General features: G+C 35.6%; 42 protein-coding genes, 6 pseudogenes and 1 riboswitch (1 of these 49 running past the window's edge). Of the genes and pseudogenes, 11 read left to right on the top strand and 37 right to left on the bottom strand.

The genetic code is table 11. The features are described 5' to 3' along the window. Positions 1–335 precede the first annotated feature (335 nt). Complete coding sequence (locus tag AC3WR0_RS06665; RefSeq protein WP_492551574.1) at positions 336–4,577, bottom strand: Ig-like domain-containing protein; 4,242 nt, start codon at positions 4,575–4,577, stop codon at positions 336–338. Between the two features lie 598 nt (positions 4,578–5,175). Here AC3WR0_RS06665 and AC3WR0_RS06670 point away from each other — a divergent pair. After that, entirely contained in the window at positions 5,176–5,448 is a 273-nt protein-coding gene (locus AC3WR0_RS06670) for an NUDIX hydrolase (RefSeq protein ID WP_492551703.1), read from the top strand. A gap of 156 nt (positions 5,449–5,604) precedes the next feature. Here the strand turns inward: AC3WR0_RS06670 and AC3WR0_RS06675 are convergent, their stop codons facing one another. The 6 genes and pseudogenes from AC3WR0_RS06675 to AC3WR0_RS06700 all read right to left on the bottom strand — a co-directional run bounded on the left by AC3WR0_RS06675 (position 5,605) and on the right by AC3WR0_RS06700 (position 11,528). Further along, positions 5,605–5,802, bottom strand: coding sequence for a hypothetical protein (locus tag AC3WR0_RS06675; protein ID WP_492551704.1), 198 nt, complete (start codon positions 5,800–5,802; stop codon positions 5,605–5,607). Between the two features lie 389 nt (positions 5,803–6,191). Further along, on the bottom strand, positions 6,192–7,358 hold the full coding sequence (locus tag AC3WR0_RS06680; protein WP_492551575.1) for a nucleotide sugar dehydrogenase: 1,167 nt from the start codon (positions 7,356–7,358) through the stop codon (positions 6,192–6,194). A gap of 530 nt (positions 7,359–7,888) precedes the next feature. Beyond that, a pseudogene (locus AC3WR0_RS06685) lies at positions 7,889–8,653 on the bottom strand (transposase); the annotation flags it as partial. A 356-nt stretch (positions 8,654–9,009) separates the two neighbouring features. Next, positions 9,010–9,435 (bottom strand): hypothetical protein, encoded by a 426-nt coding sequence (locus tag AC3WR0_RS06690; protein WP_492551576.1) that lies wholly within the window; start codon positions 9,433–9,435, stop codon positions 9,010–9,012. A gap of 50 nt (positions 9,436–9,485) precedes the next feature. Beyond that, positions 9,486–10,829 carry a hypothetical protein gene (locus tag AC3WR0_RS06695; RefSeq protein WP_492551577.1) on the bottom strand — a complete coding sequence of 448 codons (1,344 nt, stop codon included), beginning with the start codon at positions 10,827–10,829 and terminating at the stop codon, positions 9,486–9,488. A gap of 420 nt (positions 10,830–11,249) precedes the next feature. After that, positions 11,250–11,528: pseudogene (locus AC3WR0_RS06700) on the bottom strand (transposase). A 410-nt stretch (positions 11,529–11,938) separates the two neighbouring features. Beyond that, positions 11,939–12,023, bottom strand: a riboswitch (cyclic di-GMP riboswitch). Positions 12,024–12,274: 251 nt separating this feature from the next. Between AC3WR0_RS06700 and AC3WR0_RS06705 the strand changes: the two are divergent. Then, positions 12,275–13,189, top strand: coding sequence for an LCP family glycopolymer transferase (locus AC3WR0_RS06705; protein WP_492551578.1), 915 nt, complete (start codon positions 12,275–12,277; stop codon positions 13,187–13,189). A gap of 67 nt (positions 13,190–13,256) precedes the next feature. Here the strand turns inward: AC3WR0_RS06705 and AC3WR0_RS06710 are convergent. From AC3WR0_RS06710 to AC3WR0_RS06720, 3 genes and pseudogenes are all read right to left on the bottom strand, one after another. Beyond that, a pseudogene (locus AC3WR0_RS06710) lies at positions 13,257–13,825 on the bottom strand (group II intron maturase-specific domain-containing protein); the annotation flags it as partial. Positions 13,826–13,904: 79 nt separating this feature from the next. Continuing rightward, on the bottom strand, positions 13,905–14,168 hold the full coding sequence (locus AC3WR0_RS06715; RefSeq protein ID WP_492551705.1) for a group II intron maturase-specific domain-containing protein: 264 nt from the start codon (positions 14,166–14,168) through the stop codon (positions 13,905–13,907). Positions 14,169–14,187: 19 nt separating this feature from the next. Beyond that, the gene (locus AC3WR0_RS06720) at positions 14,188–14,397 is read right to left on the bottom strand and encodes a reverse transcriptase domain-containing protein (protein ID WP_492551579.1); all 210 of its coding nucleotides are present in this window, start codon (positions 14,395–14,397) and stop codon (positions 14,188–14,190) included. A gap of 335 nt (positions 14,398–14,732) precedes the next feature. On the opposite strand from AC3WR0_RS06720, the pseudogene AC3WR0_RS06725 reads away from it, so the two are divergent. Both AC3WR0_RS06725 and istB read left to right on the top strand, forming a co-directional pair. Further along, a pseudogene (locus AC3WR0_RS06725) lies at positions 14,733–15,625 on the top strand (transposase). Then, positions 15,622–16,373: pseudogene (istB, locus tag AC3WR0_RS06730) on the top strand (IS21-like element helper ATPase IstB). The pseudogenes AC3WR0_RS06725 and istB overlap by 4 nt, the downstream one beginning before the upstream one ends. A 165-nt stretch (positions 16,374–16,538) precedes the next feature. Here the strand turns inward: istB and AC3WR0_RS06735 are convergent. Next, positions 16,539–17,158: pseudogene (locus AC3WR0_RS06735) on the bottom strand (reverse transcriptase domain-containing protein); the annotation flags it as partial. Between the two features lie 1,428 nt (positions 17,159–18,586). Here AC3WR0_RS06735 and AC3WR0_RS06740 point away from each other — a divergent pair. Then, the gene (locus AC3WR0_RS06740) at positions 18,587–18,682 is read left to right on the top strand and encodes a hypothetical protein (RefSeq protein ID WP_492551706.1); all 96 of its coding nucleotides are present in this window, start codon (positions 18,587–18,589) and stop codon (positions 18,680–18,682) included. Positions 18,683–19,226: 544 nt separating this feature from the next. On the opposite strand, the gene AC3WR0_RS06745 is transcribed toward AC3WR0_RS06740, so the two are convergent. The 17 genes from AC3WR0_RS06745 to AC3WR0_RS06825 all read right to left on the bottom strand — a co-directional run bounded on the left by AC3WR0_RS06745 (position 19,227) and on the right by AC3WR0_RS06825 (position 37,562). Beyond that, entirely contained in the window at positions 19,227–20,609 is a 1,383-nt protein-coding gene (locus AC3WR0_RS06745; RefSeq protein ID WP_492551580.1) for a sugar phosphate nucleotidyltransferase, read from the bottom strand. 128 nt (positions 20,610–20,737) lie between these two features. Next, a complete protein-coding gene (gene rfbB, locus AC3WR0_RS06750; RefSeq protein ID WP_492551581.1) occupies positions 20,738–21,763 on the bottom strand; it encodes a dTDP-glucose 4,6-dehydratase in 1,026 nt (341 codons plus the stop codon). Between the two features lie 312 nt (positions 21,764–22,075). Next, positions 22,076–22,954 carry a glucose-1-phosphate thymidylyltransferase RfbA gene (gene rfbA / locus AC3WR0_RS06755; RefSeq protein ID WP_492551582.1) on the bottom strand — a complete coding sequence of 293 codons (879 nt, stop codon included), beginning with the start codon at positions 22,952–22,954 and terminating at the stop codon, positions 22,076–22,078. 405 nt (positions 22,955–23,359) lie between these two features. Then, positions 23,360–24,484 (bottom strand): DegT/DnrJ/EryC1/StrS family aminotransferase, encoded by a 1,125-nt coding sequence (locus tag AC3WR0_RS06760; RefSeq protein ID WP_492551583.1) that lies wholly within the window; start codon positions 24,482–24,484, stop codon positions 23,360–23,362. Between the two features lie 15 nt (positions 24,485–24,499). After that, positions 24,500–24,976 (bottom strand): GNAT family N-acetyltransferase, encoded by a 477-nt coding sequence (locus AC3WR0_RS06765; protein ID WP_492551584.1) that lies wholly within the window; start codon positions 24,974–24,976, stop codon positions 24,500–24,502. Between the two features lie 2 nt (positions 24,977–24,978). Beyond that, the gene (locus tag AC3WR0_RS06770) at positions 24,979–25,683 is read right to left on the bottom strand and encodes a WbqC family protein (protein ID WP_492551585.1); all 705 of its coding nucleotides are present in this window, start codon (positions 25,681–25,683) and stop codon (positions 24,979–24,981) included. Beyond that, the gene (locus AC3WR0_RS06775; protein WP_492551586.1) at positions 25,680–27,146 is read right to left on the bottom strand and encodes a lipopolysaccharide biosynthesis protein; all 1,467 of its coding nucleotides are present in this window, start codon (positions 27,144–27,146) and stop codon (positions 25,680–25,682) included. The genes AC3WR0_RS06770 and AC3WR0_RS06775 overlap by 4 nt, the downstream gene beginning before the upstream one ends. A gap of 4 nt (positions 27,147–27,150) precedes the next feature. Continuing rightward, a complete protein-coding gene (locus tag AC3WR0_RS06780; protein WP_492551587.1) occupies positions 27,151–28,125 on the bottom strand; it encodes a glycosyltransferase in 975 nt (324 codons plus the stop codon). A gap of 279 nt (positions 28,126–28,404) precedes the next feature. Then, a complete protein-coding gene (locus tag AC3WR0_RS06785) occupies positions 28,405–29,535 on the bottom strand; it encodes a glycosyltransferase family 4 protein (RefSeq protein ID WP_492551588.1) in 1,131 nt (376 codons plus the stop codon). 16 nt (positions 29,536–29,551) lie between these two features. Continuing rightward, a complete protein-coding gene (locus tag AC3WR0_RS06790) occupies positions 29,552–30,643 on the bottom strand; it encodes a glycosyltransferase family 4 protein (protein ID WP_492551589.1) in 1,092 nt (363 codons plus the stop codon). 5 nt (positions 30,644–30,648) lie between these two features. Beyond that, entirely contained in the window at positions 30,649–31,845 is a 1,197-nt protein-coding gene (locus tag AC3WR0_RS06795) for a glycosyltransferase family 4 protein (RefSeq protein WP_492551590.1), read from the bottom strand. 214 nt (positions 31,846–32,059) lie between these two features. Next, on the bottom strand, positions 32,060–33,115 hold the full coding sequence (locus AC3WR0_RS06800; protein WP_492551591.1) for a glycosyltransferase family 4 protein: 1,056 nt from the start codon (positions 33,113–33,115) through the stop codon (positions 32,060–32,062). Positions 33,116–33,387: 272 nt separating this feature from the next. Further along, entirely contained in the window at positions 33,388–34,023 is a 636-nt protein-coding gene (locus AC3WR0_RS06805) for a sugar transferase (RefSeq protein ID WP_492551592.1), read from the bottom strand. A 51-nt stretch (positions 34,024–34,074) separates the two neighbouring features. Beyond that, positions 34,075–34,968 carry a UTP--glucose-1-phosphate uridylyltransferase GalU gene (gene galU, locus AC3WR0_RS06810; protein ID WP_492551593.1) on the bottom strand — a complete coding sequence of 298 codons (894 nt, stop codon included), beginning with the start codon at positions 34,966–34,968 and terminating at the stop codon, positions 34,075–34,077. 286 nt (positions 34,969–35,254) lie between these two features. Next, the gene (locus AC3WR0_RS06815) at positions 35,255–36,019 is read right to left on the bottom strand and encodes a tyrosine-protein phosphatase (RefSeq protein WP_492551594.1); all 765 of its coding nucleotides are present in this window, start codon (positions 36,017–36,019) and stop codon (positions 35,255–35,257) included. A gap of 99 nt (positions 36,020–36,118) precedes the next feature. Beyond that, positions 36,119–36,823: a CpsD/CapB family tyrosine-protein kinase gene (locus AC3WR0_RS06820; RefSeq protein ID WP_492551595.1), complete on the bottom strand. Its 705-nt coding sequence runs from the start codon at positions 36,821–36,823 to the stop codon at positions 36,119–36,121. After that, positions 36,813–37,562 carry a YveK family protein gene (locus AC3WR0_RS06825; protein ID WP_492551596.1) on the bottom strand — a complete coding sequence of 250 codons (750 nt, stop codon included), beginning with the start codon at positions 37,560–37,562 and terminating at the stop codon, positions 36,813–36,815. Before AC3WR0_RS06825 ends, AC3WR0_RS06820 begins: the two co-directional genes overlap by 11 nt. Before the next feature lie 237 nt (positions 37,563–37,799). On the opposite strand from AC3WR0_RS06825, the gene AC3WR0_RS06830 reads away from it, so the two are divergent. The 3 genes from AC3WR0_RS06830 (at position 37,800) to AC3WR0_RS06840 (ending at position 40,453) form a co-directional block, all read left to right on the top strand. Beyond that, positions 37,800–38,615 carry an SGNH/GDSL hydrolase family protein gene (locus AC3WR0_RS06830; protein ID WP_492551597.1) on the top strand — a complete coding sequence of 272 codons (816 nt, stop codon included), beginning with the start codon at positions 37,800–37,802 and terminating at the stop codon, positions 38,613–38,615. Between the two features lie 118 nt (positions 38,616–38,733). Next, the gene (locus AC3WR0_RS06835) at positions 38,734–39,141 is read left to right on the top strand and encodes a M14 family zinc carboxypeptidase (protein ID WP_492551598.1); all 408 of its coding nucleotides are present in this window, start codon (positions 38,734–38,736) and stop codon (positions 39,139–39,141) included. Next, on the top strand, positions 39,071–40,453 hold the full coding sequence (locus AC3WR0_RS06840) for a M14 family zinc carboxypeptidase (protein ID WP_492551599.1): 1,383 nt from the start codon (positions 39,071–39,073) through the stop codon (positions 40,451–40,453). Before AC3WR0_RS06835 ends, AC3WR0_RS06840 begins: the two co-directional genes overlap by 71 nt. A 48-nt stretch (positions 40,454–40,501) precedes the next feature. On the opposite strand, the gene AC3WR0_RS06845 is transcribed toward AC3WR0_RS06840, so the two are convergent. Then, positions 40,502–40,822, bottom strand: coding sequence for an STAS domain-containing protein (locus AC3WR0_RS06845; protein WP_492551707.1), 321 nt, complete (start codon positions 40,820–40,822; stop codon positions 40,502–40,504). Positions 40,823–40,849: 27 nt separating this feature from the next. On the opposite strand from AC3WR0_RS06845, the gene AC3WR0_RS06850 reads away from it, so the two are divergent. Beyond that, a complete protein-coding gene (locus tag AC3WR0_RS06850) occupies positions 40,850–41,485 on the top strand; it encodes an NPCBM/NEW2 domain-containing protein (RefSeq protein WP_492551600.1) in 636 nt (211 codons plus the stop codon). 161 nt (positions 41,486–41,646) lie between these two features. Here AC3WR0_RS06850 and AC3WR0_RS06855 read toward each other — a convergent pair whose 3' ends face one another. From AC3WR0_RS06855 to gloA2, 4 genes are all read right to left on the bottom strand, one after another. Further along, positions 41,647–41,877, bottom strand: coding sequence for a hypothetical protein (locus tag AC3WR0_RS06855; protein WP_492551601.1), 231 nt, complete (start codon positions 41,875–41,877; stop codon positions 41,647–41,649). 260 nt (positions 41,878–42,137) lie between these two features. After that, positions 42,138–45,161: a S8 family serine peptidase gene (locus AC3WR0_RS06860; protein WP_492551602.1), complete on the bottom strand. Its 3,024-nt coding sequence runs from the start codon at positions 45,159–45,161 to the stop codon at positions 42,138–42,140. Positions 45,162–45,189: 28 nt separating this feature from the next. Then, positions 45,190–46,875, bottom strand: coding sequence for a serine hydrolase (locus tag AC3WR0_RS06865; protein WP_492551603.1), 1,686 nt, complete (start codon positions 46,873–46,875; stop codon positions 45,190–45,192). A gap of 31 nt (positions 46,876–46,906) precedes the next feature. Then, entirely contained in the window at positions 46,907–47,293 is a 387-nt protein-coding gene (gene gloA2, locus AC3WR0_RS06870) for an SMU1112c/YaeR family gloxylase I-like metalloprotein (RefSeq protein WP_492551604.1), read from the bottom strand. Between the two features lie 244 nt (positions 47,294–47,537). Between gloA2 and AC3WR0_RS06875 the strand changes: the two genes are divergently transcribed. After that, entirely contained in the window at positions 47,538–48,734 is a 1,197-nt protein-coding gene (locus AC3WR0_RS06875; protein ID WP_492551605.1) for a C40 family peptidase, read from the top strand. Between the two features lie 91 nt (positions 48,735–48,825). Here AC3WR0_RS06875 and AC3WR0_RS06880 read toward each other — a convergent pair whose 3' ends face one another. Together AC3WR0_RS06880 and AC3WR0_RS06885 are read right to left on the bottom strand one after the other, a co-directional pair. After that, positions 48,826–50,658: a bifunctional diguanylate cyclase/phosphohydrolase gene (locus AC3WR0_RS06880; RefSeq protein WP_492551606.1), complete on the bottom strand. Its 1,833-nt coding sequence runs from the start codon at positions 50,656–50,658 to the stop codon at positions 48,826–48,828. A 162-nt stretch (positions 50,659–50,820) separates the two neighbouring features. Further along, entirely contained in the window at positions 50,821–51,417 is a 597-nt protein-coding gene (locus tag AC3WR0_RS06885) for a DUF5317 domain-containing protein (protein ID WP_492551607.1), read from the bottom strand. A gap of 545 nt (positions 51,418–51,962) precedes the next feature. Here AC3WR0_RS06885 and AC3WR0_RS06890 point away from each other — a divergent pair. Next, positions 51,963–52,493 (top strand): L,D-transpeptidase, encoded by a 531-nt coding sequence (locus AC3WR0_RS06890; RefSeq protein WP_492551608.1) that lies wholly within the window; start codon positions 51,963–51,965, stop codon positions 52,491–52,493. Between the two features lie 85 nt (positions 52,494–52,578). Here the strand turns inward: AC3WR0_RS06890 and AC3WR0_RS06895 are convergent, their stop codons facing one another. Then, positions 52,579–56,676, bottom strand: coding sequence for a bifunctional 2',3'-cyclic-nucleotide 2'-phosphodiesterase/3'-nucleotidase (locus AC3WR0_RS06895; RefSeq protein WP_492551609.1), 4,098 nt, complete (start codon positions 56,674–56,676; stop codon positions 52,579–52,581). 348 nt (positions 56,677–57,024) lie between these two features. Then, positions 57,025–57,671, bottom strand: partial view of an N-acetylmuramoyl-L-alanine amidase family protein gene (locus AC3WR0_RS06900; RefSeq protein ID WP_492551610.1) — the 3' portion only. It continues 1,351 nt past the right edge of the window; only the last 647 of its 1,998 coding nucleotides appear in the window; the start codon falls outside the window, past its right edge; its stop codon occupies positions 57,025–57,027.

Here is a 57,671-nt window from a genome sequence, read left to right on the forward strand (position 1 = left end):
GGGTTTGGATCACATCACACAATTCTTCGTTGAAAACACTTGCATTTAATTTTACACAATTAATAGGACTTGACTTGTGTAGTTGATTGAGAAGCAGCAACAACCTTATTTATATCCCCATTTGTTATAAATTCATTATTCTTTTCCCCTTGTTTTAGTTAGTTTGATAATTTTGTGTTATTATATTTACTCCAGTTAAGCAATTAAACCATTTCACTCTGACCTTCTAATTAGGCATTTATTTTCTACAAGACCCATCTCTCTTAAGAAAATTTTGAAAAACCCCCTGTTTGTCAGCTTCTTAGTTCTTAGCAGTACAGAGGGAATTTTACAAATTAATATACCTTTATTTTCGTTACTCCGCTTACATTCTTCTCTTTATCCGTAGCAGTTACGTATAGGATTGTATATTTCTTTTGCTTTATGATTTTCACTTTAAATTTACCCTTACCATCGGTTACAGCAGTACCGATTACTTTATTACCAACCTTTATAGTTATCACTGAGTAAGCTTCTGCTGTACCGGTAATTTCATTTGTTAAGCTTTTAACCATAGTACTTATTTTTGGCGCAGCAGGTGGTATTTTATCAAGGACAATTACATTCTTAACTGCACTTACATTTCCTGCAGAATCCTTTGCTGTTATAGCTAATTTTATCCCTGCTTTTTGTGTAGGTATTGATACTTTAAAATTACCATTCCTATCGGCTTTTACAGTGTACTTAATAGTTCCAATGGTAAAAGTGATGGTTGCCGAAGCTTCCGTTCTCCCAATTACTTCTTTAGAATTATTCGAAACAGGATTTACCGTGAGTATAGCAGGGGCTGTTTTGTCCAAAACAGGCACTACTATTGCAGTGCTAACATTTTTTCCATCAGAAGCTTTTATACTAATTTTCACACCAGGCTTTTGGCGGGGAATCGGAACTGTGAAATCCCCGTTTTTATTAGCCGTTGTCTTATATTGACTAGTACCGGCTACTACTGTAATATTTGCCCCACCTTCTGTAGTTCCTGTTACCACATTTGATTGATCAGTTACTGGGTTTAACTTTGAAATAATGGGGGCTGTTACATCTTTTACCACTATAATTGCCGCTTCACTTGTATTTCCATTCTTATCTGTTGCCGTCAACACTAACGCTGTTCCTGCTTTTTGTACTGGGATTACAATTGTATATTTGCCATCTGTTCCTGCAGGTGCTGCGCCAATTACCACACCTTTGAATTTTACATCCACTCTTGATCCCACTTCTGCTTGGCCAGTCACTGATGTACTTTTATCCGTTACTTCATTCACCACTGGTTTTCCAGGAGCAGTCGCATCTTTCACTACTACTGTTGTTTTTTCACTTGTATTTCCAGATTTGTCCGTTGCTGTAACATCAAGTGCTGTTCCGGCTTTTTGTACTGGAATGGCTCCTGTAAATTTACCGTCCATTCCTGCAGTTGTTGTGCCAATTAAAACACCATTTAAACTTACTTCCACTTTTGATCCTGCTTCTGCTTGGCCAGACACGGAGGTACTTTTATCCATCACTTCATTGACCACTGGTTTTCCAGGAGAAGTGGTATCTTTCACTACTACTATCGTTTTTTCGCTTATGTTTCCTTCTTTGTCTGTTGCCGTTACATTAAGCTCTGTTCCAGCTTTCTGAACTGGAATATGGGCAGTAAAGCGGCCGTCCGTTCCAGCCGTTAATGTTCCAATTACCACACTATTTAATCTTACATCCGCTCTTGATCCCGCTTCTGCTTGGCCAGACACAGAGGTACTTTTATCCGTTACTTCATTGACCACTGGCTTTGTAGGAGCTGAGGCGTCTTTTATTACTACTGTCTTTTTTTCGCTGGTATTTCCTGATTTATCTGTTCCTGTAACATCAAGTGTGGTTCCTGCTTTTTGTAATGGAATGCGTACTGTAAATTTGCCGTCCGTTCCAGCCGTTACTGTTCCAATTACCACATTATTTAATCTTACATCCACTTTTGATCCCGCTTCTCCTTGGCCAGTCACTGAGGTACTTTTATCTGTTACTTCATTGACCACTGGCTTTGTAGGAGCTGTGGCGTCTTTTACCACTACTGTCGTTTTTTCGCTGGTATTTCCTGATTTGTCTGTTGCTGTAACATCAAGTGTGGATCCTGCTTTTTGTAATGGAATGTTTACTGTAAATTTGCCGTCCGTTCCAGCCGTTGCTGTTCCAATTACCACACTATTTAATCTTACATCCGCTTTTGATCCAGCTTCTGCTTGGCCAGACACAGAGGTACTTTTATCCGTTACTTCATTCACCACTGGTTTTCCAGGAGCAGTCGCATCTTTCACTGTTACTGTCGATTTTTCACTTGTATTTCCAAATTTGTCCGTTGCTGTAACATCAAGTATGGTTCCTGCTTTTTGTACTGGGATTCCTATTGTAAATTTGCCATCTGTTCCTACAAGTCCTGTGCCAATTACGACACCATTTAATCTTACATCTACTCTTGATCCCGCTTCTGCTTGCCCAGTCACTGAGGTACTTTTATCCGTTACTTCATTCACCACTGGCATTGTAGGAGCTGTGGCGTCTTTTACCACTACTGTCGTTTTTTCGCTGGTATTTCCTGATTTGTCTGTTGCTGTAACATCAAGTGTGGATCCTGCTTTTTGTAATGGAATGTTTACTGTAAATTTGCCGTCCGTTCCAGCCGTTGCTGTTCCAATTACCACACTATTTAATCTTACATCCGCTTTTGATCCAGCTTCTGCTTGGCCAGACACAGAGGTACTTTTATCCGTTACTTCATTCACCACTGGTTTTCCAGGAGCAGTCGCATCTTTCACTGTTACTGTCGATTTTTCACTTGTATTTCCAAATTTGTCCGTTGCTGTAACATCAAGTATGGTTCCTGCTTTTTGTACTGGGATTCCTATTGTAAATTTGCCATCTGTTCCTACAAGTCCTGTGCCAATTACGACACCATTTAATCTTACATCTACTCTTGATCCCGCTTCTGCTTGCCCAGTCACAGAAGTACTTTTATCAACTACTTCATTAATCACTGGTTTTACAGGGGCGGTTGCATCTTTTACTACCACTGTCGTCTTCTCGCTTGTATTTCCTACAATATCTGTTGCTGAAATTACTAGCTCTTTTCCTGCGGCTTGCCTTGGAATTGGGATTGTGAATCGACCATCCGTTCCAGCAGTTCCGTTGCCAATCATCACACCATTCAGTCTTACATCCACTCTCGATCCTGCTTCTGCCTGGCCAATCACAACAATATCTTTGTCTGAAACTTCATTTACGACCGGAGCAGAAGGAGCTGATTTCGTTTCCTGGTTTACAAAAAACTGTCTTTGGATTGTATTTCCGGATAAATCAACAAATTTTACTGTAATCCCCTGCTTGTCTTTTACATTTAAATTGTTTAAGGCAAACGTTCCATTTGAATTAATTGAGACAGGCTGGTCTTCTATATACATAGAAACAAATGGTATGGTTTTTCCTGAAACATTTAAGTTGCCATTTATAGCTGTCAATGGCAACTTATCCAGATAAATTGGAACATAATCCAGTTTATTTGTTACGTACCACGTACCATTTATTTGAAGACTTCCACCAAGAACATAAGATCCAAATATATGCAAATCACCATTTATAGTAACGTTTCCGTTAATTGTAAGTACCGCGTTCGCTCCAACATACACATCACCGTTTATTGTTTCATTTGAGAGTGTCACATTGGTTGAATAGATCCTAGTCTTATTAAAATAATCTGAAGTGTCGGCGTGATCTTCTGTTTCTTGAAAATTACCACTACTCAAATCAAGTGTTACTCCTGAGGAATACAGACGTGAATTATATATCGTGACATCGTTTCCTTTTATATCTTTTAAGTAAACGGATGACACCTGCCAGTTTCCTATATTCAGAAAGTCCGAAACAGGAAGATCAGCTTCATACATATTCTCAAACCAATTATATGAAGCACTTTGTGTTCGAGTCTCTCCATTAGGAATTAAATAAGAAACTTTGACTTCTTCAATTCCAGAGGCAACATCTTCCGCTGAAATCTTTACTTTAACTGAATTACCTAATGTTACTTCCTTTTTATCAATGGAAATCCCTTTAAACATGGGACTATCAACATCTGGTTTTACCTGGACTTCAAAATTACCATTGCTTAGCATTGAATTGGAAGAATCAACAGTATTAAATAGCCCGTTATCATAATTAAACCAAATTTCATCAATTTTCCAACTCCCTAGATTGGAGATTGAAGTAATTGGTATTTTGACTTGAGCCTGTTTAGTTTGTTGATTGTAAGGCATATCAAATGTCTTCAGAAATCCTTTTCCATCGTAGTACCAAACTTTCACATCATTAATAATAGATTCATTGTCTATTGCATTAATTGTTAAGGTAACTGTATCTAATGAATATACAGTCTTTTTATCCACTTGGATACTGCTTATGATCGGCGGAGTAGTATCCCAAAATGCTTTTGCTATAATCCCCCCCATATTAGAGAAAACTAATAAAAACGCAATAAACACTTTTAATCCTATAGCATTAATAAGCTTCTTCATTTTATTCCCCCTGAGCCTTTTCGAAAGGTAAAATCTTGGTATTTTTTTATTACTATAGACACAGGATAATCTTATCATAAAAAATGAGATTTTTTTGCTTTTATACTAAAATTTGTATACCATTAAAACTATTTTTATAATGAGACGAAGATCGTCTATTTCTATGATCTGCTTTCTAAATTTTTCTTATATTTATTAATTTAAATAAACTACATGTCTTTTTTAGTAAATCCTTCAGTTACTATCTGCTACTGCCCTTCCCTCTATATTGGTGCTAATTGTGCAATGTGTTGATTGTGAATAGTATACTGAGTAAATTATCTCCTCTGTTTACGGTACTCACCTTTCAAATCAAGTCATATATTAGTTTTAAGTCAAATATCAGCTAAAACACCTAACTTAAACTACCAATATAGGGATATCTCATTTACCGTGTTTTTCTAATTATATAAATAGGAAGCAGTTTAATGACCTGGAAAATTAATTTAGGTAAAAAAGAGAAAATTGACCGTTTTTAAATTGTGATTGACTCTGTTACCCTTCCCAATGGGGAAGAAGTACATTTTCCTATGTTAACTTTACTAAAGGTGTATGTATCCTGCCTGTTACAAGTGACAATCGGGTTGTTTGCTTAAAACAATATCGATATTCGATAAAAAGCTGGCAGTGGGAGCTGCCGGCAGGAATGCTGGAAGAGGCCAGGACACCACTAGAGATGACTAAACAAGAACTTAAAGAGGAGACCTGCTTTAGTGCAGAAGAATGGATAAGCCTCGGCAGTTTTTACCCCTCACCTGGTTATACTAGCGAGGAAAATATTCCTATTTGTGGCAAAAAACCTAACAGAAGGGCAACAAAATCTTGGAAGTAGTGAACAAATTACCCTTAACGAATTACCGTTATAAGCTGTTATAAAGTTAATAGCAGAGGGAGACTTTCAGCACAGGGCCGGTCTGGCAGTTATAGCAAGATATATCGCGATTCAGAAAAACCCGAGGGAACTGAGTAGCCCTTGGGTTTTGCCTTACTAATTATTAGAAACAATAATTTCAAATTCCCCAAAACCTGTAGGGAGAATAAGATGGGTACCTTTAGACAGTGCGTAATTCTCTCCATTATGTTTAAGTGTGCCTTCACCTTTAATAATGCTAGCAATTAGGTGATTCAGAAAAGTTAGTACTGGGTTTTGAAATGCGATTTCCCACGGAAAATCAAAACCAGTCACAAGGTCAAAAGTTGGGTTTGGACTAAAAAAGAAGGTGTAGGCTGTGATAGCTTTGACGTCTGCTCTTCTCAATTAACATTTATGATTGCCTTATCGGAAGAACAGCAGGCAATGGTCACCTAAAAATTCTGCAAAAGACTATCAAGAAAGCTGATGAAAAAAGAACACTTGGAAGACCTCCTGGCCCTTCAAACAAAAGAAATAGCATTTTGACTCTTTTTAGCCAAGAAGAAAACTATACGAGGCGTTCTTCCCTCTTTATTATTGTGAAAGATCCCCTAAAATATATCAGTTTTGATAACTTAGTTACTTTTATAAATTAAATTATAAAAAGGATCGGGCCCTTTGCCCGATCCTTCTACATTTTAATAACAGGATAATAAACCAAATTAATCCCTGCTAAATAAATCTCTAGTGTAGACTTTTTCTTTTACTTCCTGTAAATCCTCAGATAACCGATTAGCCACAATGACATCGGAAATCTTTTTGAATTCCTCAAAGTCATTTATAACTTTGGAGTTAAAGAACTTATCTTCCTTTAGCGCTGGCTCGTATACAACAACCTCAACACCCTTAGCTTTTAGGCGTTTCATAACACCTTGAATGGCGGATTGTCTAAAGTTGTCTGAATCCATTTTCATAGTAAGCCTATATATTCCTACTACCGTTGGATTTCGTCTTAGAATCATATCGGAAATATGATCCTTTCTCGTTCTGTTTGCATCTACTATAGCTTCCATTATATTGTTTGGAACATCTGCATAATTGGCAAGTAATTGCTTGGTATCTTTAGGCAGGCAGTAACCTCCGTAACCAAAGGAAGGATTATTGTAGTGAGTTCCGATTCGTGGATCAAGCCCTACTCCCTCAATTATTTGTTTTGAATCCAACCCTCTAACTTCTGCGTATGAATCAAGTTCATTAAAAAATGCCACCCGCATAGCTAAATAGGTATTAGCAAACAATTTAATTGCTTCTGCCTCAGTAGAATTGGTAAAAAGAACGTCGATATTTTCTTTTAAGGCACCTTCCACTAATAAATCAGCAAAAATTCTAGCCCTTTCTGATTGTTCACCTACAATAATACGAGAAGGATAAAGATTATCATAAAGCGCTTTTCCTTCTCTTAAGAATTCTGGTGAGAAAAGAATGTTCTCTGTTTTAAACTGTTCTCTAACCTTTTTTGTATAGCCAACTGGCACAGTGGATTTTATAACCATAACAGCTTCGGGATTAACAGATATTACATTGGAAATAACTGTTTCAACCGATTTTGTATTAAAGTAATTCTTTTGCGGATCATAATTTGTTGGTGTAGAAATGATTACATAATCTGCACCCTCAAATGCTTTCTGGTTATCAGTTGTTGCAGATAGATTTAGTTCTTTCGTTGCTAAATACTCTTCAATTTCTTTATCAATAATAGGAGATTTTCTATTATTAATCATATCTACTTTTTCCTGAATGATATCAAGCGCTACTACTTCATGATTTTGTGCAAGTAATATTGCATTAGATAAGCCAACATAACCTGTTCCTGCAATTGTAATTTTCATTAATTATACTATCCTCCTGCGTTTGATTAAAATCCTTACCAATTCTGTTTATATATAAACAACCATTAGTCCGTTTATTCTTTAAGATAAAATCCAACCGGCTAAAATGGCCAACCTCTATTACAACTTATATCAATTTTCTACCATCCCAGTTTATTTTAGGCCACGAATTATTGTACCACACCAAATAGACTTTTTCACCCTAAGTGCAGGTTTTTGAGTGAATCACTGGTTTAATTATTCCAAAACTCCCTCTACGCCGTCCTTATTAAGTGTTTCTCCAATGTCTTTTGTTGTGGTAGGTCCAATTTCAGCCCAGCCTTTGAAGGCTTTATTATCTTTGGATGTTTCAAGTAACCGTTTACAAGAACTTCATTTCTTTTTGCTGTCAGATTTATAAATCGTGCTTTCAATCGGACTAACGACTTTTCTTTGTTAGCCAACCCGCTTTTAACAGGATTACTCTGGTTAGCAAACCCATTACTAGTACCTAGAAAACGTCTTTTTACAATTTCCTTAAACAGCCAGTGGTCGGCAGCTACAGCAAAAGGTTTTCCAGAAGTCTCTATGACTTTTTCAAGCAACTGCTAGAACATTGTGCTGCATGAACATTGCCAGGCGTCACCATGGCACCAAAAACAAAGCCATTTTTATCCGAAGCCGTATGGTAAGAATATGCGAACTGCTTCGTTCTTTCATCCTTTACATAATAGCCACTCTCAGGGTCTGTCGTACTCTCTTTAATTTCTTTCTTTTTCTTCTTCCTTTTCAAATTTATCGGGAGGAAATGGTTTTTTACCATGATTCTCCCTGTTCGCATTGATTTCATCGATAAGCCGGGACTGATAGGCTTTCGCTTCTTTTCGTACTACCTTCTTTTCAGATTTACGTTTATTCGCACTGGTTTTAACAAGTGTTGAGTCAATAAATACATGTTCACTGCGAATGAGCTTCTTTTCGGATGCTTCTCTTAAAATAAGATAAAAAATCTGTTCAAAGATATCTGTATCCTTAAATCTTCTCTCGTAGTTTTTACCGAAGGTAGAGAAGTGAGGGACTTTATCATGGAAGCCAAAACCCAGAAACCATCTGTAGGCTAAGTTTGTTTCAATTTTCTCGATGGTTTTGCGCATGGACCGAATTCCAAACATATATTGGATGAAGGTCATTTTGATTAAAATAACTGGATCAATACTTGGCCGGCCGCGTTCATTAGAATACATGTCTTGAACCAAAGAATATATAAAGGAGAAATCAATGGCTTCTTCCACCTTGCGTACCAGATGGTTTTCAGGTCCTGGTTTTTTCGTCAGTATTCTTATCACCTAAAAAATAATAATTACCTATTATACAAAAAAGACTGTTGACAAATCTAGTAAAAAGGGGAGATTTGTCTACAGTCTGAAAGACAGTTTTCCTGTCTTGGATTAAATCTTGCTTTATGAGCCTACATTAAACTTATTTTTGAAAGTCAACTTTTTGCTTTTAGAAACTGCAGGATTCCCAACAATTAAACTTCCTTCCTCACATTGCAGCTTAGATGGAACCACTGATCCTAATCCTATAACTGAATTAGATGGAATAGTAACACCTGGCGATAACAAAACGGACGATCCAATATAAACGTTTGTTCCGATTTGAATAGGTTTAGTTACAGTTTTATTTTCATGGATAGAAACTTCATGTGACATATTTGCGAAGAGGCTCCAGCGAATATAACGCTATCTCCAATATGGATATAGCCTCCTGTATCAAAATGGTGTCTGCTCGTAATACCACAATGGTCACCAGCCACGAATGTGCGTTCCCAGTGCTTATTGTTACTTCCTACTATGCGATTTAAGTTATGACTTTTACTGTTGATCCCCAATTCTAAATATTTTAATTTTGTTAACGTATTTAGATGACCAATTCTTACATTTTCTTTCAACTTAACTTTCTCAGCATCAATGTAAGATATACCTATACTGACATTTTTACCAATATCCCACCCAAAAACATACTTGTAAACAAATACTTTTAATAAATTTGGAAGAAAAACAGTTAACATTAAACTTAATTTCCTTAGTAACTTCATTGAAAAAACCATCCCTATAAATGTAATATAATTACACTATACTACAAAAATTAAAAGGTATCTTCATTTCCATACAATACGTTTGAATCGTTTTGTTTTTTAACTTCTTGTATTGCTTCTAATTTTGATTCAACATAAAAGGTTTGATGAAGCTGCATTCCTAGGAAAACAAATAGAAATAGGTTAAAAGGATAAACCTCTATAATATTGGTGAAAATGCTAGATGCGGATATGGCTAATATCAACCCCATAGCCAGACGTAGATTTCTAATATCCTCGATATTTTTATTTCTTTGACTTACCTTTTTCCTTAAAGTGAACAATCCAAAAAATATTACTGCAAAAAACAGTAAATATAAAATTGCTCCCAGTAACCCTAATTGTTGAAATATCGCTATATATTGATTGTCTACGGCATAGTCTGTAGAATAATAGCCTAAATCAGCTATCCTTTTACTTGCTGAACCTACTACCCCTAAACCAAGCCCAATATAACCTTCTTGACTTGATAAGCTAGGAATGAAACTCATCCAATGGTTAAAGCGGTCAAGAAGAGAATATGTGTTTAATAAAACAAGGTTGGATGAAATAATAAAAGGGATTGAAAGAGTAAAAAGACTTAAAAGGAAAAATGAAAGAGAATAGTATAATAATTTTACTCTCCCTTTCACAATTTTTACTTTTTCAAAGTAGGTAACAAATTGGCAAATCAAAAATAACATAAGCGCTGACCTAAGTGTTGCTAGGAAAAGAAATGTTAATGTTAGAACTTTCACTGCAAAGGCAAGCTTTTTACGATTTTTGCCTAAGTAAGAAAGTTCCAAAAATAAACCAAAAATAGCTAACATGAATGCATAGCCATCAGGCGTTCCGACGATAGAAGGTAGTCTGGGGATACCACCCTTAAAATGTTTAACATTAACACCGTACTCAAATCCCATTTGTATTAGTCTATCTATTCCCATATTCCATTGTATAACCCAACCAGTTATAAGGCTAATAAAAACAATAAGAAAGACTTTGTGCATATTGTACTTTTTATTTTTCAGATACACACCAAAAACAATAGCTCCCATAGGCAATAAAGTAATTTTAATCCCATAACCAAATGTAATAATAGTATTTCCGTTTGATAAACTAAACATGCCCACTGCTAACATCGTTGATAATAAACCAACTATAGTCAATAACATGTAATTTAAAGGATACTTTTTGTTGAATAATAACCAAATTAAGCTAATGAAAACAAACCATGCCAGCAAAATATCTTTTGACAATCTGACAATACTGTTCCCTTGAAAAATTATAAGTGAACCATAAATTGATAAATAGAAAAAGAAAAGAAACATACTAATCTCAAAAAATCTTTTCTTAAAAGTTGGTATATGAATCATATTTAATCCTCCCCAAGAATTAATAATACCATTTTACAAAGGGAAATAAATAGGCTTTTTTTGTCATATTTACATTTAAACTTGATACCAAACTCCGAAATATTGGTGAACCCGGCAACTTTTCCAGCCGCAAGAACTAAATCAGCTCCCAATATTCGCGTTGTCTTGCGGAGTAATCTGTACGGTCTTTGCCCGTAATGTTTTGAACAAACCGTTATACCCGGTTAATGGCTGTGTCGGTGGTTGCCGATGTATGATAAAAACTAACACATATGCCCCGTAAACACGCGCAGTTGTTGCACCTTCATTTACATAACCGTTTTTCCGTTTAATTCACATTTGCATCTAGGTAGTTAAACTGAATCCAGTATGGAGTGAATGATGATCCAATCATTTCACAGTACTCAATCCGTTTATTCTTCACGCCGTTGGACATAAGCAAAAATGCCCCTTTTGTTGCGCCTCGTATTCCCAAGAGTATATTTTAAGTTTGCGTCTTAATGAGCTTTTACCTTTCAAATGGCCCATAAAATACGAAACGGATATATTCGGTGGTATTTTAACCAATATATGTATATGGTCTGGCATTGGCATCTTTTTAATCTACATCCTTCATATCGCATAGCCTTCTTAAAATAGCACGTATATCGCTTTTAACTTTCCATATACAACTTTCCTTCTGTACTTGGGGATTAACACAATGTGATACTTACAATTTCATCTTGTATGTGATTAACTATTGTCACTCATTTGTAAAATCTCCTCTTGTTATTTGAAATTGGTTTGACGGCCAATATCTATTATAACAATAGGAGATTCTTTCTGTTTAATAGACAACTCTAGAAGTTTCATTTTCACTCAGGCAGAGTTTGTGGTTTAAAAAGCCTAAATAAAAATCCCCCTGAATTACTTTCAGGAGGAAAATTTGACAAGTGTTAATAAGCACTTTCATTTAAAAAAATATTTACTTATGCTGTCTCCTTTTTTTGCGGACGTCATCAGACTTATTGTAATAAGCATAATTAAAGATCTGCCAATCATCCCCGCAATAAAAATAAACATAAAGTAAACCTCCTAATTCCGTTTATAATTCGCAGGAATTCTTCCGTTTCAACTACTGACTGGCATAGTCATAAAACCTTAGCCCCTTTAGTTTTGCGCCACCATCTTTCAATAATTTTGCCATTTTCTACTAATTATGTAATATATATTATAACCTTATACCATATTTATCCATTATAAAATAGCTCAAATACCCGTTTATATTTTTGGGTTTGAATTATTATTCTTAATGCATTTTTTATTAAAAAGGGTCAAATAAAATCTGTTCATTTTCTATTAATCCACCTCTCATTTTCTTGTATAATCCCGAAAAATAACCATCTACATTTTTAAAAATTATGTTATAATTTGTAAAGAATTGAATCATAGAGGAGAATACTACTTTGAAAAAATTTTTATTAATCGCAGGCAGTATCATTGCAGTTTTGGTTTTAGCAATTGGAGGCTATGCATATTATTTATACAGTTCAGTTAAAGATACTGCTGGCCAAATGCATGAGGATGTTAAATTGGGCAGTGACCATAAAAAACCTGATATCGAAAAGAGCAGTCAACCGATTTCCATTCTACTTATGGGTGTGGATGAGCGGAGTGGGGACCGGGGGCGCTCTGATACTCTTATTGCCATGACATTGAACCCCAATAAAGATAACATGCAAATGGTGAGTATCCCCCGGGATACGAGAACGGAAATTATCGGACACGGTTCAACCGACAAGATTAATCACGCATATGCCTTTGGCGGTCCTAAGATGGCCATTGAAACAGTTGAAAATTTTACCGGTATTAAAATGGATTATTATATCCGCGTCAATATGGAGGCATTAAGTGCATTAGTAGATGCTGTTGGAGGAGTCACTGTTCACAATGATTTGGATTGGATAGATGAGGGATACTATCAAAAAGGATATCACTATAGCAAAGGCGTTCTTGAATTAAACGGGCCTCAGGCATTGGGTTACGTTCGTATGAGACATTTAGATCCTGAGGGAGACTTTGGACGGAATAAACGCCAGCGCCAGATTATCACCGCAGTTATTGATAAAGCTGCAAGCGTTTCGTCTGTAAATCGATTTGATGATATCCTAGCTGCTTTGGGAGACAATATAAAAACCAATATGACCTTTGATGATATGATGGCCATCCAAAAAAATTATAGGAATTGCCGAAACAATATTAGCCAATACGAGGTTCGGGGCAGAGGCACGAAAATAGGCGGAATATATTATTTACAGGTTCCTGCTGAAGAAAAAGCTAAGGTTACCAATATGTTAAAGAGTAATTTATCGAAAAGTTAATTGAGTAGGAGGGATGACTAGCCCCTTTCACACCACCGTACGAACCGTTCAGTATACGGTGGTTCCATTAAGATGTACGCAGAGTTACAAAGCGATTATATAAACTTTTCAACCCTCGTTGACTCCAGTAGGAGTTGTCGAGGGTTTTGTGTAGAATTATACTGCAGGCAATTCTACAATATTTCTTTCTTGAGTTTCCCCATTCATATGCTTTTGATTTAGATACCGCCTAAGCCAAGAAGTTTTCTAATTCGTATCTTAGGTTTCTTCCATTGTTTCCATTCACACATCCTGGACATTCGTCTAATCCATTCATCAAATTCCTTAATTTGCTTGGAGTGTCAGCTAACGCAAAGTAGCCGTACCAGCCCCATAGTATCGATTTAACATTTCAATCCTTTATTCCATCGATTAGGGTTTTGATCTAGGAGTGATTCACCTTATCTTTTGCTTTAGGCGCTTAATGCTTTCTGAGACAATATGCACCTTCGGTTCTTTTAAGGAAGTGAAACTGAATCCCAGGAATATTCTTTTCCAAAGTTGGTCTACTGATAACTTTTCCCGTTTACTTTTAACTTTAAATCCTTCTCAATAATGGATGTCATTACCCGCTTTCTTAGACTTGACATAAATATTAGTAAGTAAGAACCACTGGAACCTTCCTAATAGCCCCTCCCAGAACCGGACGTGAACCTCTCAGCTCATCCGGCTCCCATTATTCAGCCGTTGTCTTGATACCTAATTCCCAATGTTTGTTAATATGCCTTAATGTTGGATACATCTCAGATTGGTAGAACTTGCCGTAATAATTCCACCCTATCATTTTTGAGTCAAATATATGCGATAGGTCCGATAGGTCCTTTTCAGCTTTCAGCTGAAGTTTCCAATCCCTGACTTTTTGTCGAATTGATTTCTTGGATTTGTTACTAATCGCAGGTGTAAAGTTTACAAAGTGCTTTCCCCACTTATACTTCGACAGTCTTGGTCTGAACGTGTACCTAGAAAATCAAAAAATTCATGATTTCCTTTCTATCTTCATCTTTACAATATACAATTAGTGTTTTAGTAGGATGAAGTTCAAGTTTAAATTCGTTCATCCTATTGTTTAAAGATTTAAGCAATCTTATCGCTCCATCTTCTGTTTTACAATGGATGACTGCGTCATCCGTATATCTCACGAATGGGTTATTTGGGTGTTTAATAGACATTCATTTATCAAATGTGTAATGTAGAAATAGTTTTGTGAGAACAGGACTCATAACTCCACATTGCGGTGTGCCTGAAGTGCGTTCTATTATACCTTCTTTCGTATGAAAAGGTGCTCTTAACCATCTATTAATATATAGTCTTACCCATTTAACGTTTGTGTGCTTTGCTACTGCTTTCATTAGTAATCAATCCACGGTAAATGTTATCGAATAAACCTTTAATATCGAATTCTAGAACCCAGTTAGAAATGCTATTTTAAATATGTTCAATAACGCTTGAATAAATATGTACATATTTGCTTTCATTTTACATACTAGTCATGAGGTGACTAGCTATGTATCTATCATTAAAGATCGATGTTAATTTTGAGATTAACAGTCTTTTTGACTTACCAAAATTCAAGCAGCAAATGGAGCATATGAAAATGAAAATTAATAAGAGTAAATTAGCAGAGGAATTAGGGGTTGACCGCCGAACCGTTGAAAAATATTTAAACGGTTTTGTCCCTAAGAGGACGAGAAAAAAATCTTCAAGATTGATGAATACTATGAAGTAATCGCAGCCCTTTTATCAGAGGATTCCAAGCAGGTGTTTTATTATCGTCGAGTGCTTTGGCAGTACTTAAAAGATAACCATTGGCTGGAGTGTGGCGCTTCCACCTTTCGTGCCTATATTGCACGTATTCCTGAATTTAATGCCTACTTTGTGGAGGACAAGCGCATTACTTCTCCAAAGGGGACGATCCGTTATGAAACTCCACCAGGCAAACAAGCTCAATTATATTGGAAGGAAAATATTTTATATGAAACAAAAGATGGGGAAAAGGTCGAGATCAATGTGGCGGCACTCATTCTTTCTGCCTTAAGAGTATGAACCTTTTATATGAGCATATCCAAATCTCAAAGTACTCTATTTTCCTTTTTAACAGAAGCTTTTGAAGCATTTGGAGGTGTTCCTGTGGAACTCCTTACGGATAATATGAAAACGGTGATGGATGTACCACCAGAATACCAGGGAAAGAAAGTAAGCTTACAGGTGTAAGATGACCATTTATGGATTTATTATAACATGAAACTAATTGCACAACATCCAATCAGTAAAGCTAAGCTCAATTATCAGGAGGCGCATTATAAATCAGCTCTGGCTGTTTCAGCTCCTCACTATCTTGAAATTGATGATTGGGCTAAGAAAAACCTAGAAACGATTGGAGAGGTGTATAAGTCATGACTACTAATTATCAGCAGTTATTAAGGGATCTTGAATATTTAAAACTAAAGCAGATGACCTTACATTTAAATGAAGTCGTTGATTTTGGTGTAAAGAACCAAATGTCATTTATTGATACACTAATTAAATTAACCAATTATGAAATTGATTTGTGGGAACAAAATATGACTCAATCAATGGTAAAGGTAGCTGCTTTTCCACACCTGAAAGAAATAAAAGACTTTGATTTTTCTTTCCAAACATCTGTCCATCAACAGCAGATTCTGGATTTTCTAACATTCCGTTTTATTGAACAGAACGAGAATATTGTTTTCTTAGGACCAAGTGGCGTTGGGAAAACCCACTTGGCCACTGCCATAGGTATTGCCGCAGCAAAGAAACGGACAAGCACCTATTTCATTAAGTGCCATGATTTAATCCAAAATTTAAGACGGGCCCGACTGGAGAACCGCCTTCAGGATCGGTTAAAGCATTATACAAAATATAAACTATTGATCATCGATGAGATCGGTTATTTACCAATTTATCAAGAAGATGCCAAGCTGTTTTTCCAACTAATAGATATGAGATATGAGAAAAGAAGTACCATCTTAACGACGAATGTAAATTTTAAAGTGTGGGACGAAATTTTTCAGGAGCCTAAGCTGGCAAATGCCATCTTAGACCGTTTTTACACCATGCGACAGTAGTAACAATGGTGGGAGATTCCTATCGCTTGAAGGATCATTTTGTGAAAGAAAACGAGTGAATTTGTACATTGTTAAACGAGCAAAAGTGTACATAATTGTGTTTACATTTATATCCAGTTGTATTTCCACACCTTTTGAGCGTAATCTCTAATGCTTGAATAGGACTTTTATGAGGTCTGTAACTGTAAAAATCCTCGTGAAAGAATGGTTCTACTCTCAAGTTACTTGTCAAGTTTATGGAGGATAATATTTGAGAGCAGAGGACTGAGAGGTCCTCCTTGCGGAGTTCCCTTTTCAGTACTTTGCACTACTCCATTTAACATGACTCCAGCCCTACAGATATTTCCTAATCAGCTTCAAAGTGTCCGGTCGTTTAGCCTCTTCGCCAGTTTCCCCATCAACTTATTGTGGTTTACCTTATCAAAGAATTTTTCTCTAAATCCATATCGACAGCGATATCCTTCTTCTATAAATCCTTTCGCTTTACTTATTGCGTCATGAGCCCGCCTATTTGGACGAAACCCGTAGCTGCTCTCAGAAAAGGAAGGGGCAAAGATGGGATTTAAAACTTGAGCAATGGCTTTTTGGATGAAACGGTCTGTCACAGTTGGTATGCCTAATAATCTCACTCCGCCACTTGGTTTCGGGATTCGACACGGCGTACGGGTGAGGGTTCATAGGTGCCTTTTCATAAAGTAGTCACAAGTGAATTTAAATTGTCATAAAGATGTTTTCGCAGTTCTTTTGCGGACATTCTATCTATTCCATGGCTTCCTTTGTTTCGCTCTACCCGTTTGAGAGCAGTTAATAGATTCTCCCGTGATAATACTTGTTCCATCAACATTTCGCTAATCCTTTCTGTGTGAATAGGTTCTTTTTTATGGCAGTTCCTGCTCCACCCTCAGGGGGTCCCCCACGGGATTCACCGTTTCCTCCTCCTAGCAAGTCCTTTCGAATTGTCTGTCTTCATTACAGTAACTGAATGTGTAGATTTCATTCTCTCTTAATAGTTCATACCTTCCCATATCTTCTCGAGTTGATATGGTACTATGGCGTCTGCCCACTTCTGATTGTTCAGCTGTGCATCTCTAGACAGGTTACCAAGAGAACTTGGCGTGCCAATAAGATCTCCCAGGTAAGTGTGCAGTCTTTCCCTCAACCTATCTGCTTCATTTACTCTGTATCACATTCGGCAGTATGGACTTTGCCTTGTAATGCCGGTTCTTCCAGCAATACCCAACTTGATATAAGTTCTTGTTCCTCAGACTGGAGGTTTGCCGCTCGTTTCCTTCAGATTCCACGTCACCATGAACACCCTTGTGTTAAGCTAACCACTACTACTCCCTTCATTGCCCAGGACTTACACCCTATAGACTGCACCCATGTTGGGCGTATATTAATAAATAAAGGACTAGGATTACTTAGTCCTTTATTTATTACTTTTGTTGTATTGCATAATATATATTCAGAACAGATCTGTAAAACATCGGAGGATAACCTGAAGAAAAGTAAATGGAAAATTGTTTTATTGAGTATTTTAGGGGATATTTTATTTATAGTTGCCACTTTAAGTTTAATATACAACGAGCTAAAGCCAAAGAACCATTTTATTTCCGTTCAAGTCGTTAGTACTGGCAAAAAGTCCGCCAACTCAAACCACAACTACTAAAATTATGGCTCCTATTTTTAATATATTGTTAATTGGCTCAGATGCAAGGGGCGTTGGAGCCAGACTAAAAAAGAACAGAACATTGGACACTTTATTCTATGTACTTGTACATGTAGATTTGCTTTATGGTGTCTGTTTGGGTGAATGTCCATTAGCTTTTTCGTCATTCCAACAGTGATGATCAGTACCTTGTTTAGTCCAAATCGTGTATTTATGGATATGAGCCAATCTTTTAAAGCAGCTGTACAATCTGCCTTAAGAAAAACATTCATGCACGCAAACAGATTCAACTTTTGCTAGTAGATTTGGGCATCGATTCAACCGAAGACGTGTATAAAAGGATTTCGATTAAGATCACCGCTTAAAGTGTAAAAGAATGAAGTATATCTTTCATAAGGATATCGATCCCTTACGGAAAAGGAAACTGATTTCTAGACCGTTACTTGGTCATGTCAGAAGAGGTAAAAATCCTAACGATTAAAGGAACTTTTCACAAAAAGATCAAGAAGAGACAAGACTAGTGAAAATAAAGCTTTAAAAGTTCTATCAGCTATTGGAGGATCCAGGAGTATCGGAAATTGAAACGCCATAAAGATCAAGGGGATTAACAATTTTATTAAGGAACTTAAACAAAATGCTTTTGGTTTTAGGAGTTTTACTCGATTACGCGCCAAGATTTTATTATCACATAAATATTAAGGAAATGGGTTTAGATTGGATAAGGGATGACATCATAGTCATCACACTCAGCATTTGATGAATAACCTCTTTTTTATGTGTCTCAAAAGTTTATTTTCAGGGTAGTACTTCATATCGCCCTTTACTATTCTTTACTGTAAAACCTATCAGTGTTGATCCGATTCGGTTGCCGATAGGACGCCAGCACCCACTATTCACCATATTGGATAGCCAGTTCAAAGGCAGCATGTTCTTCCGAGTTTGAAGATTGAACGGTACAAAAATTACAAGTATCGACAGCGAGCGATAATACGGAGGTTGGCTGTAATTTATTCAATAAGAAGGGGTTTATACCAAATCTTCTACTTTCAAAGCAAACTCTGGCGATTTAAGTCGCGAATCATAGGCAATCACAACGACTAGCCCATCTGCTACCCTTCTTATCGAATAAATATCAAGCGGTATCATACCCCAACTCTGAATACAAATCACTTGTGTTTTTACCTGCTTTTGGCTTTTTAATTCAGTTACATAATTTAGACTAAATAAAAGACAAAACTACTACTTATTGTTTATTAAAATGGTATACGGATTCTTCAATTTCATCCCAAGTTAATAGAAGTCTATGATTATCTTCCTCTACTAATTGTTTTCCTGTTTGAACTTCAATAAATTCTAATTCTTTTACAGCTTTTACAGCATGTTTAGCGCCAATTGAAATTTCTACCACATCGCCTGGTCGTATCACTTTGAACTCATCATTTAACAGGAGGACTCCTTCTCCTTTTACAATAGTCCAAACTTCTCGACGATAATTATGATATTGATAACTTAAATTTTTTCCAGCACTTATATTTATTCTTTTTGTTAAAACTTCACTATTATCCTCATATTTGGTGTGTTCAAGCACACGATACCATCCCCAGCGCCGTTCTTCATACATGGGTCTTTGTTCTAGGTCACCAACCAATTCTTTTACACGGGGACTTGCTTCTTTATCAGTAACCAAGATTCCATCCGGACTAGCAGCTACAAGTACATTAGACAGTCCAAGAACTGATATAGGAATATCTAATTCATTAATTATATGGGTATTTTGGGAATCTTTGCTCATATTTGCTCTGCCAAGAATATTTGTACCCATTTCTTCCGTTAAAGTATTCCAAGTGCCTAAGTCCTTCCAACCACCATCATAGGGAAGAGCAATTATATTTTCTGTTTTCTCTACTACTTCATAATCAAAACTTATTTTTGGTAGAAGTGTATAATTCAAAGCAAGTTCTTCAAAATTAGTAGTTATTCCTCTTTCCTCTAACATCGAAATAACCTTATCCATCTTGAATGCAAAAACCCCACAATTCCAAAGAGCTTGTTGTTCTAATAATAGTTTGGCTTCATCCTCTTTTGGCTTTTCTTTAAAGTGGCTAACCTTAATAAACTCTTTATTAAACTGAGTTTTTTCCGGAACAATATATCCATATTTTTCAGAAGGGAATGTAGGCTGTACACCCATTAATGCTAAGTCTGCATCCGAATTCTTCAAAATATCTTCTAAATCTAATAATCTGGCAAAAAATTTATCTTCAACATAGGGATCTACTGGTAAGACACCAACCACTTCATCCCGTTTTACATGTTCTACAGAATAAAAATAAGATGCAGCTAATGCAATAGCCGGAAAAGTATCTCTCCTTTCAGGTTCGACAATTATAGGCACATCTTTACCAATCTGACTATGAATCATTTCCACCTGAGTTTTACTGGTAGCTACTACCGAAGATTTTGATAAACCTAATTTATCCAATTGACTCCAAACTCTTTGGACCATTGATTGAAATTCATTATTATCTTTATCACGTAATACTTTTAAGAATTGCTTAGAACGAGCATCATTAGAAAGTGGCCATAGGCGTTTTCCAGATCCGCCAGATAATAAAACTAATCTCATATATTATATACATCCTTTTTAGACGGCTTTATATTTACAACCATGCTTGACTTTGTCCTTTATATATACCAACTGATAAGTCGGTCCCCTTAAGTAATTAGAAACGTGGCGAGTAAATAAATAACTAATCAGTTATTTAAAGTATATTGACTTTTAAAGTAGTTTTTATATTCACCACTGATAATTTGCTCCCACCACCACTTGTTATCAAGGTACCAATCAACGGTTTTGGAAATCCCTGTTTCAAAGGTATAGGTTGGTCTCCAACCTAATTTCTCTAATTTAGTAGGATCTATGGCATAACGCTTATCGTGTCCCATACGGTCTGAAACAAATTCAATCAACTTTTCAGATTTTCCTAGAGTATTAATAATCGTTTTCACAACCTCTAGGTTGGTTTGCTCATTATGCCCACCCACGTTATAAACTTCTCCATTTGCACCTTTATGAAGTACAAGATCAATAGCTGCACAATGATCACTTACATGCAGCCAGTCTCGAATATTCTTCCCATCACCATAAACAGGCACTTTTTCATTATTTAATACCCTCGATATGGTTAAAGGGATAAGTTTTTCAGGAAAATGGAATGGACCATAGTTATTAGAGCAGCGAGTGATATTAATAGGTAGTCCAAATGTTTCATGGTAGGAACGAACTATTAAGTCAGATGATGCCTTACTGGAACTATATGGACTGTTTGGTTGTAATGGAGTTTCTTCAGTAAAGAAGGTGGTTGGGTCAAAACTTAATTCTCCATATACTTCATCGGTAGAAACGTGAACAAATTTTGTTACATTAATTTCCTTGGATGCATCCAATAACACCTGTGTTCCTAGTACATTTGTTTTAATAAAAATACCAGGGTCAGTTATAGAACGATCCACATGGCTTTCTGCAGCAAAATGAACTACATAATCAAATTTTTCTTTATTAAATAGATTCATTACTGTTTCACGATCTGCAATATCTCCTTTTACAAAATGGTAGTTGTTACTCTTCTCTATATTATGATGTTTGGTTAAATCACCTGCATATGTTAATACATCGAGATTATAAATATCATAGAAAGAATATTTATCCACCATATATTGAACAAAGTTTCCACCAATAAAGCCTGCTCCACCAGTAACAAGGATTTTCTTTTTTTTCATTATTTCACCTCTTAAGACTTATTTAGGTTAAGCTTTAAACATCTAGCCATTTGGGATAAAGACAATGCATTTATCCACTTGTTTTTTTATATGTTCATGAATTTTGGAACGTTTCAGCTTTTTTTATGATATCTTCAATGGATAGAGGAATAAATGTTTTTACTTTTTACAGTAGAATCAATGAAGAGACCATCCAACTGAAAAAAGTCTTTATTTCCCAGTCGAAATTTAGTTCGTTTCTTTTAATTGAGCGAACTGACATGAACACTAACTTTAATAGGCTCACTTGCATTTCCTTTGGATTCTGAAAAATTAGTATTTAATATCTCCGTTCGCTACACTTATGAGATATTGCCCATATTTAGTTTTAAAATATTTTTCTCCTTCCTCAATTAATTCTTCTTTTGTGATCCACCCATTAATATAGGCAATTTCCTCTATAGCAGCTATCTTTATACCTTGATGTTCCTCTATTGTCTTAACAAAATTGGTTGCCTCAACTAAACTTTCATGAGTTCCTGTATCAAGCCATGTAAAACCCCTTCCAAGTAACTCAACTTCCAATATCCCCATATTTAAATAAGCTTCATTTACAGAAGTGATTTCTAATTCTCCTCTGAATGATGGTTTAACATTCTTAGCAATTTCAACTATTTGATTGTCATAAAAATATAACCCAGTAACAGCGTAGTTGGATTTTGGCTCTTTAGGCTTTTCCTTAATACTCAAAACCGTTCCCTGAGCATCAAATTCAACAACCCCAAACCTTTCTGGATCTGGAACATGGTATCCAAATACGGTTGCACCAATCTTTTTTTGGGTAGCCCTTTTTAGTATATTTCTCATCCCACTTCCATGGTAGATATTATCTCCTAAAATCATCGCTACAGAATCATTACCAATAAATTTTTCTCCAATTAAAAAAGCCTGGGCTAATCCGTCCGGGCTAAGTTGAACTTTGTATTCAAGACTAATACCAAACTGAGAGCCATCCCCTAATAATGCTCTAAATCTTGGGGTATCTTCAGGTGTAGATATAATTAATATCTCACGGATGCCAGCAAGCATTAATGTCGAAAGAGGATAATATATCATTGGTTTGTCATATACTGGTAACAACTGTTTGCTGGTAACCATTGTTAATGGATATAACCGAGTACCGCTTCCGCCAGCTAAAATAATTCCTTTCATCTCTTCATCACTTTCCCCTTTCAAAATACCATATTTTGCCTAGTTTCTATTGACCGTAAATTCAAACTATGAAGAATTAATTTTTTCAGAATACATAACTTCATTTAATTGATAAAAATGAGTTACTATCCCTCATTTAATAATTTGCTTAGGAAAGTTGACAAATGGCAACAACACTAATAGGATCCAGTAATACCTTTATAATAAGACACCAATATAAATTTTCTAAGCAGTTTCTTTATTTCCGATAAAACACATTTGTGTCTTGAATATTTATCTTCGTATTGTAATCGTTAAAATTTTCAATTACTTACAAAATTACCTGTTGGTAAGTCTAGAATTTATTTGTTACCTAAGAACCCTTGCACCTAAAGAGTTCATTTTTCAAGCTACTGTACTTTGAATTTATTGAACTTTAAATTCCACTTTCCCTCCTACGGAATTTAAAATGATTTCACATATCATATCTACATCTTTTAAAGATAAATCGGGATAAAGAGGAAGGGTTAATACTCTTTCTGCAATAAATTGGGCAACTGGAGTTTCATCAATATTAAATCTACCTTTATAACATTCTAAGCTATTTGTTAATGGGTAGAAATATTTACGCGCAATAATATTATGTTCCTTTAGTAGTTCGTAAACCTCATCCCTATTTAATTTAAATTCATCAAATACAACCGGAAAATAAGAATAATTACTTTTTATATCTAATTTTTGCTTAGTAAGCCTAATTCCTTTTATACCACTGAGATTCTCGGTGTATCTATCTACCACTAACTTTCTTTTTTCAATATCCTTATTTACATGACGAAGGTTACAAATACCCATTGCTGCTTGAAATTCATTCATTTTTGCATTACCGCCAACATACTCGACACTTTCCGGTCCTGTTATACCAAAATTTTTAAGATCATCCAATGTTTTTCTTAAATCTGGATTTTTAAATGTTATTGCTCCACCCTCAATTGTATTAAACACCTTTGTAGCGTGAAAACTAAACATTGAAGCATCTCCATAGTTTGCTACCCCTTCACCATTAACAGTAACTCCAAACGCATGTGCAGCATCGTAAATAACCTTAAGATTATACTTATTTGCTAGCTTTTCAACGGCGTCAACATTACAAATATTCCCATAAACATGAACAGGAATAATAGCAGAAGTTTTTTCTGTTATTAAGCTCTCTAGGATATCTGTATTTATAGTGTAATCTTCTGGATTTATATCACAAAAAACAGGAACTAATCCATTCCTAACAATCGCATGGGTTGTTGATGCAAAAGTAAATGGTGTTGTAATAACCTCACCAGTTAGCTTTAGAGCTGCTATTCCACATTCTAAGGCTAGATGACCGTTAGTAAATAAAGTAACATTTGGAGTGTTTAAATATTTCGATATCCCAGTTTCAAGTTGTTTATGTTTTTCTCCCATATTAGTCAGCCAGTGACTCTCCCATAAATCTTTAATTTCATTAATATATTCTTTAAAATCTGGCATTGAGGAGCGAGTTACTTGTATAGGTTTCATAAATAATTACCTCTTTTATAATTTCTTTATCATATATTTCGAATCTACCGTGGCCTTTTCGAAAAATTTAAAACCATTTCTTTTATAGAAATTAATTGCTTTCATATTGTGATTTTTTACTTCTAACTTAATTTCAGACATTCCAATGTCTTTAGAATAATTAATACATAAATTAAGTAGTATCTTACCAATCTTCCTATTTTGAAAATTATTTTTAACTGCAATTTGTGTTAAATAACATAAGCGATGTTTAATATCATTTGCATAAAAGGCTATAAAACCGGTAAATTCACCTTTTTCTATGGCCGCAAAAACAATTGCATTGTTAAATAGTTTTGATGCATAATCATCTAAACTAGTAATACTTTCTGATAAAGACGGCTCAAATATTTTATCAAATTCAAAAAGAATCTCTCGCATATCCTCAATACTTTCAATACGGAAGATTTTATTATCATTAATTATGAACTCTTTTTGTATACTTGATTTCATTGTTATAATTGCTCCAAATCATATTCATTAAGCATCATATTTATTTCATCTAGGGAATTAAACATCATTATATCTATAATAGATAAGTTTGGAAAAAACTCCGTCTTTAATTGTTTATATTTAATTGGTTTAGTTTTTAAAAAACTAAGATGTATTCCTTTAGATACAAAATCCGCTGAAGAGTACAAGTCTTTTCCACCAATAGCGTTTATATACTCATTTGCATTTAGTTGCTTACAAATTTCTAAAATCTTATCTTGACCTTTATAATCATTATTTTTATTTATTTCTGACGAAAGAATAAATCTGGTCTTAATTCCTAGATATTCGCAAACTTGTTTAATAGAAAATGTCAAATACTTAGCTAAATTCTTTTCTTCTTGTTTTAGAACATTTTCAAGTAAAGGGTACACTTCATTAAAAAACGGTGCTTTTTTATATGATGTTTCTAATGTCTTTAGTAATTTGTTACTCGTAACCTCATCATTTATAACTTCAATTTGATTTATTAGCTTATTTTGACTAGCTTTATTCAATGGTAAATTTACTAACTTGGGTAGTCCATTAATTAATATGTTGTTTCTATTTATCCAGCCCCGATTAATATAATTAACATCATCATATATTACGTATATATTCACTGCATTTATCAGTTGCCAATATCCTATATATGGGAAAAAATACGGTTGCATGACACCTACCTTCATGCGTTCACTTCCTTTTTCTTTTTTATAAAAACATCTTTCACTGTTTTGATCAAATATTCAAGACATTCGAGTTTAAGTAATTTTGCTAATCCAATGTATAAAAAGGCTCCAACAAGCATTTGCAAAATTATTGTTAATCCCTCTGTTAGCCGAAACCATTTAATATTATAAATTATAGCCCCCATAACCAGGGATAAAAGTAACGATGGCATAATATCTTTCCACTGTTCTTTATATGAATACTTAAGTAGCTTTAAATTCGGATAGGTATTAATAAATATTGAAATAATACCAATAACTACTTCTCCCAAAGCAATAGCGTAAATTCCAAAGGGAATACTTATTACAAGAATAACTAAGCCAATTATTTTCTTTATAATTTCAAGTCGTAAGAAAATATCACTTCTTCCCATCGCATTAATTGCTTGTAAATTAGCAGTGTGTATAGGCCATAAAGCATATGCCGCACATAAAATTTGTAAAAACGGTACGGCTGATATCCATTTATCTGTTAATAATAACCTAATTAGAGGTTCAGCTATTACAGCCAAACCGCTCATTAAGGGAAGAATCATAAATGAACTTGTAACTATTGATCGTCTAACCATTTCTTTTAGTCTTAATCTATTATCCTGCTGAATCGCTAGTGCAGGAAACATTACTGACTGTATTGAATTATCAATATTCGAAACTATAAGTAATGGAAACTGTTGTCCTCTACTATAAAAACCCAACATTGTTGGACTATATAATTTCCCAATTATAAGGCTCCGGATATTATTATAAAAGGTATCTATTAATGAGGAACCTAACAGCTTCCATCCAAACGAGAATAAACCTTTTACGCTTTTCATTGAAAATATCAATCGAGGTCTCCACTTAACAGTAAACCAAAGAATAACTGTAATTACTAATTGATTGATTAATTGCTGCACTACGAGTGCCCATATGCCTATACCAGAATATGCTAGAATTATTCCTATCGTACCAGAGATGATTATGGCTCCCAAACTACTATAAAAAAGATTTTTAAATTGCATTTTTTTTGATATAAAAGCAATCTGAATGGAGTTAATCGCACCAAAAAATAAAGTAAGTGACAATACTCTAACTACCATTATTAGTTTTGGTATGTTATAAAAAGCAGCTATTAAAGGGGCGGCATTGAAAAGAATAACATATAAACAGGCCGATAAAAATAAACTTAAATAAAATACTGATGAAAAGTCAACTTCATTAGCATTTTTCTTTTGAATTAAAGCTGTGCTAAAACCACTTTGAACAAATACATTAGCAACAGTTAAAAATATTGTAATGAGTGCTATAACCCCATAATCACTTGGTAAAAGGAGCCTGGCTAGTATAATTTGAACAATAAATTGTATTCCCTGTGTTCCTCCCCTTTCGAGAAGTTTCCAGAAAAGTGAAGACAGAACAACACCTTTCAAATTTTTATCATTCATTCTTTCAGTCTCCTAGCAATCTTTTAGAAACTCTAATCAATTTATTACATAAAACCTTAGGAATATATATGAATACTTTAGGCTGACTTCTAGCAATTTTATTAAATTTTTTTAACACTTTTTTATCTTCTTTAGAACCGCTTTGTATACTAAGAGAAAGAGCATTCATCCAACTTTGAGTAAATGAGTCTTTAGAAAGAAAACTCTTATTAAAAGTTTCTAAACAGTATTTATTTAAACGGCTCTCATATAGCCATTCTTGAAGTAGTATATTTTTACCTAAATATAATGAATTAATATTTGTTGCACCATTTTTTATAACGAAACGATAAGTTCCCATTGCCTCTTCCATGCAATATATTTCACCTTGTGTAAGTAAAAGCATATATAAAGTACGATCTCCAGTGTTTCGATCAGCGATATAATATATACTATAGTCATGTTTTGGCTCTTTAAATATGTTTCTAAAAAACATTGTACATGTATGCCCTGGTAGTCGATTCCACTTGTAATCCTCAAAAGAAAACACCTTCCCAGGTTTACATTTATACCTTAATTCTCGTTCTTTTTTAATTTGCTTATCCTCACACAAAACATTAACACTATGGACGGTTCCGATATACTCCAAATGTGACTCTAGGAAATCAAATTGTTTTTGTAGCTTTTTGCTATCATTCCAGAAATCATCACCTTCTAGCACTGCAATATATCTTCCTTTTGCTTTTTGAGTTAACTCAAAGAAGTTTCTCGTAGGACCAACGTTTTTTTCTTGAAACAAAGGAATAATGGTATCCGGAAATTTCTTTTGGTAACTTTTAATAATGTCCCGAGTAGTATCAGTTGAACAGTCCTCTGCAATTACTATTTCATACTGAAAACTTACTTCTTGCATTAACACACTATTAAGAGCTTCTTCTAAATATTTTTCATGATTGTAAGTTAGTATACATACACTAACCATAATTTCCTTTGTACTCATATAATGACTCCTATATTCTAAATTCTGTTCTCTATAGTTTTAAATTTATTATGGGGCGCTAGATTTATAGTTCTTTAAAACAAGTTCATATTAATATTTTTCACACGAGAAAACTTTCATTCAAAGGTCCTTTGTATGACAAATTACTATAAAAGAGCAAAGAAAGGTCCATCACATGTACCTGAAGGAATATACATATTACCAGGATTCGCCTATTCCTCTTAATCAGCTATTTAGTTAAGATAAAATTTATTTTCTAGCTTTGTCTGCTATTCAATATTATGGGGACTTTTTCTTTTTACTGTATTCATCTTCAACAATTTCTCTAAAATTTGATTTAAAGCGTTCTATTGAAAATCTCAAAGCATTTTTTCTACAGTTTTCAGCTTTAATAAACTGTTGGTTATTTTCAAACCTATCTACTGCTTCCATGATACTTTCAGCCGTCTGCTCATAAAAGTGCAGCCCTGTCAGATTACTGGAGTCTTTACTATCTACCGTTTCTAATGATCCACCTTTACCGAAGGCGATTACAGGTGTTCCACAGGCTTGAGCCTCAACTGGAGTAATGCCGAAGTCTTCTTCGGCTGCAAAAACAAAAGCCTTGGCATTTTGCATATGCTCCTTTAGGATATCGAAAGATTGGTACCCTAATAATTTGACATTTTTCCCAGCCATTTGTTTAATCTTATTAAAATCTGGCCCGTCACCAATAATTATTAACTGTTTTTCAGGCATTCTCGTAAAGGCTTCAACGATTATATCGATTTTTTTATAAGGTACCATTCTTGAAGCAGTGATATAAAAATCCGACTTATCCTCCTTCATAGAAAAACCGAACACATCGACTGGTGGATATATCACTTTCGATTCACGTCGGTAAACTTTCCAAATCCGTTTTGAAATAAAGGAAGAATTTGATAAAAAAACATCTACTCCATTTGCTGTGCGATAATCCCAATCCCTTATTTTATGCAAAAGATATTTAGCAATTAACCCCTTAAGACCTTTAGTCAAGTTTGATTCTCTCAAATATTGATGTTGAAGATCCCATGCGTACCTTATTGGGGAATGTACATAAGATATATGAAGTTGGTCCGGTCCAGTAATGACCCCTTTAGCAACTGCATGAGAACTAGATATTATTACATCGTAGCTTGACAAATCCAACTGTTCGATTGCAAATGGCATTAAAGGTAAATACGTTCTGTATTTCTTCTTTGCAAAAGGTAGTTTCTGAATAAAAGTTGTTGTAACATTTTTATTATTTATAAAGTTGCGATTTTCATTTTCAATAAAATCTACGACGCTAAATAAGTCAGCCTCAGGATATATATCTAAAATTTGTTCAAGTACTTTTTCAGCACCTGCATAAGTTACAAGCCAATCATGTACTATTGCAATTTTCATAATGGATATCAATCTCCTATTTTGCCAAAACAATATTTTCTATTAATTTTTGGGTCGTTTGGTTCCATCGGTATTTGCCACTTTGAGATATACTTCGCTTGATCAAAGTGTGTACTAACTCATTGTCTTTGTATAATCTTTCGATTAAATTCACAAGACTATCAGAATTATATGGATTAAAATACAACGGTGCATTACCGCAAATTTCAGGTATTGAAGCTGCATTTGAAGCTAAAACAGGACATCCTAGACTCATTGCCTCAATGGGTGGCAAGCCGAACCCTTCATATACCGAAGGGAAAATAAATGCTTTTGCATTTTTATATAATGCTTTTAATTCTCCATCACTTACATATCCTACATGCTTAACGCTTTTATTCCCGGATTCCACTAATGTATTTTTCGAAAATATACCTTTTTGTATACCACCCGCAATTACAAACTGACCCTTAAAATTATCGAGCTTTTTTAAAGCCTCAATAACAACCTGGAAATTTTTATTTGGATGAATACTACTTACTGCTAATAGATAATTACCAGGTTCAATATTATGCTTTTTAAATATATTTGTATCCATTTCTCCTAGATACATATGGTCTATACCAAGATGTATATCAATTATTTTATCTTTTAAAGCCGGAAGAAATCTTTGTAGTTCTTGTTTAGAAAACTGTGAGACAGTTATAATTTTCTTACTATTAAATGCCAATAACCTGTATAAAATCTTATAAAGAAAAATGAACTTTTTTGAATAGCCCTCGGGCTTAGAGAAGACTGCAGCATCATGAATATACACTACTTGGTTTCTTTTGGTGACTGGACCAGTATTACAGAAATTAATTAACAACCCATTTAAACAATAATAGGGGAGTATAAATTGTTCCCATAAATGTCCTGCTAAGAATCCAATACTTTTCACCTTTATATTTTTTAGTATTAATTCTCTTAGAGGTAATTTCGGTGTTAGTATTATAAACTCTATTTTTTCTTTTATATTTTTATCTGACATTTGTTTATCAAGCGTTTTTACAATTTCGTCAGCTACTCTTTGGACTCCAGTAACTGTTTGGGTTAAAAAACGTCCATTTATATATATTGTCTGTTTCATTATAATTAGGTCACCTTTATCTTTTTTACAAAACAAGTACTATTTCTTTTTTCCATTATTGAATTATATACATACATATAATCGGATATATTTTCGGAATATTTTTCCGCATGCGCATAAGCTTTATTTATCTCTTGGTCAATTCTTTTCTTACTCAAACTACTAAAATCTGTTATCTTACCTTTTAATTCTTCAGTATCTTTATTTCTAAAAATATAATCATGGCTACTTATTATTTCAGTAATGCCTCCTGTATTTGAGGCAATTACTGGGGTTCCTTGCATATACGATTCTATTATTACTCGTCCAAACGGCTCATCCCATATCGAAGGCACGACAGTTAAATCTGTCGAAGCCATAGTCTTATATACTTCTTTTATAGGGATTTTTCCTTTAAAAGTAAATCGTTTATCATTTTGAACAAGTAATTTTAGTTCCTTTTCTTGTGAACCCACACCACATATTATTACTTGGCCGACAACCTTACTAGGTATATCTTTAATTGCATTAATCAATACCTTTATACCCTTATTTTTTTCCAACTGCCCATAATATCCGATTCTTAAAGGATCCCCTTCATGTCTACATTTTTTTGGATACCTTTCTGCACTTACCACATTATGAATTGAACAATTTAGACTACTAGGAAACAACCCGTTATCTAAGTGCTTATTTAATATAAAATTTGATATGCCCACTACAGAGTTGACTTTTTCGCTCCTTTGTCGATTGCTAAGGGTTAAAAATTTATTGATGAGTTTATTTGAAACTGGCTCTATTAAAGCATAATCTCTTAAGGTATGTGCAACTGGAACATTTAACTTTTTAGCAATATTCCATACAAACGTACCAATTCCCATTACATTTTGAGTATGAATAAGATCTGGTGAAATATCCTCGAGGACTTTTTTTAAAATTGCATTTTGTTTTAGATTATATTGATTAAGAAAATGCCAAGCTAATTTACTTATGTTACCCCGTTTAACTGAATTTCTTGGCCAATAAAAATTTGTACATGGTATTCTGTAAACCTTAACACCATTAACTAAATCTAAAGTCACGCCCTTTTTGTGTCCTCCTGTTGTAAGGACACAAACTTCATAGTGTTTTAATAACCCTTCGGCTAAAAGTTGAGTTGATACTTCTGCACCACCAATAATATCAGGGAAATAAAAACTATTTACAATAAGGATTTTCTTCATTTGAGTTTCACTCCGTAATTCTTTTAAACTATTAAGAACCCGTTTCTTTATTTACTTTTAAAATTGAAAATTTATATCTGTAAAAGAATACAACTTTCAAAATAAAAAAATAATAATACAAATAATATATTTTATTATTTGTATTATTATTTTTTAATAAATTTATATATATACTAGTAAAAATAACCTGCAACCCTAATTACCGTTTATACAATTAAATTCCTTTTACTAATTGAATAAATTGAGTTCTGATTTTTTCAACACTGTATTTTGTTTTCATTAGTATATACCCTTGCTCTCCAATTGAATCTGCTTTACCTGAATTGTTTTTTAACTCTCTAATTGCATTTGTTAAATTAGTTACAATATTTTCTGGAGATACCAAGATTATATTCACATTATCCATAAATACTTCTTTTATACCCGGAGTATTCATTGTTACAACTGGCTTATTACAAGCAGCCAACTGATAAACTTTATTCGGGACAACTCTTTTAGCTTTAGCCGTATCTCCAAAAATACCTAAACCTACATCAAAATTACTTAAAAACTTCGGAAGTTCCTGGTAATCAACTCTATCAATAAAGATTGTATTATTTAAGTTTAGATCTTTAGCGAGTTGCTTCATCTGCTTTTTAGTTTGGCCATTACCTACTAAAGTGAACTTAATATTATCATCATCCATTAGGTTATAAGCAGCTTTAAGAATTATATCCACTCCATGTAAGGGACTATACCCTCCATAAAATACTACATTAAATTCATTTAAATAATTTCGTGGTATTACTTCAAAATGCTCCTCTGCACCAACAGGCACAACAACGATTTTATTGGGAGGACATTTAAACATGTTAATGAAATAATCTTTATGCAAATGAGTATCACAAATAAGTACATCACCATATTTCAAAGTTATTTTATCAAAAAATAACGCCTTTTTTGCCTTAAAAGAATTTTTTTCTGCTAATTTCCGATCTTCTACTAATGTATCGTACTCTGAGACTAGGATATCTATTATAATTTTTTTCCTAAAAATTTTTGCCAACAAAATAATAAATGGAGCATTAACCTGATTAAAAGCAGGAATATAAACTATTTTTGTTTTATACCTAATAAGAGCTAATAGCGTTTTTAATAAAATTTTAATATATCTTAAAATTAGGTTATCCTTTTTTATTTCAACTCTTTTAATTGATAAATTTCCATGGTCTACCATAACCCGGTTTCGAGAATAATCTAGTTCCCATCCTATCATTAACAAGTCATACATTTTCGAGCTCCTTTAACAAGTTTGAAACAATCATAAAATTCTCTTACTTTTTATCTTAATTGTTTAATATATTCAATATTCATGTATATTTTCTTATGAAATACTGTTATAAAACAACCTATTCTACATCCTATATTCATTTAGCAGAACTAAAGTTCAAGTTAGTTTGAATTCAGTTATTAAGTAACCTAACTTGACTATTTTTTAATAATTAGTATTCAAGAATATTAATTATTACATGATTTAAAAAATTAATACCCTTAAATCATTTATTAAAAAGCATCTTTCGATCCGAATAGCACAAGAATCGTTTTTAAAATGATTTTCATATCTGATAATAGAGAGCGCTTTTGGATATATTTTAAGTCCAGCTCTACCATTTGATCAAAATTCAAGTTGTTTCGACCACTAACCTGCCAAAGACCCGTACATCCCGGCGTTACCCTTAATCTTTGTTTATCATAAGAAGAATACATAGCAACTTCCCTCGGAAGGGGGGGGCGTGGTCCTACTAGGCTCATGTCGCCTTTTAAGACATTAAATAGTTGGGGTAGTTCATCTATGCTTGTTTTTCGTATGAATTTTCCTACTATTGTAATTCGCGGATCATTTTTCATTTTAAACATGGCACCTGTGACTTCATTGCTTTTTAAAAGCTCCTGCAGCTTTTCTTCCGCATTTGACACCATTGAACGAAATTTATACATTCTAAATTCTCTACCATTTAACCCCACACGTTTTTGGGAAAAAAATATCTTTCCTTTTGGGTCTTCTACTTTTATTAGAATAGCAATAATAGCAAACAGTAAACTTAGTGCTAAAATTCCACAGGAAGCACCGATTATGTCAATTAGCCGTTTCACAAAAAGATAAACTCTTCGATCGTTTAATTCTGTTTGCTGTTCCAAATACACAACTTCCTGATTGGCCAATTTTGACAATTTAACCCCTTCCTTTACCTACTTATTAGCTTTTTCTATCTTGTAAGATGCAACTAAATTCTCTAAGTACTGAATCATATCTTCACGAAGGTCCTCATGCTGCATAGCAAATTCTACTGTTGTTTTAACAAATCCAAACTTTTCTCCCACATCATATCGTTTGCCTTCAAAATCATATGCAAATACTCTCTGAATCTGGTTAAGCTGCTGTATGGCATCCGTTAACTGAATCTCGCCACCCGCGCCTGTCTCCTGGCGATCGAGGAACTTAAAGATTTCAGGTGTCAAAACATAACGGCCCATAATTGCCAAATTAGATGGCGCTGTTCCATACTTGGGTTTTTCGACAAAATTGCTAACTTGATATCGTCGTCCTTCACTAGAGGAAGGATCAATGATTCCGTAGCGATGTGTTTCTGAATCCGGAACAGTCTGTACACCTATAACTGACGAAAAAGTTTCTTCATATTGATTAATCAATTGTTTTAAACAAGGAGTATCGCTTTGAACGATATCATCTCCCAAAAGTACTGCAAATGGTTCATCACCAATAAAATTGCGCGCACACCAGACGGCATGGCCTAATCCCTTTGGCTCCTTTTGACGGATATAATGAATATTAGCAAGATTACTTGAATACTGGACTTTTTCAAGAAGATCAGTTTTCTCTTTTTCAATTAGGTTTTGTTCTAGCTCCAAAGCAAAATCGAAATGATCCTCAATTGCTCTTTTTCCTTTGCCTGTTACGATTATGATATCCTCAATACCAGAAGCAACTGCTTCCTCTACTATGTATTGAATGGTCGGTTTATCAACTATTGGCAGCATTTCTTTTGGCATCGCCTTTGTTGCCGGTAAAAAACGTGTTCCTAACCCTGCTGCAGGAATAATGGCCTTTTTAACTTGTTTCATTTCAATTCCCCCCTTTTCCGATAGAAAGCATCCATACATTAAATAAATACCTAATGAAAATGCAAAGACTGTAATGCGCTTTCATTAGGTATTTATTTATTTATTTAGTTTGGGCATCAAACCCGTCCTCACACCCTGCTATTGACGACATGCGTCTAAGGAAAAATAACCAACCTATTCCCACAGCAGAATCGAGTGCCTCCGTCGATAACGGGATTGGAGACATTACCGGTATTATAGTAAGAAAAACGTGATGAATCGTTTTTTGCAGTGTCATTTGGGTAAATTAAAAAATACCAAGAAATTTTTTCTTTTTGATTTTTTCTGGATATTCTTTATAAATACTTTTGTTTTCCACTAAAAGTTCGGCATTTTCTGTGAACAGATAAACCATATCAATTCCATATTTTTTCTCTAATAAGCTGAAAGCTTCTTCCATTTTAAATGATCGATTTGCTATGTTATGAGCATCCGAGGCAATAAAATGGGTTAGATTAGCTTCAATTAACTGATTGGAAAAATTCTTAATATTTTTCCCAAAATAACCGCAAAGGCTTGATGCGGTTATTTGTGTTAATGCCCCTTTTTCTATCAGATTAAATAATCGGTCTGGTCTTTCGATTATTTCCTGGTTTCGCTCTGGATGAACAATGATAGGTGTGAGGCCTTTCATTTGGACTTCGAAAAACAGCTGTTCAGTATAACGAGGAACGTGGTTAGAAGGAAACTCTACGAATAAATATTGCGACTCAGCCAATGGAAGGATTTTATCACTGTCAATGCCCTCGATTAATTCACCATATATACGTGTTTCCTGTCCAGGGAGAATTTCCAAATCGATATTTTCTTTTTTTAAAACCTCATTTAACTCTCTAACTCTATCTATAATAAATGTTTTAGTATTATTATATTTTCCATTCTTATGGTGAGGAGTAGCAATAATTGTCGATATACCATTTCTTACTGCTTCCCTGGCCATATCAAGGCTATCTTCCAAACTTTTTGCCCCATCATCAATCCCTGACAGTATATGACAGTGAATATCAATCATTGCCTTTCTCCCCTTCCATTTTCATTCCAATATATTAAGACTTTTTACATATTACCATGCTATTTCAATAGGGTAAATAGCATTATTTGTCGAATTTTATCACTTTACTCCATAATAATAATAATAATTGGATTCTTTCATTGGTTTGTTGTTTAAGACTACACCCATAAGCTTACTATTTGCCGCCAGTAAGAGTTCCTTGGATTTTATGGCCTGATCGTTTTCTGTTTTTCCGCTTGATACGACTAATATAGTTCCGTCACAGCGATTTGCTAGAATTTGAGCATCCGTTACAGCAAGTACTGGTGGTGTGTCAAAAATAATAAGATCAAATCCTTCAAAAGCATGTTCAAAAAAGACTTCCATCGCTTTAGAACCTAGTAGTTCGGCTGGATTAGGGGGGATTGGACCGCTTGGTAAAATAAATAGATTTTCTTGCTCTGTTTCCGTAATCGCCTGAACCAACGACATTTGCTTTGTTAAAACACTTGTTAATCCATAATTATTTGTCAGATTAAATGTATAATGGGCCGTTGGTTTTCTTAAATCTGCATCTACCATAAGAACTCTTTTTCCCATTTGGGCAAATACCACAGCTAGGTTTGCTGTAGTAGTTGATTTTCCTTCTCCAGGGCCAGATGAAGTGACCATCAAGGATTTTATCTCCTTATCGACTGAAGAGAACTGGATATTTGTACGAATTGTTCTATATTGTTCTGATATAGGCGATTTAGGATCAAAAAGGGTTACTAATTTACGTTTTTCCTGCCCATATTTCTTTTTTGAATTTATATTAGGAGCCAATGCTCTCACCTCTTACTTTTGATCTCCGATCCGCTGATCTTTTACTTTTTATATCAAATTTTGAATCATCAATCTGCGCAATTGTTCCAATAACAGCCAGGCCGAGTGCCTTTTCAATATCCTGTTCTGTCTTGATGGTATTATCAAGATATTCCATTAAGAATGCCAGTCCCACACCTGCCATTAATCCAACTACAAGAGCAATTGCAATATTAATAAGGGGTTTAGGTTTTACAGGGGACTGCCCTTCTGTTACTGTGGCTTTTGCCAATACGCTGACATTTTCTACATTCATAATTTTCTTAATTTCTTGTTCGAAGACCTGCGCCGTCTTATTAGCAATTCTTGCAGCGGTTTTTGGACTAGGATCTTCTACTGTCAAATTGATTACCTGTGAGTTATTTTCACTTTGAATCGTCATTTTACTATTTAATTGGCCAGCAGTCATATTCAATTTCAGATCTTTCGCTACTTTATCCAAAATAGCCGGGCTTTTTATAATCACGTTGTAAGTATTGATTAATTGTAAGTTTGTTTGAACTTCATTAGAATTGTATAAGGTATTATCATTCTTTTTTTGGCTTACCAAAATCTGAGTAGAAGCTTGATAAATTGGCGTAAGGAAAAAGTAACTTACGATTCCACTTGCTAAAGTTGCTATCAAAGCCACTAATATAATTAAATTCAATCTCTTTTTTAAAGTCTGAAACAGTTCTTTCAAGCTGATTGTTTCTTCCATGATTTCCTCCTGGTATAAAATAAATAAGAAAAACAAGATGTATTATAACATAATATCTTGTCATTTTTTGCTTTTCTTGTCATAATTTTAATAAATATGTAATATACCTATGACTTCCTTACTTATTTAACTACATTTTGTCAAAAATTTGAAGCTCTTTTTTTCATTTCCATATATTACAAGGACTATGTTTGTTAGAATTGGGTAATTGAATTTATTTTTGGAGGAAAATTTAATATGAAGGCTTTTCTTACTGTTATATTAGCAATTGGCTGTGCTGCCCTTTTGATTGTAGGACAGATTCACTGGAAGGTAAAAACCCAAGTTTCTGTAGCGGCTAGCGAACCGAATAAAAAAGTAGAAACAGTTAGTAATCAATCTGTACAAACTAATGTAAAGACCGATAAAAATACCAGCAAAAATATCAATACCTATTTAGCTTATTCTCAAAACTGGCCCAAGCAGGCACAGAAAACTTTTAAACAAAGCCTATTAGAACATAAGAGTTATAAGGTTTTAATTGTTGGTTCAAATGCCATTAATTCCAGCAACGAAACCTGGTCATCCCTGGTTAAACAAAAAATGGAGGAATCCTATGGCAAAGGGAATCTTCAAGTGTTAATACGAACCTTTGACATCACCTCCTCTCAATTTATTAACCAAAAAAAATACCTTAAATTAATAGATGAAGATGCCGATTTGGTTTTATTTGAACCTTTTACTTTAAATGATAATGGGGAAGTAGATACGGAAAGCTCTTTAGGGAATCTTTCCACCTTTATGGACGCTTATAAAGAAGAGAATCCTAATGTAGTATTTATTTTACAGCCACCGCATCCTCTTTATCAGGCCAGGTTCTATCCAAAACAAGTGGATTCTTTAAAAGATTATGCCCACCAAAACAATATCGCCTATCTAGATCACTGGACTGCATGGCCCGATCCTGATTCTGAAGAGATAAAAAACTATTTGTTGGAAGACAATAGCGGACCGAATGAAAAAGGAAATAAGATTTGGGGGGACTTCGTTCTTCATTATTTACTAAAAGAATAGATCTTAGTTTTAAGCCTTTCCAGACGGAGAGGCTTTTTTATTTGGAAATTTTATACCTTTGTAGGATAAATTTAGTTTATAATTAGTAGATTGCCAATTTAAAAGGAGGAGAACACCATTGAAATTAAGAGGTTTTATCTTTTTTATCGTCTTCACTCTTATTGCTTCCCAGCTTCCTTTTAAGGCTGAAGCAGCCGGACCAATTGTTAATCCTAACAAAGTTTACACTTATGTCCAGATGGTATCGGATATCCAAAAGTTGCAAAAGGCTTACCCCGATCTTATTAAAGTTAAAGTTATCGGAAAGTCTGAATATGGGCGTTCCCTTTATGCTGTTGAACTAGGAAAAGGAAATACAAATTTATTTATTAACGGTTCGCATCATGCACGGGAATGGATGACAACTAGTCTTAATATGTACATGATTGAAAATTATGCTTCTGCATATCAAAGGAATGCGAAAATCAGATGCCAGATCAATTCTTCAATTATCGACCATTTGGTTTGTTCCTATGGTGAATCCTGACGGCGTAACCCTCCAGCAGCAAGGTGTGAATGCTTTTCCCAAAGGCGTCCAGGCTTCCCTCATCAAAATGAATGGAGGAAGCAAAAACTTCAATAGCTGGAAAGCCAACGGTAAAGGGATTGACTTAAATAGGCAATACAATGTTTTATGGAAAAATATCAAAAATTCACCTAAAGGGCCTAGCTCCAAAAACTTTAAGGGCTACGCACCGGAAACTGCTGCTGAGACAAAAGCAATAGTAAAGTTTGTAAATGAAATTAATCCTGAAATGGCGATATCCTACCATAGCAGCGGGCATATCCTCTATTGGAACTTCTTGCAGGACAGCACTCGCTATAAACGTGATCTTACATACGCAAATACTATTAAAAAATTGACCGGCTATAAATTGGTCGACCCTGGAAAGAACCCATCAGGGGGAGGTTTTACTGACTGGTTTATTTATACTAAAAAGAAACCAGCTTTCACACCCGAAATCGGTAAATATGTAACAGAAAGCAGCCTGCCTCTGTCAGAATTTAAGGGAGCATGGCACGAAAACCAGGCAGTGGGTCTTTATGCGGCTCAGGAAAGCATCAAGCTTTTGGAAGCTCGAATGACAAAGCCTGTACAGGATCTTTCTAAAAAGCTAAGTGGTCTTGTGTTATCAGCCAATCAACTGAAAGTTTACTATATTGATAATGTTAAAACTGGAGCCTCACTTGCTGTCAACCAAAAATTTATCGATCTATATAATCAAGTGGAGCGAAATTATCGAGCGTTGAGCCCGCTCGTTGGCAAAATGCCGACACGCTACCAGGCAGGAATGCTTAGCCAGTTAAAGAGTGTACAGATTAATCTAACGAATTCCCGAAACTTTATTGATGCAGTAAAGCAGGGTGATCAGCAGCTTGCTATGGCTGCAAGCCTAAAGAATAGCCTGAAGGCCGGGACAATGAATAGCTCAACTGTAAATCAATACAACCAGCTTGTTTCGTCAACAGGTAAAGTCTATACGGCTATTAAAAAGCTGAACGGTGCTTCCGTTCAGAAAATAGCTTCTGGTAAATATACATTTCCTGCCCTTATTACTATTAATAACAACAAACTTGAGATTGAAAGATATAAGCTTACTCTGCTAATCGAAGAAAGCATTAAGCAGAAGAAAATCGACCTAGCTAAACAACAGCTTTTACAGCTTGATCAGCTTGAGAAAAACTCTGCTGAGGAGAATGGCAACCTACTTTATCCCGGACTATATCCGTCATACCCAGTACTAGAAAAATACTTACTAGATTATAAACAGCAGCTGATTAATCAACTTGCACAATAACCATTAAGGAAACCTCCATCTAGAATGGAGGTTTTTTTATTACAAGACTTAATAAATCGTTTCAGTAGATATTAAAGAGAATCGAATATGCGACAAAGCGGCTTCAAGAGAGCTTTTGACTAATATACTATTTAAAACAACACTACTGTAGATCATTTGCTGTGCATGTTCAGGACGGATTCCGGTAAGAATCGGAGTTACGCCAATTAACCTCAGCATATTAACAATATTCAACAGAGAGCTGCTCACCATTTCATTTATACGGAGTATCCCTGACAAATCTATGATAAGGTACCTCAACGAAAGGCTCGTGCTATTTTTTAAGGTTGAGTGGATTATTACCTCTGCCCTCTTTTCCGTAAATATCACCAATAATAGGATACAGCCACTCCCTCCTTGGTTTCAACAAAACTATTGGGGCAGACAACTCCTCCACCTAAAGTAACTACAAAAAATAATGAACTCAATCTATTAAAAACGAAAGTAGCGACACCTGAAAAATCCAGTTTTTCTTATCTTGGCAAAATTTTTAGCTATAACTTAGTCAATTATCAAGGAAAGAGTTATATGCCTATTGATAATTTAAGTAATCTTCTCGGGATTGGTTTGGCTTATGTAAAAAAGGACAATACTTGGTATTTAGGTGAAAACAGCAGTGGTGTTTATATGCCTGATGTATTGAGTCCTTATGCTGGGTCGGTGGGGAGTAATATTGATGACGGTTTTGATGTAGCGGGACCTAATTATAAAAAGGGATATCGTTTATACGGCGAAGATAATTCCTTTAACTTAAATGGTAAGTATACTACTATAAAAGGGTTGGTAGGCTTTATAAGAAACGAAAATTGGGTTAATTATTCAGCGTCAATTTCCTTTTATGGCGATGGGAAATTACTGAAGTCTATTAGTTTAAATTGGGACGATCTTCCTAAAGAATTAAATATATCCGTTAAGGGTGTAAAGAAATTTGAAATTAAAACAGATGGCGACCGTACAGATGAGATAGCTATTGTTAATCCGCGAATTTATTAATAGAAAAAAGAAGTAGTTGGTAAGCTTCTTTTTTCTTCAACATACAGATGCTATAGTTGAATAAGCCTTAAGCCCCTCCCATTTAGGAAGGGCTTTATTTGTTATTTTACCCTTAATTTCTGACCCAAATAAATCAAATTTACGTTGGCGAGTTTGTTTAATTACTTCTTCATTTTGACGGTTGTTCCATATTTAACTGGAATTCCGCTGACAACACCACTTTTTTCACCACTTTTTGTAGAGAAGGGCAGACTTTGTGTAGAGTAAAATAATTTTCGTGTAGAAAAAAGCTTTTCCTGTGTAGAAAAATACAGATTTTGTGAGATAGTGATTATCATACTGTCTGAGATTCCTTTTGTATACGATGGAAATAGAATCTGCATAATTTTCATCAGTAGCATTTCCTGTTGCTTACAGCGCCTTCACTGCATCCTCATGCGTCGTTGCTTTTAACACGCCTGCTCTGTCTCGCCTTGGACCCTCCCGGAATTGAAGATGGTCTTCCAGAGCTTTAGCATAGGTGGTTTGCTTTGAATTGGTCATAAATTTTCATTTGAATTTACAATTAAGCCCCGATTTCAAGAAATAAAAATCGCTTTGTATATACGAAGATATTCTTAGGCAGAAAAAAGCCAGGGAAGCCCCCAGCCTTTTAATTATTATTTTCATCCAATTCATAGAAATACCTGTTACCAAGCTGGTCTTCAAAGATTAACTTATAGAATAAATTGTCATAGACAGGTTTTTTGTATTCAATCTCTCGTGTACCGCTTTCTAAATTATACACTTGATTATCTACTTTCTCTCCGTTTTTTCCTTTATAAACTTCAAGAGTTACCTTAACAGCCTGACTGAGTTCCATTGATAGTTTCATTTCCTGATTGAGCCCTGAACCATCTGTAACAAAATCGCTATTAAAAGCTTTCAGCCAATCGGGATCATCTATGGATAATTTACCTTCGACTGTTGTTTCATTTCCTATGGAGTTTTTAGCCATTATTTTATAGTAGTAGGATGTTCCATCTGCATAAGTCCATTCTCCATTATCAGTATACCCATCCCATTGAAAGCTGTTTGCACCTGCCTGCTTTGATACATTGGTTACAAGTGTTCTAATTTTTTGACGGTCGCTGTTATATACCTCAATGGTAATATGCGCAGGCTCTGAAAGACGGTAGTGCACATCACAAATTGAATCCCCGTAGTCAAAAAGTCCGGCTATTTTCGGAACTTCAATTTCTGGCCTTTTTAAAGCTACTGTTAAATTGCCTTGAAAGAAGCCGACCTGATTATACTTATCAGTTGCTTTAATCTGATATTTATAGACGCCATCAGGCAATAGTCCAGAAGAAAGATCGAGGATGAATGAATTGCTGCCTTTTCCTTTTGCTGCTTCCTGCTGAACCGTTTTAACCATTTGTCCATCCTTATATATACATATTAATACTTTAGCTGGCTTTGAAAGGCTGTATGAATAAGACGCAGGCTCAACGTTCCGGTAATCTATACTAGATTGGGCCCCAATAACTGGCTTTTCCCAATCCTGCAGCTTGAACCAGGAGCTCTTAATTGCTGTTTTATTTCCTGCCTGGTCTCGTACGTCTAATAAATATTGATAGCTGCCTTCTGCTGCAGGCTGATTTTTTCCGTCCGTTCCATTCCAGCCGATTGTAAATAAACCAGCCTTATGAAATTGGTTCGCTGACAATGTTTTTATTTTCGTACCCTTACCTGTCAAAACATAGCTATTTACATAGACGTTTTCATTAGCTGTAATCTTTAGGGTATTTTGACTGATTCCGGTTGCTTGGAATAAAGGTGCCATTAAAGTATTACTAGCTTTAGGATTAACTGTATCTACTTTTATGGTTATCTGTCTATTGGCAGTTTTTCTTTTATATACATCTGTCGAAGATAGGACCATCCGATAATTACCATCTACCATACGTTGACCCTTGCTGTTTTTTCCATCCCAATAAACGGTTCTTTTTCCACCCTCCAAATAATATTTGGAAAGAACTTTTCGAACTACATTATTATTTCTATTATAAATCCAGGCTGTTACCGTTTGATTCTTATTTAATAAAATAGGAATTGCTGCTCTGCTGCTGACTTTTGGGGAGTAATCAAATGCCGAACCCATCTGGATTGCCGGATTTACATTATCTATCACCTGAATTGATGCTGATTTGTAGATCGTCTGTAAACTGTTTGATGCTTTCGCCAACACCTTGTACGTTCCCGCAGGAGCATATGAGCCGTTATCCAGCCTGCCGTTCCATGCTGATGAGGTCTTGGATCCGGTGGATTTCTGATTTGATAAAATCGTTTTTAGCGTTTTCCCCTTTGAATTCTGGATATAAAATGAAAGTGAATTTCCATATCCTGCCCTAAGGGAAAAAGAAGCTGTATTAGTACCGTTCATGTTTAACTTATCGGTAGACATAGAGAGATTTGATATAGGGCCCATTGTCATTTGAAGAGCCTTTGAAACATCAATTCTGCCGTAACCGTAATACTGGTCCCAACCTTTTGCACCAAGATCCACCGAAGACTTTTTAAGGACTTCTACCACCTGAGCTGGTGTCAGTGCCGGGTTTTTCGATAATACCAGCGCAGCAGCCCCCGATACAATAGGTGCGGCCATGGATGTTCCGCTCATCCACTGATAGGAACTTCCTGAAATCGTTGAGTAAATCGATTGTCCTGGAGCTGACAGGTCAATATACTTCCCATAATTGGAGAAGGAAGTTACTTTATCATTTGAATCAGTAGCACTAACACCGGTTACTGTTTTAAATGCAGCTGGATAAGTATCCTCGCTGGTACTTTCATTGCCAGCTGCAGCAATGACGAGAACACCTTTACTCGCTGCATATTGCACTGCAAAATCCAGTGCATAGCTGTAATCCTGGCTGCCCAAGCTCAGATTAATAATATTTGCATGATGATCTACTGCATAATAAATTCCTTGTACAATATCATACACATTTGCGTATTCTCCGCGAAAAACATTCACGGGCATTATTTTTACATTAGGAGCTATTCCTGCGATACCCATTTTATTAATGGAAGCTGCAATAATCCCCGCAACATGGGTCCCATGCTCTGCAGGCGAAAAGGTAGTCCTGCCAGTCAGGATATCCATCGGGCTGACAATCTTACCCATGAGATCAGGATGATTAACCTGGACACCTCTATCGACCACCGCTACAATTACATTGGAATTTCCTTTTGTATCATTCCAAGCCGTGGGCATACCAATTTTATTTAAATACCATTGGTTCTTAAAACCCGGATCAGCAGGCGTAAACGTACTCTCCAGCTTTGTGTTTGGCTCAACATATTGGACTTCTTTCTGGGTGATAAGAATATCTGCTAATCTTTTTAAATTGATACCTTTTGGTACCTTTATAAGTGAAACATCTCCAGTTTTTTCAAAAGAGATTTCATTTCCTTTAACCAGATTCAAGATAGTATCTTTTTTCTCTTGAGATGTTCCCTTTTTAAATTTAAGAATCAATTGTTTACTTTTAAAATCCTTATCTTCTTTAAACAACTCCGAGGTGTTATTTTTAGGGACAAGCGGAACAACCTTAAGTCCCTTTGCAGAAACATTGGAAACAAGCGACACGGTGCAAAAAATGGCAATTAGAAATGAAATGATATGTTTCACTGCTTCTCTTCCTCTCGGATTTGTTTAATTATTTGGATTCCATTGCTTGCTGGAAATAAACGATACGTCCTGCTAGATTAATGGAATACCAAGTTCCGTTCTTTTGTATATAGTTGATCTTTTGCCCTTTTAATAGAATTGCTGAAGGCTGTGCTGCTGAGTTCATTTGCCAGTAGCCTTTTGTATCATTTGAAAGTTCAACCAGATTTGCTGCAGGAGCAGTGCTTGTTGGATTGGTGATTTTTGTTTCATAAACTGGTAATACATTTGTTTTAGGGATGTATGCTGTAATATTTCCATACTGAACTTCCTGGTAGCTTCCGGAATCTTTTATTCTAATAAATATTTTCCCTTTAGAAAGTACAGCGATTTTCATCCCTGATGTTTTGCTGATAACCGGTGTATTGTCCTTGTTGATCTGAACATACTTAATTGTGGGTGTAAATTGCAGGTCAGCCTTTGTTTTTTCTATATAGGCGTATCTGTCACCAAAATTCACTTTGTAAAAGTTATTTTGTGTGGAGTCAAATCCAACTGCCTTGCTGAAAGAAACAGTGGCAATTTTCCTTCCTTTTCCTGTTGGATCATTATATAAAGCGGCATTTGGCTGTACAATGATTTGCCCTTTTACTGATGATTTCCCATTAAAAAAGTATCCGGAGAATGGGCGATAATAGGTTACAACACCCTTTTTTGAGATAAGAGCTTTATTTCCGCCAAAATCAATTTCATACCAGTCACCTTTATCGGCGCTGATTTTAAAGTTTTCTCCTTTTATTACTGTTCCGATTTTAACGGCTTTTCCTGCTGCATATTGGATCAAATCCTGATCCGTTTTAGCAGCTATATATTGAGCTGTACTTTTTTGCTTATGGTATTTGTAAACAATAGATGCGAGGTCTGCGATAGTCTTTTGTGATTTGGCATACGATAGTCTGTTAGTCATGATTGCTAGTATGTATGGATTTCTGTCATAAACAATCCCTACATCATGAGAAATACCAGACTCAGGAATCATGCCTACCTTATGTGCAACCTCCGCACCTCTTGTGCCGGTTGGAATAGTAGTGTTATAGATAGTGTGTTTTAAATAATTGATAAGTTCCTTGCCAAGTGGGCTTCTTTGAGAAAAATTATATAGATCGTTCCAGTAGGCAACCATATCGCTCGCGGACGTGGTGTTGACTCCGTTTGTATAGGTATACTTACCGCCAAGCTTTCTCATGTAGTTAATGAAGTTTTGCTTGCCAACTCTTTCCCGCAGCATGACAAAGCCGATATTATCGCTATAAGTAACCGTTATTCGGACCAATTCCCGAATGGTATATTGGGTTCCAACCTTCGCTTTTTGGATGATGCCACTGCCGCCGTTATAATGGTAGTGCTTGTAGGTTAATTTTTCATTAAGATTAAGTTTACCCTGGCTAGCAAGCTCCATGACCTGTAAAACCAGAGGAAGCTTGATGGTACTTGCTGCTCTTACCGTACCTGCTGTGTTGTTTAGCCTGTATTCGTCACCTGATGATAAATCCCGATATTGAAGACGGATATCCCCGCCTGATTTTTTGATATAACTGTTAAGGTCTCTTGAAAGATTATGTGAAAATTGCTGATATGCCGTTTGAGTTGTAGCCGCTTCGGCTTTTTCTGGAAGCTGATAAAACGATAGAATCATACTAATTGACATTAAAACGACTAAAAGTTTCTTCATCATGCTGCTGTTTCCCCTTATTCAATTAAAATTGTTATTTTTCATAGAGTTCAATTGGCAGCCCATCAGGGTCAGCGAAAAAAGTACACTTCTTTTGCGTGTATGGATCAATTCTGATTGGCTCTGGCTCAATTCCCTCTGATATTAAAAATTTAATATTTTCTTCAATTTCATCTGTCTCAAAAGCCAGATGACGGAGACCCGCTGCTTCAGGATAGCTGACTCTTTCCGGAGGTGATTTAAAAGAAAACAGTTCTATTATGTATTCGCCATTTAAAGCGAGATCCAGTTTATAGGAGTTTCGTTCCTCCCTGTACACCTCTCTAATGGGTGTAAGTCCCAAAATACGGGTATAAAATTCCTTTGAATATTCGTAGTTTGAACAAATTATAGCGATATGGTGAATTTTCGAAAATCTCAATGCTGTACCCCCTTTAAAACCTTTTCTAAATACTGTTTTATCTCCCATAGATTAACATAATTCTAACTATTATTCTCTCATAATTTATAGGTCTTAGGTCGCTTTTTCTCCTATTCATTAAATTTTTCATTCGAGGAAAATCGGCAGATTAATGTCCAAATTTGTGATTTTCTGTATAAACTTCCCTGATAGTATGATAGAATATTTTCAGATAATTAAAGAGAAAACGGAGTGATGGGGAAAAATGAAGAAAAAAGTCATGACGACTTTCGCGACCGCAGCAATCCTTTCTGCCGTTTATGCCGGAAGTGCCTCGGCAAGTACGTATTCTGTTGAAAAAGGCGATTACCTAGGAAAGATTGCAAAAAAATATAACACTACTGTCCAGGAATTAAAAAAGTTGAATCACCTTTCATCAGACCTGATTTATGTAAACCAAAAACTTAATTTACCCTCCATAACCACATCCAATTATACTGCTGCAAACTATAAAACTTTAACTGTTGCATCTCAGCCGGCTTCTGTTACGTATCATGCAGTAAAAGGTGACTTCCTAATTAAAATTGCCAATAAACATGGCGTTACGCTCGCAGAGCTAAAACTTTGGAATAACCTAAAATCAGATAAGGTAGCAATCGGGCAGCCTTTTAAAATTATTACTAAAACTGCTATTACTACAAAAGGACCAGCACCAACAACGAAGGTTCCTGCTGCGCCTGCGAAAGCACCAGCTAAGCCTCCTGCTGCATCAACAGCGAAGGCACCGGTCACAACAACTAAAGTTCCAACAGTTCCTGCTAATGCTTCAAAAACACCGGTTACGCCTTCAACTGGAAAAACTGCCGCTCAATACATAGTTAAAGCTGGGGATACTCTCAGCAAGATAAGTACTCTCGTTGGGATGACTGTTGACGAAATTAAAAAAGCAAACAACCTTAGCACGGATCGTATTTACATAGGGCAAAAATTAAATGTCGCAAAGACACCGGCAAGCCCTGCAACCACAGAAGGCGAAGCTGTAGGTACTGCACCAGCAGGACAAGCACCGAAACCGACACCGACGCCTGCTTCAACAACTGATTTAACTGCATCCGTAGTAATGACTGCCAAACAAGTATTAGGGATACCTTATGTATGGGGTGGAAGTTCACTTGGAGGATTTGATTGCAGCGGTTTTATCTACTATGTGTTCAATAAGGCCGGGAAATCTATTTCCCGTACTTCAGCAGATGGCTATTTCAATCGTTCCTATTATGTAGATACACCAAAACCGGGGGACCTTGTATTTTTTGAAAATACATATAAAAAAGGAATCTCGCACATGGGAATCTACCTTGGAGGCACTCAATTCATCCATGCAAGTGACAATGGGGTAGCTATCACAGACTTAAATAACTCCTATTACAAGAACCATTTCGATAGTTTTAAAAGATTCTATTAATCTGCAACTAAAAGATGTCCTATATTTAGGACATCTTTTCTTTTGACAATTAAAAAGCACCATCCAAAATTACGGCTGGTGCCTTGACTACTTATATCAATACTAATTCCTTCTCAACTTCTTCAGCTTGATTACTCTGTTTTATCATCTCAATAAATGGTTCGACAAACTGGGGATCGAATTGCTTGCCTGAGCAAGCCCGCAGTTCTTCGATTGCTTCACCGAAGGTTTTAGTCCTTTGGTATGGCCGCTCTGTTGTCATGGCATCGAAGGAATCAATAACACAAAGAATCCTCGCCAGTTTAGGAATTGTTTTTCCTTTTAAACCATAGGGATAACCATTTCCATCAAAACGCTCGTGGTGGAGTTCAACCAAAGGAATCAGTTCCTCAAGCTTCTTGTTGGTTGAGATAATCTCTTTTCCCCACGTAACATGCTTTTTCATCATTTCCCACTCATGAGGGTCAAGCTTACCTTTTTTATTAATAATATCCCTCGGAATTTCAAGCTTCCCTATATCATGAATGATGGCTCCAAGAATCAATGTTTTTCTTTCGTGACCGCTTAATGTAAGCCTTTTAGAAAAGTCAACTGCGTACTGATAAACCCTCTTGCTATGACGATATGTGTACACATCTTTTGAAAGAAAAATTTTAAGCTGCTGCTCTAGTTCTTCGAGATCTTTTTCAAGAGAAAGAGATTTTTGCACAGTGTATTCAGAGTACTCATTGTAAATATGAACAAGGTTTTTACCCTGATCCTTGGCTGCATACATAGCCTGATCCGCATGATTCAAAAGCTCTGATATGCTGTAGGTTTCCTTTCTACATTCCGCCACTCCTGCCGAAAAGGATAAACAGCCATATGGAAGTCCTTCTACCCCTTTAAAATAGGTGTCATTTACTTTTTTGCGAAATTCATTCATAAAGGTAAAGGCATCTTGTCGATGCGTATTTGGCAATACAATAGAAAACTCTTCCCCGCCATATCGTGCTACAATATATCCTTTTGCTTTTGTTTCAGCTTTAAGGAGAGTGCCGAATTCCTTTAGAAGCTGATCGCCTTCAATATGGCCGTAAAGGTCGTTGTATTTTTTAAAATCGTCAATGTCCAGCATGATAACAGTTAATGGAAGATCGCTCTCTTTGGCGAAGTTCATCTCTTCTGTAAGGAGCTCCTTAAAATATCCATGGTTATTTAAGTCAGTAAGAAAATCCTTGTTAGCTTTTTCCGATATTTCTTTAAATAACTTAAAATGCTGATTAAACGCCAGAGATAAAAGAAAAGAAATTATAATAAATAGAAACAGACCAAATAGTTTATGACTCCCAATTAGGATACCTAGAACTAAAGACAATAACAGGGTACTGCTATAGGAAGTAGCACTCTCCTTAATCATGCCCCATAAAACATCTTTTGGGCTATCAACCCCAGCTAAGAGGAAGTACGTCCCTATTAATAGAACATTTGCAAAAAAATAAAAGATAAATGAAACAGTATAAGGCAAAAGGCTGTTTACATTTATGGTACCAAGTTCTCCACCCATTAATATAAACAAGTAATAGGCGCCAACAGTTAATAAAGTATAGAGAGCAAAATTAAAAGTATGCTTCCACCAGACTATATTCCGCTGTGTGAATAAGTAGATTGCAGCATAAATAAATAACACATCCAGAGTTAATCCCAGCTTGTATAAAAAAAGACTTGCCAGAATAATAGAGGAATCCATTGAAAGGGAATTTCCTTTTGGAGGAATTGGAATCAGATAATAATTCAGCAAGAGGATTGAGCCGGTTAGAGAGAAGATCATAACCCACTCAAATAGAGTATGATGAGCAAGATTATTAAAAAATAAAAAAGCAGTTATACCTAAAATCGATACTCCTAGTAAATACCTTTTAGAGGAGGTTTTTAAGAATTCCATTTTCATCACTCACTATAAGAATTTAAGGAGAAGTCTCTTAACTTCTCCTTAAGATTGATTATATTAATTTGTAACCTGAAGTCAAAGCAATAATTATAGAACCGATAATGATAGCATTGTAAAGGACTGAAGTTAATTTGATACCATTCTTTTGCTCGTTTTTCATTTTGCTTCACCTCCTTTAAGGGAAAGGGATTTTCTTTTGCTATCGTTCTCATTCCGCTTGCCAACCATAAGGTTTTGGATGAATAAAAAAATGCCAATATTCATCACAACATCACCAATACTGATAATCTGAGTTCGCGGATAAGGTTTGGATAACGGGATAATGTCTCCCAGAAATTTAAGATTTGTTGATTGGGTCATAAGTTCATGTTTTGCGTAATGTCCGTTTTTGAGAAATTGCATATATTCAGGGCTCAAAACCGTTGCCGCTTCACCGGAAACTGGCATCCTTCCCCCGTTTAATATCATTACTAAAAAATTCAGGAAAACCCCTATAAAAATGACTTTGAATCCCTCATTTTTTCTGTTAAGGAACAAAAATGTCAATCCACTTATATAAACTAGCATATAAATTGAGGCACTAGCCTGACCAAGCAACTTGCTGTTATTTTGAAAAATAAACACTAATAATTCTATTGTCAGCAGCAATGGGAACATCCACCCCCATTTAAGCTTTAGGGTGGCAAGAGGGCCTAAGCTCCCTTTTCTAAAAAAGCCTACTATTAAAGAAAAAATTATTCCGTCAAAAACCATATACCAACCACCAAACTATTAGGCATTTTTTCTTTTTGAGGTAAAATTATGTAATTACTCTCACATTAATTATTTCGACCTTTTTTTTTAAAACTTAATAGGGTTTTAGTGAAAAATAAAAATAAATTTAAAAAATTATTTCCTATTATCAAAAAGCTTTCTTCGAGACAGGTCTCCCACCTTTATATATAAGTGTCCTTCCGAACATTTAAAAAATTTAATAGAGAAAATTGTTAATGGTGTTCGAATTTCTTTCATATATATCAATGGCATTGAAAATTCCTCCTTAAATGAATGTTTCTATAGACATCATAGTATTATATCGAACAAAAATAAATAAAATGTTCTCGATACAGAACACCAAAACTCGGCTTTATATGACAAATTAAACTTCACAGAGGTAGATATTTTTCATGTTAAAGGTAAAAAGAGTTAAAAATATGTTGAAAAAAGTCAAAAAAATTTGATATCTTATGGAATATGGATATGAAACATTTTCCATTTTCGTGCGTCTTATAGGTGATTTGAAAAAAGGGGAAAAAAAAATGAAATTAAACGCATTTTTAATATCGCTGGCCATGCTTTTCGGTTTATTGGTCCAGCCATATAATAGCGAGGCTGCTGTCCAAAAAAGCCAATTGTTAGTAATTAATAAAAAGATTAACCAGATTGCGTTTTTTGAAAATGGAAGACTGATTAAAACCTATCCTGTTGCAACCGGCAAAACTCCAAGACTAACACCTGAAGGTTCCTTTTTTATAAGGGAAAAGATTGTAAATCGTCCTTATTATAAACTTAAAATTAAAGGCGGAGATCCGAGGAATCCACTTGGGGATCGATGGATGGGGTTAAGTGCCAAGGAGCACGGCTCATATCCCTATGGTATACATGGAACGAATAATGAAAGTTCAATTGGCAAAAACATCTCCGGCGGCTGTATCCGGATGCATAATAAAGATGTCCGGGAGCTTTTTAGCAGAGTTCAAAAAGGTACTAAGGTTGTTATTACAACTTCCAGAAGTTCTTTCGCAGTAATTGCTTCGCCTTATATTAAAAATACAGTTGCACGTAAATAAAGTAATCTGAACTATAATAGAAAATTATTATAATGTAAAAAAGACTCACTCTCCGCATTGGAGAATGAGTCTTTTTTAATTAACATTATTTGTTTGTCGGACCGTAAATCTTTCCAACAATCACAGTTACTTTCTCACTCTTATTACCTGCACCATCATATGAATAAAGAGTTACATATGTGTTTTGCTTAATGAATTCGCTAAGTTTAGCAGTAAAGGTACCCTTTTCATCTGTTATTACATTCATGTTTAATTTCTTACCGTCTGTAATAACAACATGGGAACCCACTTCTGCTTTACCAGTTATTACCCATTCTTTGTGAGTAATTGGGGCAACATCCGGTACCTGCGGAGGAGTTACATCCTTTACAGTTACGGTTGTTGCTTCACTAGTATTGCCAGCCTTGTCAGTAGCAGTAAGTGATAGTACTGTACCAGCTTTTTGTGGATTAATGCTTATTGCAAAGGTTCCAGTCTCTGAAGCTGCGCCAGTAGCAATAACTGAACCATTGACTGTAATGTCCACTTTAGCTCCTGCCTCAGCAATACCGTTAACTTGACTGGATTGGTCTGTTACTTCCTCAACTTTTGGTGCTTCTGGTGCTTGTGTATCAATTTGGATTCTTCCCTCAATTTGAGCAGAAATTGGTGCCGTCTGCTTTTTAATATAAGATACTAAAGCATCGAGGTCCGTCATCTGGGTTACTCTTTCTGTACCCTGTTTAAGGATTGTAAAGCCATCTCCGCCATCAGCCATAAAGTTATTGACTGTTACAGAATAAGTTGCTTTTGGATCAATTTTTTTGTCATCAGGCAGATAAATATCAAGAACCTTTTGACCAAGCGGCAGTTTATCTGTCCATGTATACTTTAAACCGGAAATTTGCATGATGCGGTTACGATCTGCAGCAAACTGCTGGTTAAGGAGTGTTCTAACCTGCTCGCCTGTAATTTTCATGGTTACGATATCATTGCCAAATGGCTGAATTGCAAATAGGTCTCCCCATTTAATATCGCCGGCTGCTTTAATTTCATCACGTACTCCGCCAACATTCATGAATGCAAACTGGGTTCCAGTAGCATCGCGCATACTGTCTGCTATTAGGTTACCCATTGGAGATTCCCCTGCTGCATTTGTAGTCCTTGTAATTGGGCCTGCCGCCTGGCCTACTACAGCATCAGTAATTTGAGCAATATCGGCTTTATAAGAATCAAGTTCTGCTTTAATTTTTGCATCAGGAGTAATGCTGTCCTGGAACGTTGAAATAACTTCAGCCTTTTTCTCAACAATATCCTGAGTAATAGGATCAATGGTTAAATCAACATCAGAGAATGCTGTTCCGTAAGAATAAGATTGAACTAGCAATTTTCCGTTAACTGTTGAGTTAAGGTATTTATGGTCATGTGCACCGTAAATCACATCGACCTGAGGATCAATATTTTTCGCCATTTCAACAACCTTGCCAGTAGGGTTTGAACCGTCAAAGGCCGAAGTTCCAGGGTCATGTGCCAGAACGACAATTGCTTTAATACCATGGCCTTCTAATTCTTTTGCATACTTGTTAATGGCTTCGGTTTCATCTGTGAACTGTACTCCAGCTACACCGCTTGGAGTAACGATGCTCGGTGTTTCAGTTGTAACAACTCCGATAAAGCCAATTTTTACACCATCTACTTCTTTAATTGCGTATGGATCTAATAAGAGTTTTCCAGTGCTTTCTTCCACTACGTTAGCAGCAACTACTGGAAAGTCCGCACCTGTATATTCGCCATATTTCTCATTGTATTTGTCTGTTTTAGGGCTGCTTCCGCCGTTAATCATTCGTTTTAATTCTGTTACTCCTTCATCAAACTCATGGTTACCGATCGTTCCAACATCCATGCCAAGCTCATTCATAAAGCGAACGGTTGGCTCGTCCTGAAGCAATGCGGATACCGGACGGCTGGCACCGATTAAGTCTCCAGCTTCAACCATTAGAGTATTTGGATTAGTAGCTTCTCTTTGTTTCAGGTAAGATGCCAGATACTCGATACCCCCAACTGTTCTGTTGGAAACTTTTGTAGAGTAATCCAATTGGCCATGTAAGTCGTTGATACCCAATAATTGAACATGGACTCTTTGATCCAATTGGTACTGCTCAAATCCTGAATTATCAGGTGCAAGACCTACATCCTTAATATTTTGTGTTTGGGTTGCAAATGGTTTTGCATCTGGTGATGAATTAAAGATCAGGTTAGCATTTCCGCCCACAGGGGCAAAGCTCCAGTTTTTATCAGCAGTTGGATTTACTGTTCCTTGATCCTGGATGTAGTTAATTAATACCTGACGGCTTTCATCTGGTGAATTCACCACTACATCTGCAACGCCGCCTTTAAGGCCTGGGAAGTTTCCTCCGCCGCCTGCACGGTAGTTATTAGTTGCAACGATAAACTCGTCATCATCTTTAACTGGCTTGCCATCTGGCATAGTTAGATTGACAATACGGTGTGAATCTGGGGATACCAGAACACCATTTTTGTCATATCTTGCTGGTTTCGTAATATCAACTTTGTATTTGACCCCGTCAATTACGTCGAAGTTGTAGGATGGGAATGAATCATCTACAATATTTTGTGGTTCAGTCTTCGTACGGTCAACCTTGTTGAATTGGCCAGCAGACATTTCCAGCCATTCTCTTACAGTTGCACCTGTCACTTTTACAGCCTTAAGGGTATTAGGGTACAAATATAAGTCATTGGCGCTCTTGATTGAGAGGTCGCCTGCCGGAATATTTGTATAGTAGCTAGGACCGCTTCTGCCGCCTGCTTTAAAAGGAGCACCCGCTGAAAGGACAGGAATGTCTTTGAGCTCAGGGTTTTTATCTGCAATCCACTTTTTCACATAATCAGTTTGTGCATTATTAACAATCTGGATGGTTGGATCGTCCTGCACCTGTGCAAAAAAGCTGTATAAAGGAGCAGAAGTTATTCCGATCTTGCCTCGTACATAAGACAAGGTGCCTTCGTGTTCTTCTTTTACTGCATCCACAATTGCCTGGTCCGGACCTGAAACGGTTGGAACCTTTGTGGATACACCATTTACAGATTGTGTAGTGTAAATAGGTCTGTTAGCAGCCTTTGAGCTCGTTACTGTCCACTTTTCACCATCATAGTTTAGATCTAGGTCCATAACCCCAAGGTTATTTCCCCAGAAACCTGCTTCAACAGCTGGAACATTGTTGATATGACCGTTGACATTATCAATTCCCGTTTTTCCATTAAAAGAGGAATCACCAGGGAAGTTTACGTGAGAGTGTCCGAATAAAAGTGCATCAATTCCCGGTACTTTACTTAAGGAATAGACAGCATTTTCCGCTTCTGCCTGGCCGTCACTTGCAATATCACAGCCAGAGTGGGCGATGGCAACAATAATGTCGGCACCTTTTGCTCTCATTTTCGGGATAAATTTGTTTGCTGTATCAACCATATCTTTTGCCACAACTTTACCAGCCAGGTTATCGTGGTCCCATTGCATAATTTGCGGAGGAGCAAAACCGATATAACCCACTTGGATTGTTTGTTCATTACCGTTCTGGTCTTTTACTGTCTTAGGTATAATCTTGTAAGGGGTAAACTCATTAACATCGTTGTCCGGATCAGTGTCGCCGTCATCCTTGTAGATATTAGCGTTAACAAACTGGTAAGGTGATTCTTGAATAGCATTCTTGAGAAAATCGAGGCCATAGTTAAATTCATGGTTGCCGACAATTCCGCCATCATAGTTTAAGAGGCTCATTGCTTTAAAAACAGGGTGTACTTCAGTTGGTCCCAACTTTTTTACTTTAGCGACATAGTCTGCCATGGGATTTCCCTGAAGCAAGTCTCCTGCATCAAATAAGAGGGAGTTTTGTTCGTAGGTTGCGCTGTTTGCGTCATTTGAATCCATTTTTTCTGCTCTAGCCTGCTTTATCAGCTGGGCAGTACGGTCCAGTCCAAACTCAACTGTTGGAGCATCTTTATAGTAATCATAGTCCATAATGTTATCGTGCAAATCTGTCGTTTCCATAATCCGAAGTTTCACCGGACCTGGAGCAGCGGCTGAAGCCTTAACACTCTTATATGGAACCATTGGTGAGGCAATCGTACTAAACAGCAGAGCTGTTGCAGTGATCTTGCTAAACTTACCGAAATTCTTTTTTTTCATTCGGTTTAACACCCATCCTTCCAATATACAATTCTATTATTTGGGCTCCTAAAGACTACTCTATAAGCCCCTGGAGAATCACCTCTACCATTATATAGGGGTCGATTGTTGTTAATAAAGGTAATTTTCCGATATTTCGAAATTCGCATCTTTGGCACTATTTTATTAATCTTCTAACTAGTCCAATTCTCCTCCTTTTTAAAAAACTCATACTAATTTTACGATAATCTCCTTACTAATTCTGTCGAAGAACGTTAACAGAATGTAAAAATACCGTAAAGTTATCTACTAATTAATTCATTTTTCTACATAAAGAAAACACCATCCGTGTTAGATGGTGTTTTGTCCTTATAACTTTCTAAAGTAAGTTTCAAGTCCTTTGCGAATTCCTTGCGCTGTACTTTGTCTAAAAGAATCTTTTCCAAGTAATGCCTCTTCGGCCCGATTCGTAATAAACGCAGTTTCTACTAAAATGTTTGGAAGCTCGTTCATTCTATTTACATAGAAATCTTGTGGTTTAGTTCCCCTATCATAAGTGTGGACTGTACCAACAAGGTTCTTTTGGACATCACTTGCTAGAGAAATACTCTTTGGCCCATTGAAATTCAATGTTGAATTATAGTAGGTTGTTGTTCCATATGCTTTCGGTAAAAAGGAATCTGCATGAATACAAACAAAAGCGTCATAATTAGACTTGTTGGCGATGGCTGTTCTTTCGGAAAGTTCCAGGAATACATCAGTGCTCCTCGTTAAAGTAACGATGGCTCCGTACTTTTCAAGTTCTTTTTTAAGAGCTAACGAAATGCCTAATGTAACATCCTTTTCCTTTAGTTTTAAATAATTGCCGATTGCCCCTGAGTCCTTACCGCCATGCCCTGCATCAACAATAATCTTCTTACCCAAAAGTCCCATTGGAATGACTTTTAAGGAAACCTTATTGCTGTAGTTCCGAAGTGTAAAAGTGTACCCAGGGTCAAATGTAATTACCACAGATT

It is taken from the genome of Neobacillus sp. FW104-15D2 (assembly GCF_058790155.1).

Coding starts and splice junctions, on each gene's coding strand:
- AC3WR0_RS06680 (WP_492551575.1), bottom strand. CDS start 7,358: ATGAAAATTACAATTGCAGGAACAGGTTATGTTGGCTTATCTAATGCA.
- AC3WR0_RS06815 (WP_492551594.1), bottom strand. CDS start 36,019: ATGATTGATATTCACTGTCATATACTGTCAGGGATTGATGATGGGGCA.
- AC3WR0_RS06665 (WP_492551574.1), bottom strand. CDS start 4,577: ATGAAGAAGCTTATTAATGCTATAGGATTAAAAGTGTTTATTGCGTTT.
- rfbA (WP_492551582.1), bottom strand. CDS start 22,954: ATGAAAGGAATTATTTTAGCTGGCGGAAGCGGTACTCGGTTATATCCA.
- AC3WR0_RS06690 (WP_492551576.1), bottom strand. CDS start 9,435: ATGAAGTTACTAAGGAAATTAAGTTTAATGTTAACTGTTTTTCTTCCA.
- AC3WR0_RS06875 (WP_492551605.1), top strand. CDS start 47,538: ATGAAGAAAAAAGTCATGACGACTTTCGCGACCGCAGCAATCCTTTCT.
- galU (WP_492551593.1), bottom strand. CDS start 34,968: ATGAAACAAGTTAAAAAGGCCATTATTCCTGCAGCAGGGTTAGGAACA.
- AC3WR0_RS06880 (WP_492551606.1), bottom strand. CDS start 50,658: ATGGAATTCTTAAAAACCTCCTCTAAAAGGTATTTACTAGGAGTATCG.
- AC3WR0_RS06890 (WP_492551608.1), top strand. CDS start 51,963: ATGAAATTAAACGCATTTTTAATATCGCTGGCCATGCTTTTCGGTTTA.
- AC3WR0_RS06720 (WP_492551579.1), bottom strand. CDS start 14,397: ATGTCTATTAAACACCCAAATAACCCATTCGTGAGATATACGGATGAC.
- AC3WR0_RS06800 (WP_492551591.1), bottom strand. CDS start 33,115: ATGTATGACTTGTTAATGATAGGATGGGAACTAGATTATTCTCGAAAC.
- rfbB (WP_492551581.1), bottom strand. CDS start 21,763: ATGAAAAAAAAGAAAATCCTTGTTACTGGTGGAGCAGGCTTTATTGGT.
- AC3WR0_RS06745 (WP_492551580.1), bottom strand. CDS start 20,609: ATGAGATTAGTTTTATTATCTGGCGGATCTGGAAAACGCCTATGGCCA.
- AC3WR0_RS06855 (WP_492551601.1), bottom strand. CDS start 41,877: ATGAAAATTATGCAGATTCTATTTCCATCGTATACAAAAGGAATCTCA.
- AC3WR0_RS06775 (WP_492551586.1), bottom strand. CDS start 27,146: ATGAATGATAAAAATTTGAAAGGTGTTGTTCTGTCTTCACTTTTCTGG.
- AC3WR0_RS06795 (WP_492551590.1), bottom strand. CDS start 31,845: ATGAAGAAAATCCTTATTGTAAATAGTTTTTATTTCCCTGATATTATT.
- AC3WR0_RS06840 (WP_492551599.1), top strand. CDS start 39,071: ATGCGAAAATCAGATGCCAGATCAATTCTTCAATTATCGACCATTTGG.
- AC3WR0_RS06765 (WP_492551584.1), bottom strand. CDS start 24,976: ATGAAATCAAGTATACAAAAAGAGTTCATAATTAATGATAATAAAATC.
- AC3WR0_RS06830 (WP_492551597.1), top strand. CDS start 37,800: ATGAAGGCTTTTCTTACTGTTATATTAGCAATTGGCTGTGCTGCCCTT.
- AC3WR0_RS06780 (WP_492551587.1), bottom strand. CDS start 28,125: ATGAGTACAAAGGAAATTATGGTTAGTGTATGTATACTAACTTACAAT.
- AC3WR0_RS06825 (WP_492551596.1), bottom strand. CDS start 37,562: ATGGAAGAAACAATCAGCTTGAAAGAACTGTTTCAGACTTTAAAAAAG.
- AC3WR0_RS06695 (WP_492551577.1), bottom strand. CDS start 10,829: ATGATTCATATACCAACTTTTAAGAAAAGATTTTTTGAGATTAGTATG.
- AC3WR0_RS06865 (WP_492551603.1), bottom strand. CDS start 46,875: ATGATGAAGAAACTTTTAGTCGTTTTAATGTCAATTAGTATGATTCTA.
- AC3WR0_RS06790 (WP_492551589.1), bottom strand. CDS start 30,643: ATGAAACAGACAATATATATAAATGGACGTTTTTTAACCCAAACAGTT.
- AC3WR0_RS06885 (WP_492551607.1), bottom strand. CDS start 51,417: ATGGTTTTTGACGGAATAATTTTTTCTTTAATAGTAGGCTTTTTTAGA.
- AC3WR0_RS06895 (WP_492551609.1), bottom strand. CDS start 56,676: ATGAAAAAAAAGAATTTCGGTAAGTTTAGCAAGATCACTGCAACAGCT.
- AC3WR0_RS06770 (WP_492551585.1), bottom strand. CDS start 25,683: ATGAAGGTAGGTGTCATGCAACCGTATTTTTTCCCATATATAGGATAT.
- AC3WR0_RS06785 (WP_492551588.1), bottom strand. CDS start 29,535: ATGAAAATTGCAATAGTACATGATTGGCTTGTAACTTATGCAGGTGCT.
- AC3WR0_RS06760 (WP_492551583.1), bottom strand. CDS start 24,484: ATGAAACCTATACAAGTAACTCGCTCCTCAATGCCAGATTTTAAAGAA.